Below are 57,671 nucleotides of genomic sequence, written 5' to 3' on the forward strand. Positions count from 1 at the left end.
TCCGTTTGCGCGATCTTGCTGGCCTTGTCGTGATCGACTTCATCGACATGGAAGAAAACCGCAACAATCGTGCTGTTGAACGCAAACTCAAAGAGTGTTTGCGCAATGACCGTGCCCGTATACAAGTCGGTCGCATCTCTCACTTTGGTCTACTTGAAATGTCACGCCAGCGTATTCGCGCAAGCGTGCTTGAAAGCACCATGGAAGAATGCCCGCATTGTGAAGGCACTGGCTATGTGCGCGATCCCGCTTCTGTTTCACTGCATGTGTTGCGAGCGATTGAAGACCATTTAAACAAAGGGTCTAAGCACAATCTAATTGTTCGCACCCGTGGGTCTGTCGCTCTTTACGTCCTAAACCATAAGCGCGCCAATTTGATAGAACTGGAAGAACGTTTTGGCCTTGCCATCACGTTTGATTCTGATGAAACGATTATTGGTGAATATTGCACAATTAGCCGTGGCGAACGCGCTGAAGCGCCGAAATCACCGACTATTGTGACGCCTGAAACTGTCGATATTGATGCTGAACTTGCCCGCGATGCGGAACTTGATGCAGCAGCAGAAGCGGCTGAAGCAGAATTGATTGCCAAGGATGTTGCTGAAGAAGAAATCAGTGACGAAGAAGATAAATCTCCGCGCAAACGCCGCAGAAGACGGGGCCGTAGACGCGGCAAGTCTGATGCAGATGCGTCAAATAATGAAGAAGGCAATGAAGAGGACGGCGATAACCAAGCTCAATCTTCTAATTCTGACGAAGAAACCGAAGACGGCGAAGGCGAAGGCAAAAAGAAGCGTCGCAGACGTGGTCGTCGTGGTGGTCGCCGTGATCGTGGTGGTGCAGAGGCAACTGAAAATGCTGATGCTTCAGAAGGTGAAGCGGTAGACGCAAAGCCTCAAGAAGATGGCGCTCCGGCTGAAGCAACAGCAGAGGCTCCTAGCGATAGCGTTTCAGAAGCAACCAGCGGCGAGCCGGAAGCTGACGAGAAACCTGCGAAAAAACCTCGCAAACGCGCGCCTCGTAAGAAGAAAGACGAAGCAGCGGAAGCTTCTGAAGCGACAGAAGTGTCAGAAGCAACTGAGACAGTTCAAGAAAATGCTGTTGAGGAAGAGCCTAAAAAGCTGACCCCTGCAGAAAAGAGAGCTGCGACAATCGCTAAGAAGAAAGCGGCGAAAGCAGCAGAAGAACAAGCTGAAGCAGCCCAACAGGCCGAGCCAGAAGCTAAATCTGAACCTGAGGCGAAGGCTGAACCAGAAACTAAGGCTGAGCCTGAGGCGAAAGCTGAGGAGAAAGAAAAGAAACCAGCAAAATCTGGTTGGTGGCAACGCCGTTCTTTCTTTTAGATAGTTCTAAGCTGTTGAATTAAAAAAAAATGCCCGCGTTATTCGCGGGCATTTTTCGTTAGAGCCAGTTGCCTAATCGCTCCATTGCGCGCTGCATATTGTCGGCGGAACCTGCGAAGGAAAACCGTAGATATTGATGCCCACGCACCGGATCAAAATCTGCACCCGGTGTTGCTGCAACATGAATTTCGTCCAGCATTTTTTGTGAGAACTGCAACGAATCGTTCGTGTGGTTTTTGACATTCACATAGAAATAAAACGCGCCATCAACAGGGTGATAATCGGTCAGGTTCATTTCTTTCAGTGCTGCCATGATGATTGTTCGATTATCGGCATAACCCGATTTAATAACTTCAAACTCCGCCATTGCATCAAAAGCAGCGATCCCTGCCCTTTGTGATAACTCTGGTGCGGATATAAACAGGTTTTGCGCCAACCGCTCTACAGTTCGGACCATGTTTTCAGGCAAAATCATCCAACCAACGCGCCAACCTGTCATGCAGAAATATTTGCTGAACGAATTTACGACAATCACCTCGTCGCTATAACGAAGGGCTGTCTCTTCTTCTCCTTCAAAGACGAGGCCATGATAAATCTCGTCTGAAATAAAGCGAATACCAAGCTCTTTGCATGTCTCACATACCCTTTTCAGCATATCAGATGTCAGCATTGTGCCGCTTGGATTGGCAGGGCTTGCGACTAAGACGCCTTTTAATCCATGCAGTTCATGCGCTTCACGCAACGCCCGCTCACTCAGGGTCCAGCGGTCATCAGCGGTGGTTTCAATCTCAACCACTTCAAGACCAAGGGCCGCCAAAATATTGCGGTAAGCAGGGTAACCGGGCGACGGCAGGCCAATTTTATCCCCAACATCAAAGGCTGCAAGAAAAGCGAGGTTAAAGCCTCCAGATGAGCCGGTGGTTACCGCGACACGCTGCGGATCAATCTCTACCGCATATTTTTCAAAATAATGCTGGGCAATACGTTTTCGTAAATCATCAAGGCCCAGCGCGTCGGTATAGCCTAAGCGCCCTTTGGCCAACCATTTTTGGGCCTCATCAATGACAATAGAGGGTGCGGATGCCGCAGGCTGGCCCACCTCCATGTGGATAACATCCTTACCCTCGCGCTCGGCCGCATTTGCGCGTCGCAGCACATCCATTGCAAGAAATGACGAGATCTCACTTCGATTTGACGTAGATATTATCAATTGTCCCTCTCTTGCCCATAGCGATATGGCGCGGATGAATCTATGCTAGGTTTATGAAGCTTAGCCATATTTCAGCCATGACCATTGGGCAAGTCTGATATAAGAGAGTTATGCACGAACGACGCGATGATGATTGGAACCAGTATGACAACCTCTATAGTTGCAAACGCAATTAGGTCTTTGAAATTGATGCTTGCTGCAATGCTAGCCGCTTCGATGACCATCGGGCCTGCTGCTGCTCAAGGCGGTGTACCACTCGTTCGTGATGCTGAGATGGAAGCTTTGATCCGAGATTACTCACAGCCGATCTTCAAGGCCGCTGGCTTAAAATCCAATTTTGTCGCGATCCACCTTGTCCGCTCCAACCAATTCAACGCTTTCGTTGCCAATGGTCGCCGCATGTTCATCAATCTTGGAACACTCAGACAGGCAAACACACCAAACGAAGTAATCGGTGTTATTGCTCACGAAGCAGGCCACATTGCTGGCGGACACCTTTCACGCATTCGACAAGCTGTTTCCGGTGCCCGAACCATCTCAATTGTCTCAAGCATTCTTGCTGGTGCAGCTATTGTTGCAGGTGCGGCATCTGGTAGCACTACAACCGCACAAGCAGGCGCAGGTCTCCTACAAGGCAGCGGCAACATTGCTGCACGGACAATCCTCGCGCACCAACGTACCGAGGAAGTTGCGGCGGACCGTGCCGCGGTCACTTATTTGGAAAAAACCGGCCAATCGGCTGTTGGCATGTTGAAAACATTTGAGACTTTGCAGCGCCAGATCCCTGTAACGGCGACATCAATTGATCCCTATGTCCTTTCCCACCCATTGCCGCGAGAACGCATAGGTTTGATCGAAAACCTTGTGAACAAAAGCAAATTTAGAGACAAAAAAGACAGCGCATCGCTAATCGCCCGCCACAAACTGATGCAGGCCAAGATCTCTGCCTTCACAGAACATCCGCAGCGTGTTGGTCGTCGTTATCCGACAAAAGATAAATCCCTCGCCGCAGATTACGCGCGCGCAATTGTTGGCTATCGTTTTGGCAAGGTAAAACGAGCACAAAAGAACATCGATAAATTGATTAAGCGGGCACCTAATTACCCTTATTTTTGGGAACTCAAGGGCCAAGCTTACCTAGAAGGCGGCCAGCCTCAAAATGCTATAGCGCCTTTGCGTAAAGCGTTGAAATTGGCCCCAGGACAACCGCTTATGCAAACGCTACTCGGCCATGCGCTGGTTGCTACAAACAATCCCAAAAACAACAAAGAAGCGATCAGCGTTCTAACAAAAGCGATTTCTCGGGACCAAACAATAGCAAACGCACATACCCAACTTGCAATCGCTCATTCTCGCGCAGGACAATCTGGTTTGGCGAGCTTAGCAACGGCTAATGGTCTATTCTATTTAGGCGATTTACGTGGGTCCAAATTTCATGCATCGCGCGCCAAAAAGAAGCTTAAAAGAGGAACCAGAGGTTGGCTTCAAGCTGATGATATTTTGACATACAAAAATCCTCGCCTCTAAAACTTGGCGGTTTTCATATTAGTCTATATGGTTCTTGCTACATGGGGATGAATCAAAAAGGTTTACGTACAGACTGATGAAAAGAGCTTGGCTTAAACTTAAAATATTGGTTCTGCTAGGGTTTTTGGGTGTGGCAATGTCCAACGCCCATGCCCAGTCCCCGCAAAGCCGCACAGATGCAGATATCGAAAAACTGGTTCATGAATACATTTTGAAGAACCCTGAAGTTATCATCGAGGCGCTGCAAGCATTTGAACGTCAGCGCGAAGAACAACTGGCAGCCGATCAACAGCGACAAATCCAAGCGAACGCAGATATTCTGCATTCATCTGACCATCAAATCGTGATCGGCAACCCTGAGGGTGATGTCACGCTGATTGAGTTCTTTGATTATAACTGCGGATTTTGCCGTCAAACATTAGCAACCGTTGAAGCCTTGATTGAGCAAGATCCGAAAATCAAAGTTATCTTGAAAGAATTTCCTGTCCTTGGCCCGGGCTCTCAAGAAGCCGCCCGCATTTCAATAGCAGCATCAAAAATTGCACCAGCGAAATACAAAGATCTGCACACACAGCTTTTGAGCTCTCAAGGTCAGGTCAATGAACGTATCGCCCTTGCGCTATCCGCCAATCTTGGCATCGACACTGACGAGCTTCAAAGCTTATCGCAAACGCGACAGGTGGAAGAAGCCATCGGTGAAGTCTATCAACTTGCCTCTGAATTAGGCATCAACGGTACACCTTCGTTTATTATCGGCAATGAGTTGATACCCGGCGCGGTAGATCTTGATGTATTGCAACAAAAAGTGAGTGCCATGCGCGAATGCGGTAAAACCACCTGCTCCTAGTATTTTGATGCGGTGAACAAAGCACGCTACCGTATAGTTTCCCTTTTGATTTGGCCGCCTCTCGCCTATAAAGAGTGCCAATACGAATAAAGTAAGAATAAGAAAGCTTAGATTATGACCAATGTTTTGGTTCTAAACGGCCCTAACCTAAATTTGTTAGGAACCAGAGAACCTGAAATTTATGGTGCGACCACTTTGGAGATGCTTGAGCAGGAATGTAAAAGCGTTGGCGAAAAGCTTGGGTTTACCGTGCAATGCCAACAGTCCAACCACGAAGGTGAACTTGTTGATGCACTTCAAGAATCTGGTGCTGCAGGCACATGGGTTGTCTTCAATCCTGGCGCCTACACACACACATCCGTCGCGCTGCATGACGCTATTGCAGGCAGTAATTGCAAGGTCATTGAAGTGCATATTTCCAATGTTCATGCGCGCGAAGCTTTCCGCCACCATTCATATGTTTCCCCAGTTTCAAAAGGAACTATTGTAGGCTTGGGCACTTACGGATATACACTCGCAATGCAAGCAATCGCAGCTACCTCCTAAAAGGGCTAGATACCTAAAGCCCGATAGAGAATTAGAAGAATTAAAATGGCAAAAAACGAACCAATCGATCACGAACTCATCCGCAAATTGGCAGAACTTCTTTCAGAAACCGATTTGAATGAAATTGAAATTGAGCATGAGACATTGCGTCTACGCTTATCGAGAAACAGCGCAGTTACTCAAGTGGTTCAAGCGGCACCCGTCGCAGCAGCGCCTGTCGCAGCAGCGCCTGCTCCTAGCACAGCACCTGCCGCAGTCGCTGCACCAGCAGACAGCGCAGCATCAGAAAATGCACTTAAATCACCAATGGTTGGTACAGCGTACCTTTCCGCAGAACCAGGCAAACCTGCGTTTGTTTCTGTAGGTGACAAGGTAAAAGTCGGCCAGACTGTTTTGATCATTGAAGCCATGAAAACCATGAACCAAATTCCTGCCGATAAAGCAGGTACGGTGAAAGCCATTTTGGTTGATGATGCACAGCCAGTAGAATTTGGCGAGCCGCTCTTCGTGATCGAATAAGGGAGCGTTGGTTTGTTCAATAAACTTCTAATTGCCAATCGCGGCGAAATCGCGCTTCGTATTCTTCGTGCTTGTAAAGAGCTTGGCATTCAAACTGTCGCCGCTCACTCAACTGCGGATGCTGACGCAATGCATGTACGCCTTGCAGATGAGAGCGTTTGTATTGGGCCGCCTCCGGCGCGCGATTCTTATTTAAAAATACCGGAAATTTTGGCCGCTTGTGAAATCACAGGCGCTGAAGCGGTTCACCCAGGATATGGTTTTCTTTCTGAAAACGCCCGTTTTGCTGAGATTTTGGAAGCCCATAGCCTCACATTCGTTGGCCCTTCGGCGAAACATATCTCCATTATGGGTGATAAAATCACGGCAAAACAAACGGCAGAAGAACTCGGCATTCCCGTGGTTCCTGGCTCCAAAGGTGCCGTGAACAGCGTTGAAGAAGCCAAGAAGGTTGCCAGCGAAATCGGTTATCCAGTTATTGTAAAAGCGGCAAGCGGTGGCGGTGGTCGCGGCATGAAGGTCGCGATGACTGAGGCTGATATTGGAGAAGCTGTATCAACAGCTAAAGCCGAAGCAAAAGCAGCTTTTGGTGATGACGCACTTTATCTTGAAAAATACCTCATCACGCCGCGCCACATTGAAATTCAAGTGTTTGGCGATGGCAAAGGCAATGCAATCCATTTGGGAGAGCGCGACTGTTCGCTACAGCGCCGCCACCAGAAAATCTGGGAAGAAGCCCTCTCCCCAACGCTCAATGAAGATGAGCGTGCGAGCATTGGCAAAATTTGCGCCGACGCTGTTGCAAAAATGGGATATTCGGGTGCTGGTACGGTTGAGTTCCTTTATGAAAATGGCGAGTTTTATTTCATTGAAATGAACACCCGCCTTCAAGTGGAACACCCAGTAACTGAAGCAGTTACGGGCATTGATTTGGTCCACGAGCAACTTCGCGTTGCCGCTGGCGGTGATCTTTCCGTTACGCAAGACGACGTCAAATTTAATGGCCATGCCATTGAGTGCCGCATAAATGCGGAACATCCTGTTACCTTCGCCCCTTCACCGGGCACAATTACACAATATCACCCACCAGGTGGTTTTGGGGTGCGCGTTGATTCAGGTGTCTATCAGGGCTACAAAATCCCGCCTTATTATGACAGCTTAATTGGTAAGCTCATCGTTCACGGACGTAACCGGACAGACTGCATGATGCGTCTTCGCCGTGCTTTGAACGAATTTGTGGTTGACGGTATTGAGACGACAATTCCTTTGTTCCATTCATTATTGAACAACAAGGATATTCAAGACGGAATATATGATATTCATTGGCTTGAAAACTTTCTCGCCAATCCAGAAAATACCGATACCGTTTAAATAAGTTCGAACGCTTTCTGACTGGAATAGCTGTTGTCTTCGACTGCTGACTTTCAAATTACGCCGCAAGTTTTGCTGAAAGCTTATGCGTGCGGCATTTTTCCGATGGCCGAAAGCGCTGACGACGATGGTTTATTCTGGGTTGAACCTGAAGAGCGCGGTATTATTCCGCTTACAGACTTCCATATACCGCGCCGTTTGAAGAAAACCATTCGCAAGAGCCCCTACCGCGTTGTTAGCAACAAAGACTTTGAGGCTGTGATTGATGGATGTGCAGCAGTAACGCCTGATCGCGATGTAACGTGGATCAACGGACCTATCCGAAGGCTGTATAAAGACCTATTCGAAACAGGTCGCGCCCACACCGTGGAAGTATACGACGGGGATGATCTCGTTGGTGGCCTTTATGGTGTTCATCTTGGTGGCGCATTTTTCGGGGAAAGTATGTTTTCTCGTGCACGCGATGCGTCAAAAATCGCGCTTACCCACCTCGTCGCCCGTATGTGTGCAGGTGGTTTCCGTCTGCTTGATACGCAATTCACAACCGACCACTTGAAAACTTTCGGCGCTATAGATGTAAGTCGCCACCGTTATCACCTGCTTTTAGAAACAGCGCTCGATCGACGGGGTGATTTTCATGCCTTAGATGAATCTATAAGCGGCGCCGAAGCGCTTAAAATCATTGAAGAATTTAAAATATAACCGACGATTAGCCGCGTAGCGGATTTATGGTTGGCGTAGGCGGTGGGGCTAAAGCCGGTTCCCCTGAGGTCTCTGGGGAATCGCTGTCATCATTGCCAAACCCACGGCCGCCCAAATCATCATCTGATGTGGTGACAGGTTTGAGCGAAAACTGATCAGCAGATTTACAATCCACAAGCCAAACATCATAAACCGCGTGATCAACGGCATGCAGACCTGGGCTCGCGGCAAACATCCAACCGCTGAAAAGGTCTTGAATCTTTCGATCCAATTTCTCTTCAGACACTTTTACAAAGCCTGTCGTTTGTGGTGTTTCCGTTGCTGGACGGGTATAACAAACCTTCGGCGTTACCTGCAAAGCACCAAACTGTACGGTTTCATTGACTTTAACGTCAAAGCGAATGATCCGGCCTGTTATTTTATCAAGCCCAGCAAACACAGCCACATCATTGACAATTTTTTGCGGTGGTGGCGGCGTTGCAATACCATTCACGAAACCAGCAGGCACTTCTTCCGTGCCCTGCTCTGTTTGGATTTGCTGGCCAATCACTCCTTCAATAGTCGTTTGAGCATTCACTGCTTGAAACGGCAAAAGGCTACTAACGGCAAGAATAAGGGCTGATCGTTTTTTAGACATAAGCTAATTTATCGCACGAAGCGTCTATCTTGTAGTGACATAGGCTGGTGAAGTTGAAACATTGTACCAAATGACGGCAATTTAACGACGTCAAAACCGCCGTTCCTTTTTTACTTAAGGCGTCCACGCTTCATAATCAGAAGCAGGTGCATCCCCTTCCGCTGCGCGGCGCACAGTGGCCGGACGATAGGCATTTGCCGTTCCAGTCTGATTAGCTTTGTGAGCTAATTCCCAAGAATAAGCCTTGTAGCCATCTTCGGTTGGTGGTGTATCCGTTTTATGGTGCATCCAACCATGCCAACCCGCTTGTATTTCTGACGCTTCAACAACATCAGAGTAGATAACCCAACGGCGCTCATCGTCGCGATCGCGATAATAAACATTGCCATTTAGGTCTTCACCAACGCGCACACCTTTGCGCCAAGTGTAAAAGCGAACACCAAGTGTTTGCCCACGCCACCATGTGAATATTTGAAGCAGAGTATCTTTCATGTGTTCCCGCCGAGAATTAGGAATCTAAAGTTGCTGAGTATATGCGCTTTTAATGCCAATTTGTCCAGCTTCATGCCTCATATCACCCCGAAAATTTCACTAATTTTATCCAAGGAATTTTATACGGTTATCCCCGTAATTTTGAATTTTACCCCCATATTTAGATATTTTTTAAGAGTCACACACTAATGCTTGACGTGGAAAACCGATTCACACTAGTTTCGAAACGTTGGCGGCGATGGCTAACAAAAAATCCTGCGAGTTTCACTCTGCGTGTATCTGATAAAGCCCAAAAAAGGCTTTATGGGACAGGGGTTTATGCGTCTTAGTCGCGGCATTTAGTCGTTCGAGTTTCAGCGTAAATTGTTGCGTATTTTTGAAATTCCTAGTGTTTCCGTAGCTTACATTTTCATGTCAAAAAACTATTGTGGACGGTTTGCCAAAAACACAATATGTTGCAGACTAAAGCGGCGTTAATACTATATTTAGTAGTTGAGCGAAAGCTTGGGGGGTGTCCTGAACAGATTCGGACTGGACACTTGATGCCGGGAAATCTCGGAAAGTACAGCTAACTAAAGACTGCCATAAACCGCCATATACGGTTTTGGCAATGGGCAAACACCGACCAAATTGGCCGGATTGCTCATGAATACGATGAATGTGTCAGGCCGCGAAGGGGTTCAGTGTAAACTGAGAAAACGCACCTGATGTGAGGGTAATTTAAGGGCAAGAGGCCCGCTGGAGAAATAACGTGCGCATAGAAAGACGCTATACTAAAGAAGGCCAATCAGCATACGCGGAAGTTGATTTTCGCGAGGCGACAAGTGAAATTAAAAATCCTGATGGAACAATTGTATTCCGCTTAGAGAATATTCAGGTTCCAAACCAGTTCAGTCAGGTAGCAAGTGATATTCTCGCGCAAAAATATTTCCGTAAAGCAGGCGTACCAGCACGTTTGAAGAAGGTAGAGGAAAATGATGTTCCTTCTTTCTTATGGCGTTCTGTCGCTGACGAAAAAGCCTTGGCTGAGTTGCCAGAAGATGAGCGCTATGGCTCTGAAACTGATGCACGCCAAGTTTTTGACCGTCTCGCTGGCACATGGGCATACTGGGGCTGGAAAGGTGGCTATTTCGATAGCGATGCTGACGCACAAGCATTTTATGACGAGCTTAGCTACATGCTTTGCACACAGCGTTGCGCGCCAAACAGCCCGCAGTGGTTCAACACTGGCCTTCATTGGGCATACGGCATCGACGGCCCAAGCCAAGGACACCACTATGTTGATTTTGAAACAGGCAAACTGACGAAATCAAAGTCTTCATATGAGCACCCACAGCCGCATGCTTGTTTCATTCAGTCTGTAGCTGATGATCTCGTAAACGAAGGCGGCATCATGGACCTATGGGTTCGTGAAGCACGTTTGTTCAAATATGGCTCAGGCACAGGCTCAAACTTCTCGCACCTTCGTGGCGCGGGTGAATCTCTTGCTGGTGGTGGTAAATCATCTGGCTTGATGAGCTTCTTGAAAATTGGTGACCGTGCTGCGGGCGCCATTAAGTCTGGCGGCACAACACGTCGTGCAGCGAAAATGGTTGTGGTCGACATTGATCACCCAGATATTGAAGAATACATCAACTGGAAAGTGAAAGAAGAGCAGAAAGTTGCAGCTCTCGTCACAGGTTCTAAGGTTGCCTCTAAGCACCTTAAAGCGATCATGAAAGCCTGCGTGAATTGTTCAGGTTCAGGTGATGACTGCTTTGATGTTTCAAAGAACCCTGCCCTAAAACGCGAAGTACGTGCGGCTAAAAAAGCGCTTGTGCCTGAAAACTATGTTCAGCGCGTTATTCAATTCGCTAAGCAAGGCTATAAAGACATTGAATTTCCTGTGTACGACACAGACTGGGATTCAGAAGCCTACCTCACAGTTGCAGGCCAAAACTCGAACAACTCTGTTCGTGTAACTGATGATTTCCTTCGTGCCGTTCAAGAAGACAGCACATGGGATCTTACAGGCCGCATCTCTGGCAATGTTGTTAAAACACTAGAAGCGCGCGATCTTTGGGAACAAGTTGGCCATGCCGCTTGGGCATCAGCTGATCCGGGCATTCAGTACCACACAACAATCAATGACTGGCACACATGCCCAGCATCTGGTGAAATTCGGGCATCAAACCCTTGTTCTGAATATATGTTCTTGGATGATACCGCTTGTAACCTTGCCTCATTGAACTTGCTTCAATTCAGAGCAGAAGATGGTTCTTTCCAAGTGGAAGACTTTGAACACGGTGTTCGCCTTTGGATGATTGTGCTTGAGATTTCTGTTCTCATGGCGCAGTTCCCATCGAAGGAAATTGCTCAGCTCTCTTATAAGTACCGCACAACGGGTCTAGGCTTTGCCAATATCGGTGGCTTGCTGATGACATCTGGCATCCCTTACGATTCTGAGGAAGGCCGTGCGATTTGTGGCGCGATCTCTGCCATCATGACAGGTGTTTGCTATGCGACATCTGCTGAAATGGCGAAAGAGCAAGGCCCATTCCCGGGTTATAAGCCTAACCGTGATCACATGTTGCGCGTTATGCGTAACCACCGTCGTGCCGCTTATGGTGAGACATCAGGTTATGAAAAGCTAAGTGTTGATCCTGTTGCCCTCATTGCAAAGGATTGCCCAGAACCAAAACTTATCGAGCGAGCCCGCGCTGCATGGGATGCGGCCGTTGAACTTGGTGAGAAGCACGGTTACCGCAATGCGCAATCAACTGTGGTCGCTCCAACAGGCACAATCGGTCTTGTTATGGATTGTGACACAACAGGCATCGAACCAGATTTCGCGCTTGTGAAGTTTAAAAAGCTTGCAGGTGGTGGTTACTTCAAAATCATCAACCAAGCCGTACCAGAAGCCCTTCGCACACTCGGCTATAGCGAGAGTGAACTTGCGGAAATCGAAGCTTTTGCTGTTGGTCATGGTTCATTGGCACAAGCGCCAGCAGTCAACCACTCAACGTTGAAGAACAAAGGCTTTACCGATGAGAAAATTGCAGCGGTTGAATCAGGTCTTGGTTCAGCATTCGACATTAAGTTCGTTTTCAACAAATGGACCCTTGGCGATGATTTCTGCAAAAACACACTCAACATCACTGATGAACAGCTGAATGATTTCAACTTTAACATGTTGGCTCACCTTGGTTTTTCAAAGGCTGACATTGAAGCAGCAAACTCACATGTTTGCGGCACGATGACCTTGGAAGGTGCGCCATTCCTTAAGGAAGAGCATTACCCAGTCTTTGATTGTGCAAATCCATGTGGTCGTACCGGCAAGCGTTTCTTGTCTGTAAACAGCCACATCGACATGATGGCAGCATCTCAGCCGTTTATCTCTGGCGCGATTTCTAAAACCATCAACATGCCAAATGTTGCAACGGTTGAAGATTGTAAAGACGCTTACATGCGCTCATGGCAGAAAGCCTTGAAAGCAAACGCGCTTTATCGTGATGGCTCAAAACTATCTCAGCCCCTCAATGCATCCCTTCTTGAAGACGAGGATATGGATGACGAGGATGCAGTCGAAGAATTGGCAGCAATGCCACAGACTGCTCAAATTGAGAAAGTGACTGAGAAAATTGTCGAGCGCATCGTCGAACGTCAAATCCGCGAACGTGAGAAAATGCCAGATCGCCGCAAAGGCTACACGCAAAAAGCGCGTGTTGGTGGCCATAAGGTTTATGTCACGACAGGTGAATATGGCGATGGTCGTCTTGGTGAAATCTTCATCGACATGCACAAAGAAGGCGCTGCTTTCCGTGCGATGATGAACAACTTCGCGATCGCCGTCTCACTTGGCCTTCAATATGGTGTGCCACTTGAAGAATATGTGGAAGCCTTCACTTTCACCCGCTTTGAACCAGCAGGCATGGTGCAAGGTAATGAGGCAATCAAGAATGCAACGTCAATTCTTGATTACATCTTCCGCGAGCTGGCCGTTTCCTACCTTGAGCGCCATGATCTTGCTCATGTAGATACATCAGACTTTGGCAACACATCCCTTGGCAAAAATAAGCCAGATGATGGTGGTGCAGGTCATGTGGTTTCTCGTGGTCTTGTTCGTGGGCAAAACCTCAAGCTTCTTACCAATGAGCCAGTAGGTTCTGCCGGTGGAGATGGGCCTTCTGCAACAGTTACAGCCATTGGCGCAACGGCAGCCGTTGGTGTTGCAACTGCCAGCGGTGCAGCGACTGCCAGCGGTGCGGCAACTGCGTTCAAGCGGGATTATGAAGTGGAAGTAAATTCCGGCTTCGCATCCCCTGCTCAAGATGCCTATGAAGCAACTGAACCAATGCCAAAACCATTGGATACAGCTGAACAACGCGCCCAAGCCCGCATGAAAGGCTATGAAGGCGAAGCTTGTGCTGAGTGCGCCAACTTTACGATGGTGCGCAACGGTACGTGCTTAAAGTGCGATACATGCGGATCAACCAGTGGTTGCAGCTAAGATTTATCGGAACGTTTAACCAGAATCGAGCGGCGCCCAAGTGGCGCCGTTTGTTATTTCACCCTAAAGCCTTTGATTTTACTCCTATTTTTTGTTGCATAAAAACATCACATCACTCAAAATTAACACAACCTAATGATTGGTTAATGGCGCAACCCTTTGAAATACTTAATTATTGGGCTTCGTTCACTACCCAATACACACGACCGTGAATTTAAAGCATTAGCAAAAATCTAAAACTCGCATTACGTTGCAATCATGAGATCTATGGTTCTTACATTTTTGGTGGTTTTTAGCTTGCTTGCGCAAGGATTCGCGGTTTTCGCGAGCTCTCCGCATGCAACGGATTCTGATCATCCAATTATATCCAATGCGATAGACCATCACGACGCCATCATGACCGCAGAAGCTTGTTGTGCTGACGATCAGGCTGAAAACACAGCTGCTCCGTGTAACGGTGGCGATTGTAAGTTGTTTTTTGCTAGCGAAGCATCAGCCCAGACATCACAAACAGATGTCCATTCAACATTTTTGGTTGTTGAAGAATTCACCTTCCAAAACGTCGTTCGCCTACGGCCACCAAACGCCTAGTCGATGTTTTTGTATTGAGTAACCGCGTGTGTTCCACGCGATAGATTAGATGTTTTGGAGAATTCAAATGTTCACACGTAGAAATCTACTGATAGGTGGCTTAGCAAGTCTTGCCGTTGCGCCTGTAACAACAGCCAACGCGCACCACACACCAAAGTTTCGTAAATCATTTAAGGTCAACCGAGCTCACCTCCCGCAACAAGTCACGTTCAAACGCGGCTATAAACCGGGTACTATTGTTGTTGATCCTCGTAATCACTTTTTGTACCTCGTACAAAGAGGCGGCAAAGCCAGACGTTATGGCGTTGGTGTTGGTAAAGCTGGCCGCGCTTTTCGTGGCGGTGCCACGATCGCTCGCAAAGCAAAATGGCCGCGCTGGACCCCTACCCAAAATATGATTCGCCGCGAACCGCATAAATATGCCCGCTTTGCAGAGGGTGTTGCCGGTGGTCCAAACAACCCACTCGGTGCTCGTGCCCTCTACCTTTATCGTGGTGGCCGCGACACATTCTATCGCATTCACGGAACAACACAGCCCTCTTCAATCGGCCGTTCTGTTTCCAATGGCTGCATCCGCATGATCAATGATCATGTTATCGACCTTTACAATCGTGTGCCTGTTGGCGCCCGCGTTGTCGTCCTTTAACTACCCGAACTCAGAAAAGAGACACGTCAAAATGTCCAAGACTCTACTTACTAGACGGAATTTTGTTACTGGTTCAGTCAGCCTTCTCGGCCTAACCGCCGCTGGTTGCCAAACTTTGGAACAACAGACAGCTAAAAAAGCGCTGGAAGCTAAAGAAACCAGCTCGTTTGCGTTGAACTACTCAGCGCGCCCAGATGAGCAGTTTCCTCTTCCGGCCATCAATGCTGAGAAACTACCATCAAAATTCCGCCGTCGTCTTGTAAACTACAAGACGAAGGAAAAGGTGGGTACTTTGATCGTTGATTCAAAGAACTTCTACCTTTACCACGTACGCCCTAATGGAAAAGCTATGCGCTACGGCGTTGGTCTTGGTCGTGCTGGGTTTGAATGGTCAGGCCGTGCACGCGTTGCATGGAGCCGCGAATGGCCAACTTGGACACCACCCGCAGAAATGATTGCGCGTGAACCTGAACTTGAAAAATACAGCTATCAAAATGGTGGTATGCCCCCAGGCCTTAAGAACCCGCTTGGTGCGCGTGCGCTCTACATTTTTGAAGGCAAGGTAGACACACTTTACCGTTTGCACGGCACACCAAACCCACACACAATCGGCAAAGCCGTTTCCAGTGGCTGTGTGCGCCTTGTCAATCAAGACGTGATCCACCTTTATGAAAATGTAAAACGCAATTCACCGATTGTGGTTTTGCCTGCATAAATCTGACTTATGTTAGATAATGAACCCGGCTTGAAAAAGCCGGGTTTTTTTTGTGCCAATACCAATCAACGTGTTGAAATTCGCACTCACATCGCCCAGCTTAAATTGAACAGCTAAACTGAGATTGCCCGCCATGACTGACCAACCACTCATTTCTGACATCGCCTTTACGCCTGAGGTAAAAGCTGCACAGGAAGAAAACCAATCCCGCGCGTTCTATCAAGCGGCCATGGAGGAGCGTGATTGGTTGGATTATGTTACGCAAGATTTGCAGGTGCGCCTGGCAGGGACAGACAGTTTCTACCTCGCAACTGTTGGGAGCGATGGGCACCCTTATATTCAACACCGTGGTGGGCCTCGCGGTTTCCTCGTGCCACTCGATGAAAAGCGTCTTGCCTTTGCAGACTTCTCAGGCAATCAGCAATATGTGTCCCTTGGCAACTTAGCCAAAAACACCAAAGCACACATTTTCATTATGGATTATGCCAATAAGCAGCGGGTGAAATTGTGGGGTAATATTGAAGTGAGTGAGGCAACGCCAGAGCTTGTCGAGAAGCTCACGCATCCAGAATATCTGGCAAAAGTTGAGCGCGTGTTCATCTTCACTTTGAGTGCGTGGGATCTCAATTGCCCGCAGCACATCCCCCAAAAATTTGATGCTAGGGATGTGAAGCAGACCGTCACACAACTCACCATGCGTGTTAAGGAGCTTGAGGAAGAGAACGCAGAGTTGCGCTCCTTCGTCAAATAGCGCCTTAGCGCAGCCGTTCCAGAATGCTCACATAGTTTGCAACCGATGAGCCGCCCATATTAAAGATGCCAGCAAGCTTGGCATTATCAATTTGCATATCGCCCGCCTCACCCATGAGCTGCATACATGATATCGCATGCATGGAAACACCCGTCGCGCCGATTGGGTGGCCTTTTGATTTTAGGCCACCAGATGCATTGATTGGAAGTTTGCCATCTTTGGCGACAATTCCCTCATCAATCGCGCGGTGACCCTGCCCCTTTTCAACAAGGCCCATGGCTTCATATTCCATCAACTCCGCAATGGTGAAGCAATCATGGGTTTCAACAAGCGACAAATCATCCAGCGTCAAACCGGAATCGCCCAGAGCCTTGTTCCAAGCATTGGACGCGCCTGCAAGTTCTGTTTTATCGCGGCGTGATAGTGGCAGGTAATCATTCACCTGTGTCGCGGCACGAAAACCAATCGCGCGCGGTGCAGACCATGCGCGGTCCATGTTGCTCAAGACCATAGCGGCGGCGCCATCTGTGATGAGAGAGCAATCTGTGCGGCGCAATGGACCAGCCACAATCGGATTTTTCTCTGAAACCGTATTGCAGAACTCAAACCCGAAATCGCGTTGCATTTGCGCGTAAGGATTATGCATACCGTTTGCGTGGTTCTTGGCTGCGATCTTTGCGAGCGCTTCTGACTGGTCGCCATATTTTTGGAAATATGATTGCGCTAATTGTCCAAACACACCAGCAAAGCCGCCATCGATGCCTGCTTCTTCTTGGTGATACGAACAACGAAGCAAAAGGTCGCCCGCTTCTCGCGTGCTAACTTCCGTCATCTTCTCAACACCGACCACCAAAACCGTTCCAGCCTTGTTTGCGTCAATCGCGTTGATGGCTTGGTGAATGGCTGCGGAACCCGTGGCACAAGCGTTCTCAACCCGTGTGGAAGGTGTATAGCGCAGGGCATCATCTGCAAGCGAGACTAACGATGCTGCGAAATCTTGTTCGTTGAAGCCACCATTAAAGTTGCCGACATAGATCGCATCAATGTCTTTAGCTTCGACCTCAGCATGCTTCATGGCGTCAATCGCCACTTCCGCGATCAAGTCTTGAACGGTTCGTTCCTGAAGCTTACCAAATTTTGTGTGGGCCCAACCTGTAATAACAGCCATTTCGGTGTTCCTCTTGCGTCAAATGATTGATGACAATATGCCCTGCCAACCGACCACACACAATGCAGGCTGGCGCAAATTCATTTTGCGAATTGAGAAATAAGCCGTTGCCCTTCCCAAACAAAAAAGGCCCCACGCTAAGCGCAGGGCCTTAATCACTAGATGTTTCTAATTCTTAGTGTGCAAGGACAGCAAGAAGAAGAAGAGCCACAATGTTTGTGATCTTGATCATTGGGTTAACCGCAGGACCAGCCGTATCTTTGTACGGATCGCCAACAGTGTCACCAGTGACAGATGCTTTGTGTGCTTCGCCACCTTTTTCGTGCTTCACGCCATCTTTGTCGACGAAACCGTCTTCGAAAGATTTCTTAGCGTTATCCCATGCACCACCACCGGCAGTCATAGAAACAGCCACGTAGAAGCCAGTTACGATCACACCGAGAAGCATTGCACCAAGAGCGGCAAACGCATCAGCAGGACCAGAGATCGCCTTCACGATGAAGAACACAACGAGTGGTGAAAGCACTGGAAGAAGGCTTGGAATGATCATTTCTTTGATCGCAGCCTTCGTCAGCATATCAACAGCACGGGCATAATCAGGCTTAGAAGTACCCTTCATGATGCCTGGGTCTGCTTTAAACTGACGACGAACTTCTTCAACAACCGCACCACCAGCACGACCAACAGCTGTCATCGACATACCACCGAAGAGGTATGGCAATAGGCCACCGAAGAGAAGACCAGCAACCACATATGGGTTAGACAGGTTGAACAGTGTGTCAGCATTGATGCCGTAGAACACAGAGCCTTCTTCTGCACTTTGTGAGAAGAACTTCAAGTCTTCTGTATAAGCTGCAAAAAGAACAAGAGCACCAAGACCGGCAGAACCGATTGCGTAACCCTTTGTCACCGCTTTGGTTGTGTTACCAACCGCATCAAGTGCATCTGTTGTTGAACGAACTTCACTTGGAAGCTCAGCCATCTCAGCAATACCACCAGCGTTATCTGTCACAGGACCAAACGCATCAAGTGCTACCACGAAGCCAGCCAAAGCCAACATTGCAGTTACAGTGATCGCGATACCGAACAAACCAGCAAGTGAGTAAGTTACCAAGATACCAATGATAATGATGATCGCAGGCAATGCACAAGCTTCAAGAGAAACTGCAAGACCTTGGATCACGTTTGTACCGTGGCCAGTAACTGACGCTTGTGAGATAGAGCGTACAGGGCGGTATTCAACGCCAGTGTAGTACTCAGTCACCCAGATGATGAGACCTGTGATGACGAGACCTGCAAGCATACACAAGAACAGATCAGAACCCGTAAAGGTCGTGCCTGTTGATGTTGTAAACTCAGTGTCTCCACCGATCCAACCATACATGATGCCAGCAAGCGCAATGGCTGACAAAACCGCACAAGCGATAAAGCCTTTATACAAAGCACCCATGATTGAGTTGTTTGAACCAAGCTTCACGAAGAATGTGCCGATGATTGAAGTAATCACACACACACCGCCGATGACGAGTGGTAGAGCCATAAGAAGCGTTGCGTTGTCACCAGCAAAGAAGATTGACGCGAGAACCATTGTTGCAACAACAGTCACAGCATATGTTTCAAACAAGTCAGCCGCCATACCAGCACAGTCACCAACGTTGTCACCAACGTTATCCGCGATTGTTGCAGGGTTGCGTGGATCATCCTCCGGGATACCAGCTTCAACCTTACCAACCAAGTCTCCCCCAACGTCAGCACCTTTTGTAAAGATACCTCCTCCAAGACGGGCGAAGATGGAAATGAGTGATGCACCAAAGCCTAGAGCCACAAGACCGTCGATAACAACGCGGCTTGTGTTTTCATTGCCCATGATGTCGGTCAAAACCCAGTAGTAAACTGTAACACCGAGTAGAGCGAGGCCAGCAACGAGCATGCCTGTCACCGCACCAGATTTAAATGCGATTTCCAACCCAGCGCCGAGGCTTTGTGAGGCAGCTTGTGCTGTACGTACGTTTGCACGAACAGAAACCAACATGCCGATAAAACCAGCAACACCTGACAAAACTGCACCAATAGCGAAACCAATCGCAGCAATTGGACCAAGCAAAGCCCATGCGATAACGAGAACAACAACCCCAACGATACCGATTGTCATATATTGGCGTGAAAGATAAGCAGTAGCACCCTCCTGAATAGCTCCTGCAATTTCTTGCATCCGTTCGTTACCCGCACTCGCGGCCATTACGGATTTTGTTGCCCAGATCCCGTAGACCAGAGACAACAATCCGCCAACCATGACGAGATATAAAGTCATTTCCATTTTAATTATTTCCTCCAATTATTCCCTTTAAGCCAGACAAACTGCCCTTCCCCCTAAAGAGTAAGAATTCATAAAAACACATATGTGAATTCATGCTTTGATAGTAACGAAGTGTTAACGAAGCCGTGACCTGAATCAAGTCCACAATTGCCAGAACGAGCCGTTCTTACAGGAAAAACGCGTAATCATAACCTATTGATCGCCGCCCCTAATACTTTTGGCTTATGCCAAACCGCATTCAAGCTTCCAAGGCGGCAATTGATTGGCGTTGGGCAAACAAAACAAGGGCACAAATTCCAACTAACGGGAATACGACCCCAACCACAGCTTGCCATCCAACCCAATTCAAAAGCACGCCAGACAGCAATGACATCGCAGCAGCCGAGCCAAAGACGATGCTGTCAAATAACCCCTGCACCTTGCCTCGCTCTTGCGGTTCGTAGGTTTTGGTTACCAAACTAGAGCCCCCCACATAGCCAAAGTTCCAAGCAATCCCGAGCGCTATTAGTGCAACGGTGAAGTTTGATATTTCGATCCCGCTTAGGGCAGCTATTGCACAGAACAAAAACACCACGACTGCAGCCGCGATGATTTTCGCATGGCCAAACCTATGAATAAGGCTGCCCGTGAAGAAGCTGGGCGCAAACATCGCTATAACGTGCAACTGGATTACGTTGGTTGAATCCCCAGGCGTATGACCGCAGATGATCATAGCCAACGGTGCCGCCGTCATCACCAAGGACATCGCCATATAACTCGTCGACGCGCAGACCACCGACGTAATAAACATTGGCTGACGCGCAATCTGTGACAACGATCTTGATGGCTTAACCGATTTATCTTTTGCAAGATGGGCGTTTGTTCCATCCTTCAAAAACAAGAGCGCGACAAACCCGATGCCCGCGAGCAACATGCCGCCGACATAGGAGCCTGCAAATAAGATCACAGGGAAATAATCCATGAAATAGAGTGAGGCTTGCGGACCAACTATGGCAGCAACCAATCCCCCCGCCATCACCCAAGACAGGCCGCGCGTTCGCATTTTATCAGAGCCGAAATCGGCGGCTGCAAAACGGTATTGTTGCGCAAATGCTATCGAGACGCCGATCAATATATGGGAAAAACAAAACGCCCAAAAATTGTTTTGTAAAATCGAAAAGCTGGCCAGCCCGCAAGCTAAAATTCCGATGGCAGAGCCAAGCAGAAAACCAGCGCGACGTCCGAACCTGCGCATAAATAAAGCCGCAGGCATGGCACCAAACAAGGGACCTAGAATGAAAAAAGTAATCGGAAGTGTTGCAAGCGTTTTATCATCACCCAGCAAATAACTGCCAGACAATCCACCTACCGCCATAGAAAGCGGCGCAATGGCATAGGCAAACATTTGGGCGCATGTAAGCACGATAACATTGTGAAAGGCTCGCTTATCCAAAGCCTGTTTTGCGCTAGTTTCGTCTTCTAGGTTTTGTTCAAAAGAAGATGCCATTATTGACCTAACCGTTTGCCATAACCGATGATCAACTAGAACTAGAAATGAGTAAAACCGTCCAACTCACTATCCAAATGATCACTGCCGTTTGTTATCCGAAACAATGGCTCAGTTGCGCTGGCAAAGACACCTATTTTTCTGACTTTAAGTCCTTTAACCGAACACAGGTTGTTAAATGCTTTTTCCTGCTCGATGGAAACGGCCATCAGACATTGATAATCATCACCGCCTTTGAGTACCGTTTTAGTCAGGTTTGGTTCGTGACCAATCGCGTTTTGTGTGGCAAGGCTGAGCGGTATAGCTTGTTGATCAATCTCAGCGGATACACCACTTGCGCGGCACATATGGGCGAGATCAGAAAACAACCCGTCGGAAATATCCATTGAAGCCGAAGCGCAATCAGCAATCGCCTCTTCCAAACCGATTGGCGGCTGAGGTAATAAATAGGCATCATCCAGATAAGTTTGGTCATCTGCATTTAGTTGGGCGAAGAACTCAGGCTTTTGACGCTGACAAAGCCCCAGAGCGCTATCGCCAAGTGTGCCACTGACGTAGAGCTGATCCCCAACCTTAGCGCCCGAACGAGGCACCATTCGCCCTTCATCGCAAAGACCATAGGCTGTAATCGAGATCATAAAATCTGACGGGCTTTTTGTCGTGTCGCCGCCGATTAATGACCAACCATAGTGGGCTTGATCTTCTCGCAAACCTTCCGCAAATGCTTCCATAAAGCAATGAGACGGCGGTTTTGAAAATGCGAGGCCGAGGCTGTAACGATAAGGCTTCGCGCCCTTGGCTATTAAATCCGAAACATTGCTACGGACTGCTTTTTGAGCAATCAATTTTGGTGCATCATCAGGAAAGAAATGGCTGCCAGCGATCAGCAAATCTTTGCTTACCACCAGTTGTTTGCCGTCAGGGACATGCAAGATTGCAGCATCATCTTTTAGCGAAAAAGCGGATGGGTCCGTCGTAAGTGGGCGCAGATAACGCTCAATCAGTTCAAATTCGCTGGGCTTATCTTGCATTTAGACCCTTACTTACGATCAACCTCGTCTTCGCGGTACTTGCGCGCCAAACGATCAAGCACACCGTTGACCATACGTGGTTCATCAATCTCAAAAAAGGCCTTTGCCACATTGACGTATTCATTGATGATCACACGGGCGGGTACGTCTTTGCGTTTTTGCAGTTCAAACGTACCACAGCGAAGCACAGAGCGAAGCGTGATGTCGATCCGGCTCAAAGGCCAGTCAGGTGTCAGTGCATCATTGATTTCTGGATCGATGATTTTTTGATCTCCAACAACACCCGCGATTAGACCACGAAAATAGGCGCTGTCTGCTTCCAAATATTGGTCGCCGTCAATATCGCCACCCAGTCTGGTCTCTTCGTATTCTGCAACGATTTCCGGCAAGGTCGCGCCGCTGAGTTCCATTTGGTAAAGCGCTTGAACAGCAGCAAGTCTTGCCGCCCCGCGTTTATTGGCAGGTTTATCAGCTGATTTATCTTTTGTATGGCCAGCCATTATGCGGATTGTCCTAGCATCTTGTCTGAAAGCTCAATCATCGCGAGAGCCGCCTTCGCAGCCCCGCCGCCTTTGTCCTTATCAGACATCTTCGCACGCGCCCATGCTTGGTCTTCATTCTCGACTGTTTGGATGCCGTTGCCAATGCCAATCGGTGATGACACGCTGAGGTCCATAATGGCTCGCGCAGATTCATTGGCGACAATATCATAATGAGTGGTTTCGCCACGGATGACACATCCAAGCAGCACAAAACCATCATAATCAGCGCGGCCTGTTTCAATCGCCTCAAGTGTGATGGCAACAGCCGCTGGAATTTCCAAAACACCTGGAACAGCGATTACATCAAAACTCGCGCCCGCAGCTTTAAGAGCGGCCTCTGCGCCTTCGCGAAGAGCTGCAGAAATATCTTCATAATAAGGCGCTTCAATAATGAGAAGCTTGGGAGCACTTGCTGCCATTTTGCAATACCTACTTAATACGACTTGGTTGAACGTGCTTGCACCACAGCTAGGGGCGCTTGTCCAGCATAATGTGCTCTAAAGCGACTGTTGCCGTTCCATAAGGCTAACAACATAACGCGCGATCTGGTCAACTTCGAGATTTACCCCGTCGCCTTTGGCCAATTTGCCCCATGTGGTCACTTCCAGTGTGTGGCGGATTATCAAGACGTCAAATGTAGCGCCCTCCACTCCATTCACCGTTAAAGACGTTCCATCCAGTGTCACCGACCCTTTAGGCACGATGAATTTAGCGAGATTATCAGGTGCTTTGAGCGTGAAGCGCGTTGCCTCGCCCTCTTTTTCAACGTTGACGATCTGAGCTAGTCCATCCACATGGCCGCTCACCATATGACCACCATACTCATCACCATGCTTAAGCGAGCGCTCTAGGTTGATGACTGTACCAGTTTGCCAATTAGCCGCGTTGGTAAGCTCTAAAGCTTCGACCCATGCTTCAACTGCGAACCAACTCGCCTCACCTTTGGCGGACAGTTCGGTAACCGTTAGACAGCAACCATTGCAGGAAATAGAGGCGCCAATATCAATGCCTTGCGCGTCATAGGCAGTAGCGACCTTGAAATAGCGACCACTTGGACGATCTTCCGCGGCAATTATCTCGCCTTGGTCTGTGACGATGCCTGTAAACATTTAGGATCGCTCCCATGTTTCCAGAAGGTCGCCGTCGTAGTTGGCTGTTTCGACAATTTCAAAACCTGCTGCGGGCAAAACTTGCAAAATATCGCGATTTTCAGTCAGGGGGTGAATACTTTCGGTGTCGCCAATGTTTTCTTGCCCATGGAACAGATGGACACGATCCACAAAACCAGCATCCAAAAACGCACTGGCTACCTGCTGGCCACCTTCAACAAAGAGGTTCGTCATCCCCTCTTCCGCAAGACGCATCAATAGGCTTTCAAGAACGAGCTCTTTGCCAATGTTTTCCATGCGAATAAGACCAGCACCGCGCTCTTCAAGGGCGATAACTTTACTCTCATCGGCTTCGGCGCCGACAACAATATGGACAGGCACATCGTCGATTTTATCAAACAGCTTCGCATCAAGCGGCGTTTGCGCTTTGGTATCGAGGATCAGACGTGGCTTTGACCAACTTTCCAATCCTGGCAAACGGCATGTTAAATCTGGATTATCAGCAAGGACCGTCCCAATACCAACCAACACCGTATCAGAGCGCGCGCGCATGGCATGAACGGCTCTTCGGGATAAGTCATTGGTTATACGTATAAAACCTTCGCCCTTGCGACCAATCTTACCGTCTTTTGAAACAGCAAGCTTCAAGGTAACTGCAGGACGCCCTAGCTGCACACGTTTAATGTGTCCAAGGTTCGCTCTAAGCGCTTTGAGGCTTTCAACATTTTCGAAAACAGCAATCTCGTTCTCGCGCAAAAAAGCAGTACCTCGGCCTTTAACGCGCGGGTCAGGATCTTCCATTGCGATCACAACGCGAGCAACGCCTGCATGCAAAAGCGCTTCAACACAAGGCGGTGTCTTTCCGTGGTGAGCACATGGTTCCAAGCTCACATAACACGTTGCACCTTGTGCAAGTTCTCCAGCTTCATTTAGGGCTGCAACTTCACCATGAGGTCGTCCGCCGTCCCCTGTTACACCGCGTCCTACAACTTTGGGGCCGTCACTATCATAACGCACAATGATGGCACCCACAGATGGGTTAGGAGCCGTTCGTCCAATGTAATTGTAGCCCAGCTCAATCGCGGCGTTTAAAAAACGTCGATCCAGATCACTGGCAGTATTGTCAGATTGAACATTGTGCTGGTCGGCAGACATCGGTTACTCATCTTCCGGCAAATTGTCATCTTCAGGAGACAATTCACCCAAAACAGCCACGAAATCCTTCGCCTCGCGGAAATTGCGGTAGACTGAAGCAAAACGGACATAAGCCACATCATCAAGCTCTTTAAGCCGCTGCATAATGAGCTGCCCGACCTGATCTGATTCGATTTCCGCCTCACCAGAACTTTCAAGCTGGCGAACGATACCACTTACAAGCCGGTCAATACGGTCAGGATCAACATTGCGCTTTCTCAGCGCCACTTGAACAGAGCGGGTAAGTTTATCGCGGTCAAAAGGAACTTTGCGGCCAGACTTCTTGGCAACCGTCAATTCGCGCAATTGAACGCGCTCAAAAGTCGTAAAGCGCCCGCCACAATCAGCACAAATGCGTCTGCGGCGGATCGCTGTATTGTCTTCACTCGGACGTGAATCCTTTACCTGCGTGTTATCGCTTAGACAAAAAGGACATCGCATGGGTCAGAATTCACTTTATCGCTAGAGTTCGCCGTAAATCGGGAAACGTGAAGTTAAAGCTATCACTTTTTCGCGGACAGCCGTTTCAACACTAGCATTACCCTCTTCGCCGTTCGCTTTCAATCCATCAAGCACTTCAGTGATCAAATCACCCACTTGTTGGAATTCAGCAACACCAAAACCACGCGTGGTTGCAGCGGGCGTACCAAGACGGATACCAGAGGTTACCATTGGTTTTTCAGGATCAAACGGAACACCGTTTTTGTTACAGGTAATGAAAGCACGACCAAGTGCTTTTTCTGTAACGTTACCAGTTAATCCCTTCGGACGCAGATCAACCAGCATCAAATGCGTGTCGGTTCCGCCTGAAACGATGTCAAAACCGTTCTTGATCAAATTATTTGCTAATGCTTTTGCATTTTCAACGACTTGCGCAATGTAAGTCTTATATTCTGGCGTAAGCGCCTCACCAAATGCAACAGCCTTACCAGCAATAACATGCATCAATGGGCCACCTTGAAGACCTGGGAACACGGCTGAATTGATCTTCTTGGCAATCGCCTCATCATTGGTAACAACCATACCGCCACGTGGACCGCGAAGGGTTTTGTGGGTGGTGGTTGTCGCCACATGCGCATGTGGGAACGGGCTTGGATGAGCACCACCAGCAACGAGGCCAGCAAAGTGTGCCATATCAACATGCAAATATGCTTCAACTTCATCAGCAATTTCGCGAAATTTAGCAAAATCGATGATTGGGCTATAAGCAGAACCACCCGCAATAATCATTTTTGGCTTATGCTCATGGGCTAAAGCGCGCACTTGATCGTAATCAATCTGGCCGTCGCTTTCCTTCACGCCATATTGCACTGGGTTGAACCATTTACCTGACAGGTTTGGTTTTGCACCGTGGGTCAAGTGTCCGCCAGCATCTAGGCTCATGCCTAAAATGGTGTCACCCGGTTTTAGAAGAGCAAGAGCAACCGCTTGGTTTGCTTGACTGCCTGAGTTTGGTTGGACATTAGCAAAACCACAGTTGAACAGCTCTTTCGCGCGATCAATCGCTGCGTCTTCAACCAAATCAACGTAGTGACAACCACCATAATAGCGGCGACCAGAATAGCCTTCCGCATATTTGTTCGTCATAACGGAGCCTTGTGCATCCAAAACCGCGCGTGAAGCGATGTTTTCTGAAGCAATTAGCTCAATTTCTTGGGACTGGCGCCCATGTTCTTTTGCAATAGCTGCAGCGACAACTGGGTCAGTGTCAGCAACTCTTTTTGAAAAGAAATCAGCGGCATAAGGTGTGCTGTAGTCATTTTTATCAGCGGACAATTTATTCTCCTTAAAGCAATCGAATGCTTCTGGGTTGGTTTACTCCCCCACGTCCAAACTAGGGTTGTTTGGAATTCAAAGTGATGCTGGACCATAGATACAAATTAAAAAGGAATTGTCGCAAACACGACTATTCAACGCCCTAACATCAAGGACGCTTTATGTAACGGAGTCTGTGGAAAACTCAAGGGCGTATTGGCGTTTATACCAAAATGCCTCGCCCAGTATCACGATTGGGTCGCTTGGCGGCTTTTCCAGCTTCCTGCTCAGCTTCTTTGGCAATGCGGCGTTTGAGTTTTTCAACCGCCACATTGGTCATTTCTGCTTGAGAAGCTGATTCTGGCGCGATGATTGAAACTTCAATGCCAGTTTCGGGGTCAATGGCCATAACTTTGACCTGTCCACCAATGGAAAGGAACTCGAGATAGAATGTTGCTTCACTCATCACGCACCCCTCAATTTAATTCCCCTACACGCTTAAAGCGTTGTGTGGATAGCCTTAGCGCAGGGCGATTGGGCCTAGCCCATCACGGTTATAAACATCATCACGGAAATGAACCACACCATCTGGTGAGCCCCAAGCCGTGACATAAGTTAGATAAAGCGGCACTGCCTTCTTCATGTTGGCATCAATTCGCTCACCACCTTTGATCGTCTGATCGATGTTTGAACGTGCCCAACCATTGGTATCTTTAAGGAGCCATTGAACAAACTCACGCACATTTTGAACGCGAACACAGCCTGAAGAATGGAAACGCACCTCTTTACCAAACAGGTTTTTATTCGGTGTATCATGGAGATAAACAGCATGTGGATTGCTAAAATTAATCCGCATTTGACCCAATGAATTCTTTTCACCTGGATCCTGGCGGAAACGATAATTGACCGCCTCTTCCGTTTTCCAGTTAACTTGCGCTGGTGGAATTTCAGAACCGTTTGGCGCAAAAATACGAATTGAGTGCTTTGTTAGGTAATCAGGCTCTTTCTGCATTACCGGTATCAAATCCTTGCGGATGATACTTTCTGGCACTGTCCAATATGGATTGAAATTTACCTGATGAATTTTGCTGTTCAAAATTGGAGTTTGTCTGTCGATCTTGCCAACAACAGCTGTGTGGCGTGAATGGATACGGCCATCACTTACTGTCTCAATGACAGCTGCTGGTACATTGACCATCACATAGCGATTGCCAAGATAGCCGGAAAGCGAACGCAGGCGCACAAGGTTTGTTTCAAGCTGACGGAAACGCACCTCAGCAGGCACATTAAGCGCTGCCAATGTAATTTGACCAATCACCCCATCAACAGCCATGCCGTGACGAGCCTGAAAGTTTTTAACCGCCGCTTCGACGTATGAATCAAACACGGTGGAATTAACGAGACCACCATCAAGGTCTTTTGAAATTGCTAAACGGCGGCGAAGCGCACGAATGCTTTCATCACGCGCACCAAGTCTAAGCTTCTTTGCTGCAGGAACTGTATTCCATCCACCGTTGTTCACGATAGCTGAATATTCACGAAGCGAAGTCTCGATATCAACAACTGAGGTTGGCGACAATGTTGGCTGAAAATTTCTAACCTTTTTCGCAGGCGATAAAGCATCAAACCCGTCACTCCATTCTGCTAAGTTTTCACTCTGCAAGAAAGTCGAAATCGGATCTGTTTCAGCTGCTACGCCATTTACGCCAGCTGCCATTGAAGAAACAGCTGCTGCACTACCGGCAAGAAAGCCTCTACGTGAAAGTTTGTCGCTCAAAGGAACGCTCCTAGAATAAGTTCAACCCACATTTATCAGCACCACAAAAAAGACCATTTTGTGATAGGCTTGCCAATATCATATCACAATGATTGAAACAATTACTTAACCATCAAAACAGCCCTGTAATATTTAAAAATATGGCCCTGTTTTTCAATCACTTACATCTGAGTAAGCACCTGCGATGACAACACCAATGCTAACATTCCTAATTACTGGCTTCGCATTTTTTTGCTTTTGGCTGATTCAGGTCAAAACGAAAGATGCCGGAGTGGTGGATATCTATTGGGGTCCGGGGTTTGCTGTTATTGCCTTTTTATATGTTGCCCTCCACCCAAACATGACAGCATGGAATTGGATTATCGCAATCATAACAACAGTCTGGGCGTTTCGTCTTGGCCTTCACATGGGCTTGCGACATCACAAATCTGAAGCTGAAGATCGGCGTTATGCATTGATGCGAAGTAACAATGGAACTTCGTTTTTGTGGTCGAGCCTCTACAAAGTATTCCTGCTGCAAGCTGTGCTGATGTGGATTATCGCCAGCCCACAACACGCGGCCTTTTTAATCACAGAAAATTCAAGCCAACCAATCATTTTATCGCTGTTTTTGTTCGGTTTAGGTCTGTTTGTTACCGGTTTCACGCTGGAAACCGTCGCAGATTACCAACTTTCCAAATTTAAATCTGATTCGCTAAACGCTCGAAAAACCATGAACCAAGGCCTTTGGGCATGGTCACGGCATCCAAATTATTTTGGTGAAATGGTTTTATGGTGGGGTTTTGGGTTTTGCGGATTTGCAGTCAGCAGCGCTTGGTGGGCTTTTGTTGGGCCCGCGATTCTAACATTTTTATTGTTGCGCGTTTCTGGCGTTACTCTTTTGGAAAAGCATTTATTGCCCGAGAAAGAAGGTTATGAGGCCTATGTAAAAAGCACCAGCGCCCTTATTCCCTTACCTCCTAAACGATAGACACAAAAAAACCCCGCAAATTGCGGGGTTTCTTAATTGGAATATTGTGTCGCTTAGAGGCGATACAAAATCTGGTCTGTCCAAAAACGCTCAAGACGCAAAAGCGACTTATTGAGGTTTTCAAATTCATCAGCGCCAATACCACCAACTTTTTCAATCGATGTTGTGTGACGCTCATAAAGGTCAGTCACGATGTTTGCGACTTCTGTGCCTTTTTCAGTCAAACTAACGCGAACCGAACGACGGTCCATCGCAGAACGCTGATGAGAAATGTAACCCGCTTCAACAAGCTTCTTAAGGTTATAAGAAACGTTTGAACCTAGATAATAACCACGAGTACGCAATTCGCCTGCTGTAAGCTCAGCATCGCCAATGTTAAACAGCAACAAAGCTTGTACACTGTTTACATCAGAGCGACCGTTACGCTCGAATTCGTCTTTAATAACATCCAACAAACGACGGTGTAGACGCTCTACTAGGCGAAGTGCCTCCAAATAATAAGGACGGATGGCCTCTGAGTCGTCTTGTCTTTCTTGGACTTCTGCTGCACCAATCATGCTGCTCATTGTTTTACGCCTTTTTCCTGTTCGGTGTTCTTTTTTTTGTCACCTTCTGAAGAGGAATGTACGCGATAGCGAATAAAATCAGCTTAATTCAAATAGTTAATATAACTTAAACGCGATGAAAGCATTTTTATATTAAACAAAATATAAACGCCTCTTACCTGAGGTAAGTAGTATTTTGGGGCGTTGCTTTAAAGTAGTTTGAGCTTAAAGATAGTAAGCCGCTGGTTTAGTAGCGCTGCTCTCTTCTTTTAACGAGGTATCTAATCAAGAGTGCTACGCAATAAAATACGGCCAAGACAAACAATGCGCTTGCAAAAGAGTAATTCAAAACATTGAGCGGTATATAAAAGAAATGGCTGAGGAGAAGCCCGCAGCCTAACATTCCCCATAATATCACGCCCCAACTCATTCCAAGCCAAAGCCCGACTGAAACCGTGGGTGTTAGCACTGAGAGCAACACCAATATATAGGCCTCATAGTTATTGCGATCGAACAGTTTAGAAATATCTTCACCGTGAACGCCCAACACCAACGACCAAAAATAGACTGCAATCCCCAACATAAGCAGGCCTATAGCGCGCAAGAAGACTCCAAAAATTACTTTATCAATAGAGCCTTTGCTGCGTGTTTCTTGCTCCGTCAATGCTGCTCGGTCGGTGCCACCCACCATTGGTCTAAATTCCCTGCTCTATGCTCGCGGCATATTTTTCGTTTAAGTAAGTCTACCAGTATGGTTATAAGGGTATTGGTTTACACAACAAACAAGTCAAGCCAAAACACCGTACCAAACCATTACACCGAGAAGAGTTTTGAACACTTTTCAACTTAATAGATGAAAATATCAATATGACTGAGCAACCAAACCGCCAAAAAACTGATGTAAACGCCATCACGAACCACCATCGCATGCGACGAAACCGCAAATCTGATTGGTCGCGTCGTATGGTTAGTGAAAACCAGCTCAGCGCCAATGATTTCATCTGGCCGTTGTTTATAACCGATGGAACGGGCGAGAGCACCCCTATTCCCTCTATGCCTGATATCTATCGGCATACCGTTGACCACGTGGTGAAAGAAGCCGAACGCGCGGCCAATCTTGGTATTCCAGTCATTGCGCTATTCCCAAACACTGATCCCGCCATTCGCGATAGTGAGGGTAGTGAAGCTCTAAACGAGAATAATCTGGTCAACCGCGCCTGTCGTGCAATTAAAGCAGAAGGCATTCCCGTTGGTCTCATGACAGATGCAGCGCTCGACCCTTATACAAGCCACGGCCATGACGGGGTGATGAGCGGCGAAAAAATCTTGAATGACGAGACGGTTTACATCCTATGCCAGCAAGCAATCATGCAGGCTGCCGCTGGTGCCGACATCATTTCACCGTCCGATATGATGGATGGTCGCGTTGGCGCAATCCGTCTTGCTTTGGATGAGCATGGTTATGAGGATGTGCAGATTATGTCTTATGCGGCAAAATATGCATCGGCCTTTTATGGCCCGTTCCGCGATGCGATCGGCACCAAAGCCACCTTAATCGGCGACAAACGCACCTATCAAATGGATCCAGCAAACAGCGACGAAGCTTTGCGCGAGGTTCAACACGATATTGAAGAAGGTGCGGATATGTTCATGGTGAAACCTGGAATGCCTTACCTCGACATCATTCGCCGCGTGAAAGACACGTTCGAAGTGCCAACCTACGGCTATCAAGTGTCCGGTGAATATTCGATGATTATGGCGGCCGTACAAAATGGCTGGCTTGATTATGAGCGCACTATGCTTGAAAGCCTGATTGCCTTTAAACGGGCGGGTGCAAACGGCATGTTGACCTATTTCGCACCAAAAGCTGCGGAAATCCTCAACAAAGACGGCTAAATCGAGTGGAATTCTTGCAGTTTAGTCAATCAACTCCCACATTGGTTATGTCGCATACCGCGAAAACAACAGGGAGCATTACGTGAGCACGCAGGAAATATTGCCAAAGGAAGATGCATTCGATTACCCCAACAACGGCGCTTTGTTTGAGGGGGTCTTGTCCCGTCGCCTCATGGCCTTTGTGATTGATTTCATCATTCTGTCAGTGATCATCGGTCTCACCACTTTTGCTTTGTTCGTTGTTGGCATTCCAACGTTCGGTCTTTTATGGCTGGCAATTCCCGCAATTATCGGCCCGCTCTCCATCGCCATTGTTATTGGTTATGTTGCTTTCACCACTGGCGGCGACAAAGCTGCAACACCTGGCATGAGTGCCCTTGGTTTAGAAGTTCGCATGATGGACGGACGCAAGCTCTATGCGCTTATGGCCATTTTCCATGGGTTGGCGTTTTATTTCTTCGCAACAATTCTCACCCCCTTTATTGTTCTCGTCGGCCTTTTCACGTCCCGACGTCGCCTACTTCATGATTTCGTATCTGGCGCTGTGGTCGTAAACAAAGACGCTATTCCAGAGCATTTGAAGTAAGTTTCAATAATTCGTGACGATATTTAACCGCCTGCATTGAATTTGAAAAAAAGCGTGATACCCTTATGGACAAGAGCGATAATGCTCTCGAAAGGCAGTGTCACGCTGTGTCTCATCACCCTAAAGACGTTCCGCAGTTTTATCTGACCGCTCCATCGCCCTGCCCTTACTTGAAGGACAAGATGGAACGAAAGGTGTTTACCCACCTCATTGGAGATAATGCCGCCGAGGTAAACAACATGCTTACCCAAGGGGGTTTCCGCCGTTCGCAGAATATTGCTTATCGCCCTGCGTGTGAGACATGTCGTTCTTGTATGTCTATTCGGGTGCTTGCAGGCGGATTTAACGAAACCAAGTCAATGCGGCGTGTCGCCCGCAAAAACGCTGACCTTATTGGCCTTGAAGTCCCAGCGGCCCCAACCTCAGAACAATATTCGCTGTTTCGCTCCTATCTTGATGACCGACATCAAGAAGGCGGTATGGCCGATATGTCGGTCCTCGACTATTCCATGATGGTTGAAGATAGCCACGTAGACACGATGCTCATCGAATATCGCAGACGCTCCCCAGACAGTGCCTTTACAGGCCGCGGAGAAGGTGAATTGATTGCGGTCGCCCTTACAGACATTTTAGAAGATGGGCTTTCGATGGTTTATTCTTTCTTTGATACCAACCAAGACCATCGCAGCCTTGGCACTTTTATGATCCTCGATCACATTAAGCGTGCCCGCCGCCATGGACTGCCCTATCTCTATTTAGGCTATTGGGTCGAAGGCTCTCGGAAAATGGACTACAAAGTCCGCTTTGATCCACATGAAGTCCTAACAAGCCGAGGCTGGGAAAGACACCAGCTCGATCGCAGCACGAGCTAACGGGAATGTCTAAGGGGGCTGTGCTTACAGATCATCGCAAAGGGCTTGCGATAGCAGGAATTGGTGGCGTGCTGCTTGCCATCGACATTCCTTTAATTCGGCTTGCTGAAACCGACCCCTGGACAACCCTCACCATTCGCGGGCCAATTATGTTTTTGACCCTCTTCACTGTTTATATGGTGTTGAAGCGGATGAACCTGACTGTCGCCAAGTTTTATGAGGGCAATGACACGCTGATCCTCGGCATCATGCACGCGATAGCGACGGTTGGCTTCGTGGTCGCAATCTACCACACGACAACCGCCAATTTGGTGTTTATCACTGCATTCAGCTCCTTAATCGCGATTGTGTTTTCAACCATTGTCTTGGGAGAGCGGCACCCACTGCTAACTTGGATAACAATTCTGGTTGCGCTTTCAGGCATCGCTATAATCACCATAGATGATTTCATCACCACCCAAGGGACAAATACCTTTGGCAATATGATGGCCCTTATGTGCGCGACGATGCTGGCAAGTGAGGTGATATTCATTAGGCGCAGCGGAAAGAACCTCGTCTTTGCCCCCGCTCTCGCAGGTCTCTTTGCGGCAGCATTCTCTCTGCCGCTAGCCATAGGCTACGGCATGACGCTTGATCGGCCTGAATACCTGATCATCAACTCAATACTTGTCTCGCCCATCGCAATGGCCTTCATGTCACTCGCGCCGCGCTTCATTCCGGCACCGGAAGTCGCCATGTTCTATTTATTAGAAACGGTGCTGGCGCCCATCTTAGTCTGGGTCATCTTCCTTGAACGCCCCACAACAAACACACTGATTGGCGGACTGATTATCATCAGCGCAATGGGGTTCCACAGCTATATGCGGGTCCGGAAGGGGCGCATTAGAAATAAGATTGTGCGGGTATAAGCGACAATAACTCCATTAGTTACGGCCGTCACATCCACTTATGCGTCCGAAATATCGCCCTTAAACAGCCCTGTGCCAAACTTGTTGGTTTTTGGGAAGCCGATTGGTGGCATTCTGCCTGCTTGGGCGCGTTCGCCGATCCATTCGGTCAGCTCAACCATTGATCGATCATAACGACGGCCCGCGCTGTCTACCCATGATAGAGCGCCATCAGCTGGGAAGGTGCGAATGTCGGCGATGCCGCCATCTTTGTATTTTTGGATACGCACACCCTGCCCACGGCCCATTTCAGGCATTTGGTCGAGTGGGAAGATCAAGAGTTTACGGTTCTTACCGATAACGGCTACATGATCACCAAAGACTGGCACGCAGAGATAAGCTTCATCCGTGCCTTTAACATTGAGCACCTGTTTGCCTTTACGCGTATTAGCAATCACGTCTTTTTCCGGCACCACAAAGCCACGGCCAACATTGGAGGTCACCAAGAGTTTGCGCTCTGGGTTATGGATAAAGACGCTGACGATGTCTTGGTCGTTCTCCATATCCACCATAATGCGCAACGGCTCGCCGTGTCCGCGTCCGCCCGGTAGTTTGTCTGCGCCGAGCGTGTAGAATTTACCCGATGTCGCAAATACCAGCACTTTGTCGGTCGTCTCTGCATGAATGGCAGAGCGCAGCTTATCGCCGTCTTTAAACTGGAGCTTATCCGTTGAGGCCATATGCCCTTTGATAGCGCGGATCCAGCCTTTTTCAGACACAACAATGGTAACAGGCTCTTTCTCGATCATGGCATTTTGGATTTCTGCCAGATCAATCTCGGCGGCCTCACCAAATGTCGTGCGGCGGCGACCAAGTTCTGTGTCTTGTCCGAAAGTCTTTCTCACTTCGCGGATTTCTTCAGAAATCTTCTTCCATTGCAGCTCATCAGAAGCAAGCAGCGCTGTTATGCCTTCTTTCTCGGCACTTAGTTCGTCATGCTCTTTGCGAATGACCATCTCTTCAAGCTTGGCGAGAGAACGGAGCCGCATATTGAGGATGGCTTCGGCTTGCACTTCAGTGAGACTGAAGGTCGAAATCAGCGACACCTTTGGTTCATCCTCGTAACGAACGATGCGGATCACTTCATCAATATTGAGAAACGCGATCAAATAGCCATCGAGCACTTCAAGGCGGTGGTTGATTTTATCCAAGCGATGGTTGGAACGGCGCACAAGCACTTCTTTGCGGTGTTCTAGCCATTCACGCAGTACATCTTTGATGCCCAACACATTAGGCACAGTGCCGCGAGACAGTACGTTCATGTTGAGTGAAACACGGTTTTCAAGATCAGTGAGCTTGAAGAGCGATTCCATCAACAAGTCTGGATCAACCGTTCTACTCTTTGGCTCCAACACAAGGCGGATGTCTTCAGCCGACTCGTCCCGCACATCACCAAGCAATGGCAAGCGGCGCGCAATGAGCAATTCGGCAATTTTCTCAACAAGGCGAGATTTTTGGACCTGATACGGAATTTCGGTGACAACGATGACATAGCCACCCCGCCCCGTATCTTCCTTCTCCCAACGCGCCCGCACGCGGAAACCGCCACGGCCTGTGGAATAAGCTTCAACAATCGACGCGCGGTCTTCAACGCAGATGCCGCCAGTTGGGAAATCTGGACCCGGTACAAAATCAACCAGCTTCTCAATGCCCGCGTTCGGGAATTTGATCAGGTGCAGCGATGCATCACAGAGCTCAGCCACATTATGCGGAGGAATGTTGGTTGCCATACCAACGGCGATGCCGCTGGAGCCATTGGCCAATAGGTTGGGGAAATTAGCAGGAAGAACGATTGGCTCTTCGTCTTCACCGTCATAGGTCTCACGAAAATCAACAGCGTCTTCGGAAATTCCTTCCATCAACAGCCGTGCGACTTCAGTCATGCGGGCTTCCGTGTAACGCATGGCGGCTGCATTATCGCCGTCGACGTTACCGAAATTGCCTTGTCCGTCGATCAACGGATAGCGCACCGCAAAATCTTGCGCCAAACGCACCAGCGCATCATAGACCGATTGGTCCCCGTGCGGGTGGAATTTACCGATCACATCACCGACCACACGAGCAGACTTTTTAAAGCCCTGCCCTGGATCAAGCTTCAACACGCGCATGGCATGGAGAATGCGCCTGTGCACTGGTTTCAGGCCATCACGCACATCTGGCAAAGCCCGATGCATAATGGTCGAAAGCGCATAAGCGAGGTAGCGCTCTTCAAGCGCAGATTTCAGATTGATCGGCTCAATGCCGTTTTCATCACCGGAACCCGGCGGTATAACTGTGTTTCCCATCTGTTCTGGTTAAAACAAACAGTTGATTCGCTCAAGCAATAGCCGCACGCTTTCCTATAAAATCGACGGTTTTGTTGTGCCTTGTGTGCGCTTAATCGTTTTTATGATCTCACGCTCAAAAACTTCACGAGAAATCGGCGGTTCAATCCCGCGAGGCTCATAAATATGGCGGGAGAGAAAGAATTGAGTTAGCTCAAAAGCTGGTGTCACTTCTTCAACGCTAATTGACGGCGCCATGCTGGACAAAAACGCAGGCAAGACCAGCATTTTATCATGATAAGGAAGCCCTGCCCGTCGGCTCACAGCCCGTCCACTTTTGGGCGAGACGTAGACCAGCTCTTGCGTCGCACCTGTTGCAGCACACACGCTAAGATCAAGGCCAAAACCCAGCTCTTCAAGAACCGCCATTTCAAAACGCACGAGAAGTGCCGCACTTAGTTCGGCACTATCGAGGTTTTCAATCAAAATTTCGGCAGCTTCTGCAAGGCCTGCGTGTGGGTCGCGCTCAGGCAAGAGCCGCAACAGCGAGGCGATTGTTTGCACCCCTTGCAACCCCATCGCGCTTTCCATCAATTGTGCGGCGCGAAGCTTCAACGGATCCACTGTGAACACGCCCAAATGATCTTCCAACCGAGCACGCCATGTTACCGTGACTTTATTGCCCGCTTGCAAGGTCGGCTGCATGGTGCGCGAGCGCCCGCCACGGACCAGCCCAAGGTGGCGGCCATGTTCTGCCGTCATCACCTCAAGGATCACGCTGGTCTCGCCATGTTTGCGGCTACCTAGAATTAGAGCGTCTTCTTTCCATTCCATTCAATATTCATAGGTTGCCAAGGGCAAATAAGAAAGAGACACTAAGACTGATCACCAGAAAGGATCACGAATAAAGGTCACTGAAAAAGACATCGGCAACAGAGGAGATTTCTAATGGCAATTCCTACTGGACGACATGCAGGCACCCTATTCACCGCTGTTACAGTGGCTTGCTCACTGTTTCTAAGCACAAACACAGCTTTCAGCCAGACAGAGCGCCTTACCCCGCGCAGTACGTGTCAGGCGGTGGCTCATAACCAATCGGGCGGCATTAGGCGGGCGAGCAGCTCTATTGATCTAACAGCCCAAAGCAAGCTTGGGATCGGTGAAGTCAGCATTAGTTATGTGGCGCATTCAACTTTCAGAATTGAAGATGCAACAGGCCTCACCATTGCGACAGATTATTCTGGCACTGCTGGCCCCAATGTCATTCCAGATGTGGTGACGATGAACCATGCCCACATCACCCATTTCACTCCCTTTCCCGACAAACGCATTACCCATGTTTTGCCCGGTTGGCAGCAAAACGGAAAACCAGCGCAGTACAATATCCAAATTGATGAAACCATCATCCGCAATGTCACAACAGACATCAGTTCTTTTTCTGGCCATCATGAAAAGAACGGCAATTCGATTTTTATTTTCGAGATGGGTGGCCTGTGCATTGGGCACCTTGGCCACCTGCACCACCTTTTAACCGATGAGCATTACGCCGAGATTGGTCGCCTCGATGTTTTGATGGTGCCCGTTGATGGTGGCGTGACAATGAATTTTGAAGATATGGCAAAAGTCGTAAAGCGGTTGAATGCCAGCGTTGTCTTACCGATGCACGCTTTTAGTTCGTTTTCATTGAATGATTTCCTGCAACAAATGGGTAAAGGCTTCCCCATTGAGCACCGCGCGGGCAGCGAGCTTATTGTGTCACTCAATACATTGCCGACGGCGCCCACCCTCATTTCGTTACAGCCAGAAGGATTTGTTCGGTATTATGACGAATAAAAAAGCCAGCAAACTCAAAGAGTATGCTGGCAGGTTATATCGGATACAGGACGTCCCAATATACAGGTTATTACTTCTTACGCTTACCACGCTTAGAACGCTTACCGTCATTCGTTGACGAAGCGCCCTTCGCTTTCTTTCTTGATTTAGAACTGGAAGTGCCATTGCTCTCAAACAGATCTGTTGACTGGCCAAGGAAGCTGCCACCTCTTGCGTTAGCTCTTTCAGTCGTAACGCTACCAATTGCTGCCAATAAAGCCGCCATCATCAGAAATTTTGTCATTGCTACCCCGTCTTTCATTTAAGTTGCTCATCACCCCACGGCTATTCACTTAGCCAATGAGCCTTGAAGTGTTTTATTTATCGTCAGCTGACACATCTTCATCAATGTTGATGCCATCAAATGTAGAAGCAGCTTCAACGTATGTGGTCTGATAATCATTCTCGAAAGTGATTTTGTCTTGAGCGATGAAACGCACACCAAATCCGCGATCTCTCGCTTCACTATGACCTGCCAAAAACGGCACAGTGGATGCAACGACGAGTATTCCTAATAATGCTTTTGTCATAATACCCTCTTTCAGTTTGCCGGTCGTCTTGATGACCTCTGGTTAATTATTGTTCTTGTCTATTTTAGCCGATCATCAAAACCAGAAGCGATGTGGTGCTTGGTTTTGTTGGTTAGCGGTTTGTTACTGAATCTGAAATAGGTACTCGCCTGATCAATAGCCATAGGGCCATCGGTCACCTTGAATCACAAAAACGAGTATTGGACGTGAATGCTTGGGCGGGGCGAAGCGTTAGTCTGTGAAGTCTAGGCCCATTTCCCGATACCGTTCGGGATCATCAAGCCATTTTTCACGTACTTTGACGAACAAGAATAAGTGGATTTTCTGTTCCAGCATTTCTTGTAGCTCTTTGCGAGCGGATTGAGACACAGCTTTCACGGTCTGGCCGCCCTTGCCGAGCAAAATCTTTTTATGGCTGTCACGTTGAACGAATACGGTCTGTTCAACCCGAACATCACCGCCCTTAAGCTCTTTCCAGCTTTCCGTCTCCACCGTCAAAGAATAAGGCAGTTCTTGATGGAGGCGCTCAAAGAGCTTTTCTCGGGTAATTTCAGCTGCAAGCTGGCGCATCGGCAAATCAGACATTTGATCTTCAGGATAAAGCCAAGGACCAACAGCCATCTCTTTTGCCAAATAATCAAGCAAGTCTTCACAGCCATCCCCTTTGGCGGCTGAAATCATAAAGGTTTGCTGAAACTCAACTTCTGCTGAGATTTTCTCAACAAGGGCAAGCAAGCTCTCGCGCTTTACCATATCAATTTTATTGAGGAGCAAGATCACTTTTTGCTTGCGATCCTTGAGGTTTGCCAAAATGCGTTCTTCATCTTCACGCACACCCTTTTGGGCGTCGATCAAGAGCGCAACGACATCACTATCACCAGCCCCATCCCACGCTTTGTTGACCATGGCACGGTCTAGACGGCGTTTGGGTTGAAACAGGCCCGGCGTATCAACAAAGATAATCTGCGTTTTCTCATGCGCCATAATGCCCCGCACAAGCGCACGGGTTGTTTGGACCTTATGAGAAACGATCGACACTTTGCCGCCGACTAAACGGTTTAAAAGGGTAGACTTACCGGCATTGGGCGCGCCAATTAGCGCCACAAAACCACATTTGGTATCAAGCTCATTCGTCATGAAAATCGTCTTCCCATATTCCTTCGCGCAAAAGGAAGTTTGATGCGGCTTTTTGTTGGGCTTCGCGCTTTGATGCCCCTTTGCCTCGTGCATTCTTTTTGCCCTTAACATCTACTTCAATGACAAATGTTAAGGCATGATCTGGCCCTGAACGGGAAATTTCTATGTAACTTGGCGTCTCAAGTTTTCTGCCATGCGCCCATTCTTGGAGTGACGTTTTAGGGTCACGCAGTGGCTTTGACCAACTCATCATTCGAGCGTGCCAGTTATCTGTTATGAGCTTACGTGCAGCATCTATCCCACCATCATAATAGACGGCAGCGAGCACTGATTCACACACATCGCCCAAAATGGCATCGCGTTCATGGCCGCCACCACGGCGTTCAGCCTCACTAACTAAGATATAATCAGAAGCGTTCCAGTCCCGCGCTACGTCTGCACATGTTTCTTTGCGTACCAACCCTGTCAATCGACGGGCCAACTCGCCCTCTTCCGCTTCAGGAAAGGATTCATAGAGAAGATCGGCAATGACTAAAGCAAGAACGCGATCGCCCATAAACTCTAACCGTTGATAAGACAGTGATGCATCATCCCCGCCACCGGGCAACGAAGAACGGTGAGTTAAAGCGCGGATGAGAAATTCAACGTCGTTGAAACGGTAATCCAGCGTATTTTGCAGCGCTGTCAGATCAGGTTTTTCCGCATCACTGGCTGTCATTTATCGATTAGCTTTCAAGCCATTAAACAACCGATCAAACCGCACACTTGTCGGCCATTTCCAAATTTCCCAAGCATGGGTTCCCTGATCAATAGAGAAGAAAAGGAATTCTGCTCGACCAACGAAATTTTCAATTGGCACAAAACCAACATTGCTAAAACGGCTATCTTGCGAATTATCGCGGTTATCGCCCATCATGAAGTACTTGCCTTCAGGGACTTTAAATTCTTGCGTGTTGTCTGCATGACCGTTTGGAACAAGATCAAGCGTCAAGAACGTCTTCCCGTTCGGCAATGTTTCGCGATATTGATCAGCAAACTGGGCGCTGCCCTCTTCGTTGAAATCAGCGACCTTCTCACGTTTAACAGCAGTGCCATTAATGTGCAGCACGCCGTCTTTCATTTGAATTGTATCGCCAGGAAGACCAATCACGCGTTTTATGTAATCAGTCGATGTATCAGTCGGCAGACGGAAAACAGCAATATCACCACGTTCTGGCTTACCTTCAAAAATTCGGCCCGAAAACGGGATAAGGTCAAGCGGAACGGAATATTTTGAATAACCGTAGGAATATTTCGAGACAAACAAATAGTCCCCAACCAATAGTGTCCCCTTCATCGAACCCGATGGGATGCTAAAAGGCTGTACAATGAGCGTGCGCAGCACCAATGCCAACAACAAGGCTTGAACGATAACCTTGATAGTTTCGCCGATACCGCCTTCTTCTTTGATATTATCAGAATTTTCCATGATCGCTTCGTCGGTTAGATGCCCTCTTTGTGATTAAACACAAATAAGCACGGGAGACTCTATTTACATGGTGCTTTTAACGATGTTCGCCTGATCAGGCAACGCCTCAATAATAACGAAAGCCTGCGCCCACGGATGATCATCCGTTATGGTGAGATGTATTGAAGGAGTGTGGCCTTCTGGCATCATTGATTGAAGCCATTTTTGGGCCCCACCAGTCAGCAACATGGTTGGTTTACCAGAAGGTGCATTCACCACCCCCATATCGCGCCAGTAAACGCCATTACTCAAACCAGTGCCAAGCGCCTTAGAACAAGCTTCCTTGGCTGCAAAACGCTTTGCATATGAAGCTGCGCGTTCCGCTCGTTTGTCTGACTTTTTGCGTTCAACGTCTGTGAATACACGGTTGGTAAAGCGATCACCAAATCTGGCAAGGGTATCTTCTATCCGTGTGATACGGATCAAATCCGAACCCAGCCCGATGATCATGAGGATACCTCGTTATCTTTGACTGTACTTTTCACGCTCTTAACACCCGCACTCTTTAGCGCTTCGGAACGAGCCAATTCAGCCTCATATTCAGCGAGTAATTGGCTATCCAACCGTTTCGCCCAATTTGTCTTCGCTTTATCGGCCAACATTTTCAAACGCGACGTTTGATATATGCGAGCCATTTGGCGAACGATGAGATAAATCACGAACGCTACTGGAATACCAACAGGCAGTGATCCAACCGCCATCGCTTTGATGACAGGCCAAACCACGTCAAACGAATTCCAGATCATGTCGGCGCTTAGTTCTGGCACCTTAATTTCCGGCGCACCTTCGCGCGATGGGCCGTATAAAATCCAACGCCCTGCGGTCAAAACAGATCCCCAAATAAATGGGAACGTGATCGGGTTACCGAAGAATGTTCCAGTGGCAGCAGCAACATAGCTACCGCGCATAACGAAACAGATCGCAAAGGCGATGACGAAGTGAAAACCCAAAAACGGTGTAAACGATGCAAATGAACCTGCCGCAACACCCATCGCGATCACATGCGGCGAAGCTGTTAAGCGAAGAACCCGCAACATCAGGTACTTAATACTACGCCAAAGCGAACGCCGCGGCCAAAGGGCGACGCGCATTTTCTGACCAAAGGTCTCTTTATTTCGGCGTTTAAAAATCATGAATTCAAATATGTCGCAAAGTTCGTAATATTTACCTAAGGAGCCGCTTAAATTTACATTTCAGATCTAATTAATCTGTTTAACCTAGATAATTACCTTCACGCCCGTTTCAACCTATTGCAAGCCTCGGCTTCCAGGTTTTGTTGCAGGGATAGCAGCAAGTTCTGGAGGCAGTTTGTCAGCTTCGTAGGCTGGAACTTTATATTGCGTTAGTGAGATCAGCGGTTTACCGACATCCGCCTCACCAGCTGAGCGATCGATCAAACAGGCAACAGCAACGGTTTCAATGCCAACATCGGCAAGCGCCTTTATGCATTCACGAACAGATAGACCTGTTGTTACAATGTCTTCCACCACAACAACCTTCGCCCCTTTATCAAGCTCAAAGCCGCGACGCAGTGTAAAGATGCCGTCTTGGCGCTCAACATACATTGCTGGCACTTTCATGTGGCGTGAGGTCTCATAACCGGGAATAATACCGCCAACCGCAGGGCCGATCACCGCATCAACTTTTCCAAAGCCTGCATCAATGATCTTTTCAGCAAGCGCCTTACACAGGATTTCTGTCTGATCAGGGTATTGGAAAACTTTGGCTTTTTGCAAGAACACAGGACTTCTCAAACCAGAAGACAAAATGAAATGTCCCTCAAGGATAGCGCCAGCCTTGCGGAAAACTGCTAAAACTTCATCTTGTGTCATTATTGGTTCCTCTAAACTCTACTTATTTATTCTCGTCACTGTACTCACTACAGCACACCGTCGAATATCAGCCATCACGCCATTGAGCGCCTTTAGGTCTTGAACAAGTAAGTCGACCTCAATGTCTGTGAAATCAGCGGCCCCTTGCAACAACTCTAAGCGTTCAATGTTACAGCCGTGGTTTGCAATGATTTGGGCAATCTGTGCAAGCGCTCCAGGCTCATTGAGTACGCTGGCAACAATTCTTGCGGGGAAAAGTTGATCTGCCACACCTTCAGCATCCCATCTAACATCGAGCCAAAGGTCTGGAAGGTCATCAAACTGGCTGAGGGAAGCTGCATGAATGGGGTAGATCGTAACGCCGACGCCAGACTCTAATATCCCAACAATCCGGTCTCCAGGGACGGCTCCCCCATCAGGGGCATATTTAATCGACATATCAGACGCAAAACCGCGAACATTAATTTTGCCGTCTTTCGAGCGTTCTTGTTGCGAAATCCCAGGGACGCGGAATTTCAAGGCATTTGATCCAATGCCAAACCATCCCTCACCCGCGACGACACCGGTTACAGGCTGCTCGTCGGTATGCTTTGCTAGTTCGGGAAATAAGACATTGACCACTTCATTGTGAGACATCTCACTTCGCCCTATGCGCGACAAGAGCTCGTCAACCTCTCCAATGCCCAGCTTTTCTGCTGCCTCTAGTATCAAATCATCAGAATAGTCTTTTTCCAAAAGCTCCATTTGGCGCATCATCAACTGCTTACCTAGACTTGCATATTGACGGCGCACCTCTGCGCGCGTGGCACGTCTAATTGCTGCCCGCGCCTTACCTGTCACCACAAGGCTTTCCCATACCGCCAATGGTTTTTGGGCTGGAGAACGCAGAATTTCCACTTCATCGCCATTACTCAGCACAGTGACAAGCGGCATAATTCTGCCATTTATCTTTGTCCCGACACAGGTGTCGCCAATATCAGTATGGAGCGCATAAGCGAAATCAATTGAATTCGCTCCACGAGGCAAAGAAATCAAGCGACCTTTTGGCGTAAAACAAAAAACCTGATCTTGAAAAAGCTCAAGCTTGGTGTTTTCAAGGAAGTCTATCGACGTCTCTTCACTGCCTGAACTCGATCTTGCCAACAAATTTACGGTGTCTTGTAGCCATTGATAAGCGTAGCTATCATGTTGAAGCACCATTGATGGTGACGCGTTCTCATTTGAGCGGTCTTTATAAATCGAGTGGGCTGCCACACCATATTCTGCGATCTCATGCATTTCTTGCGTTCTAATTTGCAATTCCACCCGTTGGTGGCCTGGACCAACAAGCGTTGTATGGATGGAGCGGTAGTCATTTTGTTTTGGTGTTGAGATGAAATCCTTAAAGCGCCCTGGAACCGTCGACCATTTGGTATGTAAAATGCCGAGACATTGATAACAGGCGGCTATGTCGTCCACTAAAATCCGGAAACCATAAATATCAGACAGCTGCTCAAAGCCGACATCTTTGCGTTCCATTTTTTTGAAGATTGAATAGGGTTTCTTCTCGCGCCCACTTACAACAGCATCAATCCCCGCATCGGATAGAAGCTCGGATATTTCTTCAACGATGATTTCGATGTTTTGTATATTTGTGGAGTGGGATTCTTCTAGTCGTTTGCTGATCGCTTCAAAGGCGTCTTCGTTGATCACTTTAAAGGCGAGGTCTTCGAGTTCCTCACGCATTTCCCGCATACCCATGCGCCCTGCTAGAGGCGCGTAGATGTCTCGGGTTTCTTCAGCCACCCGTTTGCGCTTTTCTATCGGCACGTAATGAAGCGTGCGCATATTATGGAGCCGGTCAGCAAGCTTAACGATAAGCACGCGCACATCATCCGATATGGCAAGCAATAGCTTTCTAAGGTTTTCAGCCTGTGCTGCTTCTTTCGATACTAAATCGAGACGCTGAATTTTTGTCAGCCCTTCAACCAAGCCACCAATCTCATGCCCAAACAGTTCGTCGATCTCTGCGCGGGTAGCATCGGTATCTTCAATTGTGTCATGCAACAAAGCAACCGCTATGGTCGCGTCATCAAGCTTCATATCAGTCAGAATAGCGGCAACTTCTAGGGGATGGGAAAAATACGGGTCACCTGAGGCACGCTGTTGGTGCCCGTGCTTGGTCATACCATAGACGTAAGCCTTGTTTAGCAACGCTTCATTGGTATCCGGATTATACCGCGATACACGTTCTACAAGTTCGAACTGTCTTATCATTCCTCAAAAACTCTGTTTGCCGCACGCTGGGGGAATATTGCTTCACACGGGAGTACAAAACAAAAAACGCCGATTGAGACCAATCGACGTTTTCAATGTAGACCACCTTTACAGATGATCAAATAAAGATTTTGGACCAAACCTTAGTAATCGTCAGAACGATCTGGTGGAACGAGACCTTCGAGGCCACGTAGCAGCTCTTCTTCTGAAATTGCATCATAACTCACCTCTGGCTGATCGCTGTCATGCGCCATTGGCATCACATCAACCATAGGTTGCGGAGCTTCAACAACCGGCACAATATTCGCTTCAGGCTCATCAACCTCAACATGTTTTTGTAGAGAATGAATCAAGTCTTCTTTGAGATCTTCCGGCGAAATTGTTTCATCAGCAATCTCACGCAACGCAACAACAGGGTTTTTGTCGTTATCACGGTCAATTGTGATTTCAGCGCCAGTTGAAATATTGCGGGCGCGGTGTCCTGCGAGCAAAACAAGCTCAAAGCGATTAGGTACTTTATCGACACAGTCTTCTACGGTAACGCGAGCCATGACAAATCTCCAGAATTATACGGGGAACATATTTAAACGGACTTATACGCTGAAATATGAAAAAATCAAGGATTACAAAAGAAGAGTTTACTGCCTACTTAACAGCCATTCGATACACGCATCAGTTGCAAACGCATCACAAAATGTAACTATTTTAATAGTAAAAAAGTATCATATTTAGGCTTTTCACAGATCAATTGCGGATTTTTGTTGCTTTCTCAGAACTTCTCCCTTAACCGACCCAAATAAAGAAAAGAATGGCAAAAACGCCATCCCAAGCGGAGACACATTATGTTCGACCCACGTGAAAAAGTAGCGCTATTTATTGATGGTGCGAATCTTTACGCAACAGCACGTTCATTAGATTTCGAGATCGATTACCGTCGGCTATTGAGAGATTTCAAACAAAAAAGCTACTTGCTTCGTGCCTATTACTACACGGCTCTCGCAGACGACCAAGAATACTCATCCATCCGCCCATTAATTGATTGGCTTGATTACAACGGTTACCGCGTTGTTACAAAACCAACCAAAGAATTCACGGACTCACAAGGCCGTAGAAAAGTTAAAGGCAATATGGATATCGAGCTTGCTGTCGATATGTTTGAAGCTGCTGAACATGTAGATCACTTGGTTCTATTTTCAGGCGATGGTGATTTCCGCTCCCTCGTGCAAGCAATCCAACGCAAAGGCCGCAAGGTAAGTGTTGTTTCAACGCTGAGCGTGCAGCCTCCGATGATTTCTGACGACCTTCGTCGTCAAGCTGACAATTTCATTGACCTCAACACATTGCGCAACTCAATTGGACGCGATCCATCAGAACGCCCAGAACGCGAAATCGGCGGTGATCAAGAAGATGATTACCAAGATGATGTCGTTGCGGCTGAGTACTAGGTAGAAGTTGAGCCTATGACTAAGAATTCTAAAGCGGGATCCAGTTCATCTGATCCCGCTTTTTTAATTGATCCACCCTATACCTGCGACTTGTGCCCTCGCCTGCATGACTTCATCGGTGGCTACAAAAAAACTGAACCGATATGGTTCAACGGGCCAGTTCCAACATTTGGCGACCAAGACCCCAAAATATTGATTGTTGGCTTGGCGCCCGGTTTGCGCGGGGCGAATAAAACAGGTCGTCCCTTTACCGGTGATTATGCTGGTGACCTTCTTTATGAAACGCTTGCGAAATTTGGCTTCTCATCTGGCACTTACGATAAGCACCCTGATGACGGGGTGACCCTGCATGACATTGCCATCACTAATGCAGTGCGTTGCGTTCCACCGCAAAACAAACCGACGACTGAGGAAATAAAGACCTGTCGACCGTTTCTGCAAAACACAATTGCCTCATACAAGAACCTTAAGGGTTTCTTGGTTCTCGGGCGCATCGCTCACGATACCTTATTGCGCACCTTCTCTATTCCGCTCAAAACGCACCCCTTCGCCCACGGCGCAGTGCATGAGACGGAAGCAGGCTTGATGATATTTGATAGCTATCATTGCTCGCGCTACAACACGAACACGAACCGACTGACACCTGAGATGTTTGAAGATGTGTTCAAAACCATGCGCGAGCGTATCGACGCATAAAGCACACTTGGCGGCACTTATCCGCGATCACGCATGAGCCGTGATTTCTCACGGTTCCAATCGCGACGCTTTTCCGTCTCGCGCTTGTCGTGCAACTTCTTACCTTTGCCAAGACCAAGTTCGATCTTCGCCCGCCCACGATCATTGAAATAAACCTTCAGCGGTATCAGCGTCATGCCGTCTCGTTGAATGGAGGCAGACATTTTGTCAATTTGTTTTCTGTGCAACAAAAGCTTGCGACGGCGGCGCGGCTGGTGATTAAATCGGTTCCCTTCCAAATATTCAGGAATATAGGAATTAATCAGCCAAATCTCATTGCCTTCGTCACTGGCATAACTCTCAGCAATCGTCGCCTTGCCTCCACGCAACGACTTCACTTCGGTGCCTGTTAGTAGCAAGCCCGCCTCAATCGTTTCCACGATTTCATAGTTATAGCGCGCCTTGCGATTATCGGCGGCGACTTTAATAGACGGTTTTTTTGCTTTCTTATTGGCCATCAACCTGCATTCAATTTAACAGACCAGCATGAATGAGGGCTGCATCAATTTCGCGCTCAACAGCTTCAGAAATGGTCGTAAGAGGAAGGCGAACTTCGTTGTTCAAAACACCAAGTTTCGACAAAGCATATTTGGCACCAGCAACGCCTGGCTCCAAGAAAATTGCACGATGAAGCGGTGCCAAACGATCCAAAATTTCTAGCGCACCAGCAAAATCACCCGCGAGCGTTTTTGTTTGAAACTCAGAACATAGACGCGGCGCGACATTGGCTGTAACCGAAATACAGCCGCGGCCACCATGTGTATTGAAAGCAAGTGCAGTCATGTCTTCACCAGAAAGCTGGATGAAGTCTGTGCCCATTGCCATGCGCTGCAAAGCAACACGGGCCAAATCGCCAGTCGCATCTTTAACGCCGACAATGTTTTCACAGTCGTTAAACAAGGCTGCCATCGTTTCAACCGACATATCAACCACGCTACGAGGCGGGATATTATAGATGATGATCGGGATCGAGATTGCGTCATTAATCGCTTTAAAATGCGCATAAAGACCCGCTTGCGTTGGTTTGTTGTAATAAGGCGTTACAACCAAAACGCCATCAGCGCCGACGCTTTCAGCGTGTTTTGCAAGATCAATCGCTTCAGCGGTGTTGTTTGAACCAGCACCCGCAACAACAGGAACGCGCTTTGCAACCGTTTTAACGCAAAGCTCGACCACACGTTTATGCTCATCGTGGGTCAATGTTGGTGATTCACCTGTGGTCCCCACTGGCGCAAAACCATGAGACCCTTGTTCGATTTGCCATTCAACGAATTTCACAAACGCTTCTTCATCCAAAGCACCGTTTGAAAATGGCGTTACCAAAGCTGGCATTGATCCTTGAAACATAACCCTGTGGTCCTTCAACTAACCGTTTGGGGCGTTCACCCCGACAATTCCAATTGATTGCTTAAATATAGCCTCGAAACCATAAGTTCCGCATCACACGATAACAAGGCCTTGAGCTCATATTCAGCCGATTGGTAATACACGAATTTTCGATAGGGTAAATGGCATAATGAATGTTTCTTTAATCAGTTTAGGGCAAATTCGTCACTTATGGGTTGGGGTGTTGCCGACAGGCACCTTTTGTATGAGTTGAGTAATGAAGCCTTTTGCGAACCATTTCTGCCGTTTTACAGTTATTGCGGGCGCAAGCCTTCTTGGAAGTTTGAGCGTTTATGGCTCATTTTCTAAAGCCCAAGAACTGATCCCGTTCCCGTCTCCGCGCCCTGCCCATCAGGTGGATCAAGCCGCAACGACGTTGGCAATCGCGCCAGCGGCGGCCGCTACCCCTTCAGCCGTTGGTCAACTTATTCCATTCCCTGTCGTTCGCCCGAGCTATATAGGCACGCCGCAAACCACAGTGGCGCGAACATCCCAGAAGGCTTTGGCAGGCGGCCCATCGACTAAGGGTCATTCTATTGCCCCCTTGCGCAGCTTCTTTGCATCGTTCGATAAAAAAGATGGCGCGGGTGCACTTCGAGCAAAAGCTGCCCTTCGTCATCCGCTCGATAAAAAGATCGCCGCATGGATGATCTCAACCACATCCACACGAGGTTTTTCTCATTCGACCTTGCTTAAGAATAGCCAAGAGGTGAATAATTGGCCTGGTGGTGCGGCTATGCGGTTGGCACGAGAAAACACGCTGGTTAAGCGCGCAAAGCCTGCGGCATGGGTCGCGCGTTCTCTGCCACAAGAACCTTCCACCGATGATGGGAAGATGCTCCAAATCAAATCACTGCTTGCAAGTGGTGATAGAAGCCGAGCAACAAGCAACCTACGTAAGTATTGGGTCAATCAGAATTTCAGCCGCTCGCTTGAGGCGCGCATCTTAAAATCATACGGCAATCTATTGTCTCGTCGCGACCATGAAGCCCGTGCAAGCCGTTTGCTTTATGATGAGCGTGCGAATGCTGCCCTTCGTCTTGCACCAAAAGTTTCACGCAGCAACCGCGCGTTGATGAATGCGCGAATCGCAGTGATCAGACGACAAAAAAATGCAGGCAGCCTACTTGCGAACCTTCCTGCTTCTGCCAAATCTGATCCAGCCTACTTCTTCGCTCGCGTCCAACATTTGCGTCGTGCAGATAATTGGGTGTCAGCGGGTAAAGTCATGGTCCAAGCACCACGCGATCCATCTCGCCTCGTAGATTTACGTGAATGGTGGATTGAACGCCGCATTGTGTCGCGCAAAGTGTTAGAAGCAGGTCACCCTCGCCTTGCTTATCAAATCGTCTCGCAATTTTCGACAGATCGCGCGGTTGATCGTATCGACGCGCAATTCCATGCCGGATGGTACGCGCTTCGCTTTGCAAAAGACCCGAAAACCGCTCTTCGTCATTTCATTAAAATTCGCGAAATTTCAGACAAGCCCCTTTCCCTTTCCCGTGCTCATTACTGGACTGGCCGTGCCCACCAAGCACTGGGTTCAAACGGTCAGTCGAAACAGTCCTATCAGCAAGCGGCGCGCTATCCACACACCTATTATGGACAGCTCGCCCTTCGTCAGCTTGGTCATAGCTCGATTGCATTAGCACAGCTGCCCAAAACGGCTGCTGCAAAGGCTGGTTTTGAACGGCACTTGTTTGTGCAAGTCATTCGCCGCCTCGATGAAGCAGGTCAAAAAGGCCGCACAGGCATCTTCTATCGTCATTTAGCGCAAACCCTCACCAATCCGGCTGATGTTACTCTATTGGCCGTATTAGCTGATCAAAACCGTCTCTTCCCGATTTCACTGCAAGTCGGCAAGCTGGCGTTATCAAAAGGCGTCAATGTCCCTCGCCTTGCCTTCCCCCTCGGCGCTATCCCGCGCAAAGCTGGCATCTCGAACCAAGATAAAGCAATGGCCTATGCAATCGCCCGCCAAGAAAGCGCCTTTAATGTGGGGGCCGTTAGCCATGCAGATGCACGCGGCCTCATGCAGCTTCTTCCGTCAACGGCGAAACTCACAGCGAGAAGGATTGGGGTTGCTTACCGCCCATCCAAATTGACCCGTGACGGCGCTTACAATGCGAAACTTGGCAGTGCCTTTTTAAATCAACTGATCAAACGTTTTGGCGGGTCTTATATTTTGGGTTTTGCTGGATACAACGCAGGTCCGCGCCGGTCTGATGAATGGATCAAACGCTTCGGTGATCCACGTCGCAACGCCGTTGACGCGATTGATTGGGTCGAGATGATCCCTTTTGCCGAGACGCGTAATTACGTTCAGCGGGTTATGGAAAACTTTCAGGTCTATCGCCACAGATTAGAAAACGCCCCTCTTTCAATCAAGAAAGACCTGAACAAAGGCCGCCCAACCTAGTTTGAACGTTAAGGTTGGTTGTGGATGCGCTCTTGTCATTGCGGGGCACCTGCCATAAACCAAGGGTCAAACAATCAATCATCTGGGTGGCGACATGTCAGCAAATAGGAATGCAGATATTTGGACAGAGTTTTCATGCTCTACATTTGATGGTCTAACCATACGTGGGCGCGATTATGGGGACCGTTTATCAACAAACACTCCCCTCGTCTGTTTGCCAGGACTAACACGCAGCACACGTGACTTTGATGCGATTGCCCGATTGATCAGCCAAGACCCTGAGCAACCACGTCGGGTTTTATCACTCGATTATCGTGGCCGTGGTCAGTCTGACTATGACCCGAATTGGAAAAATTATACGCCAGCGATCGAAGCAGGCGACGTCTTAAACGCGATCGCTGCAGCGGGTATGCAAGATGTGGTGATCTTTGGAACCTCTCGCGGTGGCATCATCGCCATGCTGCTCGGCTCTATGCGCCCAGGCATTATGAGTGGGGTTGTCCTCCACGACATCGGACCAACCATCGATATTACTGGCTTGTTGAAGATCAAATCTTATTTGACGCAAATGCCAACACCGAAAAATTGGCCTGATGCGGCACAAGTATTAAAGACCGTGCATAAAGGTAGTTTTCCAGATTATGGCGAAGATGATTGGCACCAAGCAGCTCACCTCACCTTTGCGAATAAAGATGGCGAGCCTGTCGTTGATTTTGATCCGGCACTAATAAAGACATTGGCACCAATATCGAGAGATTCTGAATCGCCAAACCTGTGGCCGCAATTCTTGTCGCTACGTTCTAAACCGTTGCTCGTCATTCGTGGCGGCAATTCTGATCTCTTTAGCGCTGAGACATTAGAAACAATGGACCGCGCCCACCCCACCATGAAAAGCGTCACAGTGCCAAACCAAGGCCATGTACCAAGCATAATGGGTGACGAAACCGTCAACGCCATCAAAGAACTACTGAAGGAAGCTGACGCTAACGCGCATTAAGCGCGGACAATTGGACGCAGGCTGATCAATCAAACGTAAACAAGAGACATAAAAAAACCGGCGTTTTTCCAAACGCCGGTCATTATTCGTGTTTTCTTCAATGCGTTATTTTTTGCCCTTGGACGAACCAACTTGGCCTTTATCCACGCGCTTTGAAAACTCTGTATCTTTACCAGCAGCCAAAAGCTTAGCTTGGGAAATCCAGTCTTCACGGTCAATACGACCAGGGAATGCTAGGAATGTACCAACCCAATCAGCTTCTTTTTGTTTCCAAGCACTGATTTGCGAGAAGTGATAGATGCCGAGACCGTTGAGATTTTTCTCGTTAACCGGACCGATGCCTTTTACACGCTTCAAGTTGTCTTTGCCGCTACCAAGTGGTGCGCCAAGGACAAGTGGTCTTTTACCCGCAGCATCAGCTTCAGCAGCTTTTGCAGCTTGCGCTTTAGGGATTTTCATCTCTACCGCAGAAGCTTTGATGTTCGCTTGTGTAGCGCCACCAGTAGGTTTCGCAGCAGCAGGTTTCTTTGCTGCTGGTTTTTTAGCTGCAGGCTTAGGCTTTGCAACTACTTTTGGTGCTGGAGCCGCTTTAGCAACAGGCGCCGGTTTTGGCGCTGGCGCTGGCTTTGGTTTTGCGGCAGTCGCTGCAACAGCAGCAACACCAGCCGCAGCCGCTGCGCCACCAGCAACAGCTGCTGGTCGACCGAAACGGTTATCTTCAGCACGAGCGACATAACGCGGCTCTTCTTTGGCACTGAAGAAACGGCGGGCAAGACACCCAAGAATGCAACCGATGACATAAGCGAGTGCAATAAGCAGTAGTGAATATAGTACGAGCATTGTCATGGTTTATTTCCCCTGGCTTTCTTTTGGCTTGCATGTAAACCAGCCGACGATCAGTCCAATGACCAATGCGATCAGCAGAAATACCCATAATTGTTGAACTAGATAATCCATTAATCTGTTTCCCCCCTAGTTAGCTTTTATCAGCGAAAATTCAATGCGACGGTTTTTCGCTTTGTTTTCTCTACTGTTGTTTACAACAACTGGGTTCGTTTCTCCATACCCAACTGCATTTAAGCGATCTGCCGATACACCTGCATTCACAAGATAGTCTACAACAGACTTGGCACGCGCCTCACTCAGACGTTGATTGAAGCTTTCGCTACCATCTGAGTCTGTGTGTCCACCAACCTCAAAGCGTGCCTCAGGGCAGCTTATGATCTGAGCAGCAACACCGTCAAGAAGGCCGAAGCTATCAGACAAGATGCCTGCTTTCGCTGATTGGAAGAAAATCTTGTTCTTGGCGATTGTCTCCAAAATACCGGCGCTACATGCTACTGGCTCTGGCGTTACAGGTGCTGGTGGCGGTGTAACTTGCGATAGGATAGCCGTTCCAGTGAAACCTTCAGGCAAACCTTTCTCAAAGCCGTCTTTGATGTCATTCAACGAACCACTAACTGGCACAACACCATATAGAGTTGCCGTTGTATCACTGATGGCAAGTGAACCAGTGTTAAGCTGGGCTAGACCTTCAAAGCCTTTCACGGCAGCACCTGAGAAACCAGCCGGTGCGCCTGCTTCAATAGCCAAGTCAATACTGTTCAAGTCTGAACCAAATTGACGATTAGCACCAGCTGTCATCACAATGCTCGCCTCACGGCTTGGTGACAACCCAGACACTTTCACGCCATCCTTTTTCGACGCATTCAATGTGAATGGTGAAACAGGGGCTGGCTCTGGCTCAACTGGCGCTGGCGGAGGTGTAAGTTGCGATAGGATAGCCGTTCCAGTGAAACCTTCAGGCAAACCTTTTTCAAAGCCGTCTTTGATATCATTCAACGATCCACTAACTGGCACAACACCATATAGAGTTGCCGTTGTATCACTGATGGCAAGCGAACCAGTGTTAAGCTGGGCTAGACCTTCAAAGCCTTTGACGGCAGCACCAGAGAAACCAGCCGGTGCGCCTGCTTCAATAGCCAAGTCAATACTGTTCAAGTCTGAACCAAATTGACGATTAGCACCAGCAGTCATCACAATGCTTGCCTCACGGCTTGGTGAAAACCCAGACACGTTCACACCATCCTTTTTCGACGCATTCAATGTGAATGGTGAAACAGGTGTACGATCGATCTCAGCGCTTACAACAGTAAAGCCTTCTGGTGGGTTTTTAGCATCTGCAGTTGCAATATTATACCCTTCAGATGTGGCCGCCGTTCCATCGATGAAAATGTCTGTATCTTCGATACGTACAGAACCATCTGTGAAATGAGCAAGCATGTCGTTGCCATATTGAGTAGCACCGACAAAGCCAGCTGGAGCGCCATTTGCAAGTGTTGATGCATCAGTAACGTTCCAGCCTTTTGAGCCGCCAGCACCTGAGAGGCCGATTTTCACAGCATCCGAAGGCACAGAACCGTTAAACGATACTTCACCACCATTTTTCACCGCTGAGAAGCGATAAGGTGAGGCAGTTGGTAACGCGATGTTTTTCTCAACAAGCTTATAGCCAGCAGCAATTCTGTCAGCAGACGCGTGAGCGGCTGTATAAGAAGCGGCATCTTTAGCTACACCATTGATGCTGATATTCTGATCAGAGATTTGAACAGAACCCTCAGAGAAGTTCGATACCATCTTATTTGCAAAGCTTGCAGCATTTACAAAACTAGATGGTGCACCAGCATTGATTTCTGTCTGATCGACAACTGTTTCAAAACCAGCACCTTTTGCACTTGAAACAAGTGCGCCTTTAGATGTGTCAGAAGAAACGTTACCTGTCAGCGTAATCTGCGATGCGTCATCGCCAACTGTGGCACCATAAGTGAATGGCGATACAGGTGTTACTCCAATATTAGTAGAACCAATATTCAAACCAGTCGGCGCAGCATCAAGTGAGCCTACAACAGAGCGTTGGGCCGCTGGTGAAGTGGCTGACCCTTTGAGCGACAATGTATCGCCGAAAGTGGACAACTCAGCTGTATCAAGGCGATTAAACTGAGCCAAACCAAATGATGTCATAAGGTCGAAGTTTGCCGGTGCATCATCTGCCACTGTCAAATTATCAGTTACAGAACCATCGGTTAAACTACCCGCTTGAGCAACAACATTAGTACGAGCATCTTCTGATGGAACATTGCCCTCAAGAACAATACCTTCAGCGGATTTTTGCGCGCCAAAGATATATGGCGAGAATGCTGGGATTGGTGCAGGTGCAGGCGCAGGTTCTGGTACTGCAACGACTTCCGCCGCAGGTGCAGGCTCTGGAGAAGATAATGCGAGATTACCAACAGCTAGACCAGCAACAACACCAGTTGCAATTTTCGCACGGAATGCGTTTTCGGCATCTCTGTTTGCAAAGTTACCTTTGAAACGGAAATCATTGCCAGAAATTGAAGCACTACCATTCTCTACTGTGCGTAGTTTTTCGATCGCAAAATTTGCGCCTTCTTGATAGTTGCTAGCAGCGCCAGAAGCGAAAACCATATTATCCGTTACAGAACCACCATTTGCGATTTCGCCAGCTTTCGCATTGAGAGCTTCGCGCACTTCGCCATTCGGCACTGATCCAGACAATACGATGCCACCAACTGATTTTGACGCATAAAATACATAAGGCGAAGCAGCTGGTCGTTTGATATCAGCGCTACCTAAGCTCAAACCAGCAGGAAGACTGCCAGACAAAGCTGCATTTACGGCATCGTAAGTTGGGTTATTTTTAGCAACACCAGAAATGTCCAAGCTGCTGTCTGTGATTTTAAATTCACCTGAAGCAAGCTCTTTGACCTGACCAACGGCGAAACCAATTTGCTCGCCTAGTCCATCAACACTACCACCTGCCGCTTGCAGTTCATTCACAACTGTCGCGTCAGGCATTGCAGCAACAACGTCTTTTTCAACAACGCCTGTTGCAGTTTCTGAACCGACATAACCAGAGAGCGTAATTGTTGATCCGTCAAATTTGCCAGATGTTACGAAAGGAGACTGGACTGCCAGCTCATCAATTCCGCTACCGTCCACAACCCGAACACCCCAAGTGCCAGCATCACGGTCACGGAACACGCCGTCAGCGATTTTCAAGGCATCTTGTTTTGCTTCTAAGGAAGGAGCAACACCACTTATGGAAAGATCACGGCCATCAAGTTCTACACTTGCCCAAGGGTGATCTGAAGAAAGCTTCCCAAGCGCACGCTTGGTCAAGTCAGTTTCAATTGAACCCGCTTTCAAGAACATTGAGATCAAAAGAAGCAAGCCTACGGCTAAAATTCCTGGCCAAATCCAGGCTGATGGGCGGCATTTCCACATAATATTCCCCTATTGTAGTAGTACCCTGTCGCCAAGCGAAAGGTTAACAAACCCTAAATTCCGAGCGTTTGATAACGCGGCACCAGACTGGATGCAACCCAGAATTGATGTTTGTCGCTGTTTTTAATAAAAATACTAAAATTTTCGGCGAATTGATAAATAACCGCCGACCTCACCATTATTGTCATTTGCGAAGAAAAATTCATTTCCTGCGCCAAAATTATCGACAGAGTCATAACCAATTTCCGCAAGTATTTCAGTATCTTTCCATGCAGACCAAACAATATTGACAGCGCCGTCAATGCCATTTTCATTACGAAACCCTGATTGCGTTGCCGTAACGTAAGAGAAATCAGCGTTCAATCTGAGGTTGTGATGAAGACTGTAAGTAACTCCGCCAAATAC

Annotated in this window: 56 protein-coding genes (2 of these 56 cut by a window edge); 22 read left to right on the forward strand and 34 right to left on the reverse strand. The window is 48.2% G+C overall.

Features of this window, described 5'->3' with window-relative positions; translation table 11 throughout:
* A protein-coding gene (locus ABJO30_13035) for a ribonuclease E/G (GenBank protein ID MEP3233742.1) crosses the window boundary here: on the forward strand, window positions 1-1,343 show its 3' portion. The gene continues 1,489 nt to the left of window position 1, outside the view; only the last 1,343 of its 2,832 coding nucleotides appear in the window; the start codon falls outside the window, past its left edge; its stop codon occupies window positions 1,341-1,343.
* Between the two features lie 58 nt (window positions 1,344-1,401).
* On the opposite strand, the gene ABJO30_13040 is transcribed toward ABJO30_13035, so the two are convergent.
* Window positions 1,402-2,553 carry an aminotransferase class I/II-fold pyridoxal phosphate-dependent enzyme gene (locus ABJO30_13040; GenBank protein ID MEP3233743.1) on the reverse strand — a complete coding sequence of 384 codons (1,152 nt, stop codon included), beginning with the start codon at window positions 2,551-2,553 and terminating at the stop codon, window positions 1,402-1,404.
* 144 nt (window positions 2,554-2,697) lie between these two features.
* Here ABJO30_13040 and ABJO30_13045 point away from each other — a divergent pair, with 144 nt between their 5' ends.
* From ABJO30_13045 to aat, 6 genes are all read left to right on the forward strand, one after another.
* Window positions 2,698-4,080, forward strand: coding sequence for a M48 family metalloprotease (locus ABJO30_13045; GenBank protein MEP3233744.1), 1,383 nt, complete (start codon window positions 2,698-2,700; stop codon window positions 4,078-4,080).
* A 136-nt stretch (window positions 4,081-4,216) separates the two neighbouring features.
* Complete coding sequence (locus ABJO30_13050; GenBank protein MEP3233745.1) at window positions 4,217-4,927, forward strand: DsbA family protein; 711 nt, start codon at window positions 4,217-4,219, stop codon at window positions 4,925-4,927.
* A 114-nt stretch (window positions 4,928-5,041) separates the two neighbouring features.
* Complete coding sequence (gene aroQ, locus ABJO30_13055; GenBank protein ID MEP3233746.1) at window positions 5,042-5,473, forward strand: type II 3-dehydroquinate dehydratase; 432 nt, start codon at window positions 5,042-5,044, stop codon at window positions 5,471-5,473.
* 45 nt (window positions 5,474-5,518) lie between these two features.
* Window positions 5,519-5,992, forward strand: coding sequence for an acetyl-CoA carboxylase biotin carboxyl carrier protein (gene accB / locus ABJO30_13060; GenBank protein ID MEP3233747.1), 474 nt, complete (start codon window positions 5,519-5,521; stop codon window positions 5,990-5,992).
* A 12-nt stretch (window positions 5,993-6,004) separates the two neighbouring features.
* Window positions 6,005-7,363: an acetyl-CoA carboxylase biotin carboxylase subunit gene (gene accC / locus ABJO30_13065; GenBank protein ID MEP3233748.1), complete on the forward strand. Its 1,359-nt coding sequence runs from the start codon at window positions 6,005-6,007 to the stop codon at window positions 7,361-7,363.
* 33 nt (window positions 7,364-7,396) lie between these two features.
* Entirely contained in the window at window positions 7,397-8,065 is a 669-nt protein-coding gene (gene aat, locus ABJO30_13070) for a leucyl/phenylalanyl-tRNA--protein transferase (GenBank protein ID MEP3233749.1), read from the forward strand.
* A gap of 7 nt (window positions 8,066-8,072) precedes the next feature.
* On the opposite strand, the gene ABJO30_13075 is transcribed toward aat, so the two are convergent.
* Together ABJO30_13075 and ABJO30_13080 are read right to left on the reverse strand one after the other, a co-directional pair.
* A complete protein-coding gene (locus ABJO30_13075; protein ID MEP3233750.1) occupies window positions 8,073-8,702 on the reverse strand; it encodes a DUF2155 domain-containing protein in 630 nt (209 codons plus the stop codon).
* Between the two features lie 114 nt (window positions 8,703-8,816).
* Window positions 8,817-9,194: an NADH:ubiquinone oxidoreductase subunit NDUFA12 gene (locus tag ABJO30_13080; protein ID MEP3233751.1), complete on the reverse strand. Its 378-nt coding sequence runs from the start codon at window positions 9,192-9,194 to the stop codon at window positions 8,817-8,819.
* Between the two features lie 751 nt (window positions 9,195-9,945).
* Here ABJO30_13080 and ABJO30_13085 point away from each other — a divergent pair.
* From ABJO30_13085 to ABJO30_13105, 5 genes are all read left to right on the forward strand, one after another.
* A complete protein-coding gene (locus tag ABJO30_13085; protein MEP3233752.1) occupies window positions 9,946-13,683 on the forward strand; it encodes a vitamin B12-dependent ribonucleotide reductase in 3,738 nt (1,245 codons plus the stop codon).
* 396 nt (window positions 13,684-14,079) lie between these two features.
* Entirely contained in the window at window positions 14,080-14,274 is a 195-nt protein-coding gene (locus ABJO30_13090; protein MEP3233753.1) for a hypothetical protein, read from the forward strand.
* A gap of 67 nt (window positions 14,275-14,341) precedes the next feature.
* The gene (locus ABJO30_13095) at window positions 14,342-14,920 is read left to right on the forward strand and encodes a L,D-transpeptidase (GenBank protein ID MEP3233754.1); all 579 of its coding nucleotides are present in this window, start codon (window positions 14,342-14,344) and stop codon (window positions 14,918-14,920) included.
* Between the two features lie 31 nt (window positions 14,921-14,951).
* Window positions 14,952-15,635, forward strand: a complete 684-nt coding sequence (locus ABJO30_13100) for a L,D-transpeptidase (protein MEP3233755.1) — start codon at window positions 14,952-14,954, stop codon at window positions 15,633-15,635.
* A 133-nt stretch (window positions 15,636-15,768) separates the two neighbouring features.
* On the forward strand, window positions 15,769-16,386 hold the full coding sequence (locus tag ABJO30_13105) for a pyridoxamine 5'-phosphate oxidase family protein (GenBank protein MEP3233756.1): 618 nt from the start codon (window positions 15,769-15,771) through the stop codon (window positions 16,384-16,386).
* 4 nt (window positions 16,387-16,390) lie between these two features.
* Here ABJO30_13105 and ABJO30_13110 read toward each other — a convergent pair whose 3' ends face one another.
* The 12 genes from ABJO30_13110 to ABJO30_13165 form a co-directional block, all read right to left on the reverse strand.
* Complete coding sequence (locus tag ABJO30_13110; GenBank protein MEP3233757.1) at window positions 16,391-17,554, reverse strand: acetyl-CoA acetyltransferase; 1,164 nt, start codon at window positions 17,552-17,554, stop codon at window positions 16,391-16,393.
* Window positions 17,555-17,729: 175 nt separating this feature from the next.
* The gene (locus tag ABJO30_13115; GenBank protein ID MEP3233758.1) at window positions 17,730-19,865 is read right to left on the reverse strand and encodes a sodium-translocating pyrophosphatase; all 2,136 of its coding nucleotides are present in this window, start codon (window positions 19,863-19,865) and stop codon (window positions 17,730-17,732) included.
* 244 nt (window positions 19,866-20,109) lie between these two features.
* Window positions 20,110-21,357, reverse strand: a complete 1,248-nt coding sequence (locus ABJO30_13120; protein MEP3233759.1) for an MFS transporter — start codon at window positions 21,355-21,357, stop codon at window positions 20,110-20,112.
* A 41-nt stretch (window positions 21,358-21,398) separates the two neighbouring features.
* Window positions 21,399-22,388, reverse strand: a complete 990-nt coding sequence (gene thiL, locus ABJO30_13125; protein MEP3233760.1) for a thiamine-phosphate kinase — start codon at window positions 22,386-22,388, stop codon at window positions 21,399-21,401.
* Window positions 22,389-22,396: 8 nt separating this feature from the next.
* Window positions 22,397-22,888 carry a transcription antitermination factor NusB gene (nusB, locus tag ABJO30_13130; GenBank protein MEP3233761.1) on the reverse strand — a complete coding sequence of 164 codons (492 nt, stop codon included), beginning with the start codon at window positions 22,886-22,888 and terminating at the stop codon, window positions 22,397-22,399.
* Window positions 22,888-23,349, reverse strand: coding sequence for a 6,7-dimethyl-8-ribityllumazine synthase (gene ribH, locus ABJO30_13135; protein ID MEP3233762.1), 462 nt, complete (start codon window positions 23,347-23,349; stop codon window positions 22,888-22,890). Before ribH ends, nusB begins: the two co-directional genes overlap by 1 nt.
* A gap of 78 nt (window positions 23,350-23,427) precedes the next feature.
* Entirely contained in the window at window positions 23,428-24,039 is a 612-nt protein-coding gene (locus ABJO30_13140; protein MEP3233763.1) for a riboflavin synthase, read from the reverse strand.
* Window positions 24,040-25,194, reverse strand: coding sequence for a bifunctional diaminohydroxyphosphoribosylaminopyrimidine deaminase/5-amino-6-(5-phosphoribosylamino)uracil reductase RibD (gene ribD / locus ABJO30_13145; protein MEP3233764.1), 1,155 nt, complete (start codon window positions 25,192-25,194; stop codon window positions 24,040-24,042).
* Between the two features lie 3 nt (window positions 25,195-25,197).
* Complete coding sequence (nrdR, locus tag ABJO30_13150; protein MEP3233765.1) at window positions 25,198-25,674, reverse strand: transcriptional regulator NrdR; 477 nt, start codon at window positions 25,672-25,674, stop codon at window positions 25,198-25,200.
* Between the two features lie 21 nt (window positions 25,675-25,695).
* On the reverse strand, window positions 25,696-27,009 hold the full coding sequence (gene glyA, locus ABJO30_13155; protein ID MEP3233766.1) for a serine hydroxymethyltransferase: 1,314 nt from the start codon (window positions 27,007-27,009) through the stop codon (window positions 25,696-25,698).
* Between the two features lie 202 nt (window positions 27,010-27,211).
* Window positions 27,212-27,454 (reverse strand): serine hydroxymethyltransferase, encoded by a 243-nt coding sequence (locus tag ABJO30_13160; protein ID MEP3233767.1) that lies wholly within the window; start codon window positions 27,452-27,454, stop codon window positions 27,212-27,214.
* A gap of 54 nt (window positions 27,455-27,508) precedes the next feature.
* Window positions 27,509-28,765 carry a L,D-transpeptidase family protein gene (locus ABJO30_13165; protein MEP3233768.1) on the reverse strand — a complete coding sequence of 419 codons (1,257 nt, stop codon included), beginning with the start codon at window positions 28,763-28,765 and terminating at the stop codon, window positions 27,509-27,511.
* Between the two features lie 196 nt (window positions 28,766-28,961).
* On the opposite strand from ABJO30_13165, the gene ABJO30_13170 reads away from it, so the two are divergent.
* Complete coding sequence (locus ABJO30_13170; GenBank protein MEP3233769.1) at window positions 28,962-29,735, forward strand: DUF1295 domain-containing protein; 774 nt, start codon at window positions 28,962-28,964, stop codon at window positions 29,733-29,735.
* 53 nt (window positions 29,736-29,788) lie between these two features.
* On the opposite strand, the gene ABJO30_13175 is transcribed toward ABJO30_13170, so the two are convergent.
* Together ABJO30_13175 and ABJO30_13180 are read right to left on the reverse strand one after the other, a co-directional pair.
* Window positions 29,789-30,292 (reverse strand): MarR family winged helix-turn-helix transcriptional regulator, encoded by a 504-nt coding sequence (locus tag ABJO30_13175; protein ID MEP3233770.1) that lies wholly within the window; start codon window positions 30,290-30,292, stop codon window positions 29,789-29,791.
* Window positions 30,293-30,527: 235 nt separating this feature from the next.
* Window positions 30,528-30,971 (reverse strand): DUF6163 family protein, encoded by a 444-nt coding sequence (locus ABJO30_13180; GenBank protein ID MEP3233771.1) that lies wholly within the window; start codon window positions 30,969-30,971, stop codon window positions 30,528-30,530.
* A gap of 176 nt (window positions 30,972-31,147) precedes the next feature.
* On the opposite strand from ABJO30_13180, the gene hemB reads away from it, so the two are divergent.
* From hemB to ABJO30_13200, 4 genes are all read left to right on the forward strand, one after another.
* A complete protein-coding gene (hemB, locus tag ABJO30_13185; GenBank protein ID MEP3233772.1) occupies window positions 31,148-32,176 on the forward strand; it encodes a porphobilinogen synthase in 1,029 nt (342 codons plus the stop codon).
* Between the two features lie 82 nt (window positions 32,177-32,258).
* On the forward strand, window positions 32,259-32,762 hold the full coding sequence (locus tag ABJO30_13190) for an RDD family protein (protein ID MEP3233773.1): 504 nt from the start codon (window positions 32,259-32,261) through the stop codon (window positions 32,760-32,762).
* Window positions 32,763-32,869: 107 nt separating this feature from the next.
* Entirely contained in the window at window positions 32,870-33,634 is a 765-nt protein-coding gene (locus ABJO30_13195) for an arginyltransferase (GenBank protein ID MEP3233774.1), read from the forward strand.
* Between the two features lie 5 nt (window positions 33,635-33,639).
* Window positions 33,640-34,542, forward strand: coding sequence for a DMT family transporter (locus ABJO30_13200; GenBank protein ID MEP3233775.1), 903 nt, complete (start codon window positions 33,640-33,642; stop codon window positions 34,540-34,542).
* 38 nt (window positions 34,543-34,580) lie between these two features.
* On the opposite strand, the gene parC is transcribed toward ABJO30_13200, so the two are convergent.
* Both parC and recO read right to left on the reverse strand, forming a co-directional pair.
* Entirely contained in the window at window positions 34,581-36,866 is a 2,286-nt protein-coding gene (parC, locus tag ABJO30_13205) for a DNA topoisomerase IV subunit A (protein ID MEP3233776.1), read from the reverse strand.
* Window positions 36,867-36,920: 54 nt separating this feature from the next.
* Entirely contained in the window at window positions 36,921-37,679 is a 759-nt protein-coding gene (gene recO / locus ABJO30_13210; GenBank protein MEP3233777.1) for a DNA repair protein RecO, read from the reverse strand.
* Between the two features lie 114 nt (window positions 37,680-37,793).
* On the opposite strand from recO, the gene ABJO30_13215 reads away from it, so the two are divergent.
* Window positions 37,794-38,678: an MBL fold metallo-hydrolase gene (locus ABJO30_13215; protein ID MEP3233778.1), complete on the forward strand. Its 885-nt coding sequence runs from the start codon at window positions 37,794-37,796 to the stop codon at window positions 38,676-38,678.
* A gap of 70 nt (window positions 38,679-38,748) precedes the next feature.
* On the opposite strand, the gene ABJO30_13220 is transcribed toward ABJO30_13215, so the two are convergent.
* The 10 genes from ABJO30_13220 to rpoZ all read right to left on the reverse strand — a co-directional run bounded on the left by ABJO30_13220 (window position 38,749) and on the right by rpoZ (window position 46,530).
* Window positions 38,749-38,961 carry a hypothetical protein gene (locus ABJO30_13220; protein MEP3233779.1) on the reverse strand — a complete coding sequence of 71 codons (213 nt, stop codon included), beginning with the start codon at window positions 38,959-38,961 and terminating at the stop codon, window positions 38,749-38,751.
* Between the two features lie 73 nt (window positions 38,962-39,034).
* A complete protein-coding gene (locus ABJO30_13225; GenBank protein ID MEP3233780.1) occupies window positions 39,035-39,247 on the reverse strand; it encodes a hypothetical protein in 213 nt (70 codons plus the stop codon).
* A 231-nt stretch (window positions 39,248-39,478) separates the two neighbouring features.
* Complete coding sequence (gene era, locus ABJO30_13230; GenBank protein ID MEP3233781.1) at window positions 39,479-40,384, reverse strand: GTPase Era; 906 nt, start codon at window positions 40,382-40,384, stop codon at window positions 39,479-39,481.
* Complete coding sequence (rnc, locus tag ABJO30_13235) at window positions 40,374-41,102, reverse strand: ribonuclease III (GenBank protein MEP3233782.1); 729 nt, start codon at window positions 41,100-41,102, stop codon at window positions 40,374-40,376. The genes era and rnc overlap by 11 nt, the downstream gene beginning before the upstream one ends.
* Window positions 41,103-41,852 (reverse strand): signal peptidase I, encoded by a 750-nt coding sequence (gene lepB / locus ABJO30_13240; protein ID MEP3233783.1) that lies wholly within the window; start codon window positions 41,850-41,852, stop codon window positions 41,103-41,105. It abuts the gene before it with no gap.
* Between the two features lie 63 nt (window positions 41,853-41,915).
* The gene (gene acpS, locus ABJO30_13245) at window positions 41,916-42,341 is read right to left on the reverse strand and encodes a holo-ACP synthase (protein MEP3233784.1); all 426 of its coding nucleotides are present in this window, start codon (window positions 42,339-42,341) and stop codon (window positions 41,916-41,918) included.
* A complete protein-coding gene (locus ABJO30_13250) occupies window positions 42,338-42,982 on the reverse strand; it encodes a DUF2062 domain-containing protein (protein MEP3233785.1) in 645 nt (214 codons plus the stop codon). Before ABJO30_13250 ends, acpS begins: the two co-directional genes overlap by 4 nt.
* Window positions 42,983-43,138: 156 nt before the next feature.
* The gene (gene pyrE / locus ABJO30_13255; GenBank protein ID MEP3233786.1) at window positions 43,139-43,723 is read right to left on the reverse strand and encodes an orotate phosphoribosyltransferase; all 585 of its coding nucleotides are present in this window, start codon (window positions 43,721-43,723) and stop codon (window positions 43,139-43,141) included.
* Between the two features lie 18 nt (window positions 43,724-43,741).
* Window positions 43,742-45,979 (reverse strand): bifunctional (p)ppGpp synthetase/guanosine-3',5'-bis(diphosphate) 3'-pyrophosphohydrolase, encoded by a 2,238-nt coding sequence (locus ABJO30_13260; GenBank protein ID MEP3233787.1) that lies wholly within the window; start codon window positions 45,977-45,979, stop codon window positions 43,742-43,744.
* A gap of 143 nt (window positions 45,980-46,122) precedes the next feature.
* The gene (gene rpoZ / locus ABJO30_13265; GenBank protein MEP3233788.1) at window positions 46,123-46,530 is read right to left on the reverse strand and encodes a DNA-directed RNA polymerase subunit omega; all 408 of its coding nucleotides are present in this window, start codon (window positions 46,528-46,530) and stop codon (window positions 46,123-46,125) included.
* A gap of 291 nt (window positions 46,531-46,821) precedes the next feature.
* Between rpoZ and ABJO30_13270 the strand changes: the two genes are divergently transcribed.
* Together ABJO30_13270 and ABJO30_13275 are read left to right on the forward strand one after the other, a co-directional pair.
* Window positions 46,822-47,424: an NYN domain-containing protein gene (locus ABJO30_13270; GenBank protein MEP3233789.1), complete on the forward strand. Its 603-nt coding sequence runs from the start codon at window positions 46,822-46,824 to the stop codon at window positions 47,422-47,424.
* Window positions 47,425-47,439: 15 nt separating this feature from the next.
* Window positions 47,440-48,120: a uracil-DNA glycosylase gene (locus tag ABJO30_13275; GenBank protein MEP3233790.1), complete on the forward strand. Its 681-nt coding sequence runs from the start codon at window positions 47,440-47,442 to the stop codon at window positions 48,118-48,120.
* A gap of 17 nt (window positions 48,121-48,137) precedes the next feature.
* Here the strand turns inward: ABJO30_13275 and smpB are convergent, their stop codons facing one another.
* Window positions 48,138-48,617 carry an SsrA-binding protein SmpB gene (smpB, locus tag ABJO30_13280; GenBank protein MEP3233791.1) on the reverse strand — a complete coding sequence of 160 codons (480 nt, stop codon included), beginning with the start codon at window positions 48,615-48,617 and terminating at the stop codon, window positions 48,138-48,140.
* Window positions 48,618-48,627: 10 nt separating this feature from the next.
* On the reverse strand, window positions 48,628-49,506 hold the full coding sequence (gene dapA, locus ABJO30_13285) for a 4-hydroxy-tetrahydrodipicolinate synthase (protein MEP3233792.1): 879 nt from the start codon (window positions 49,504-49,506) through the stop codon (window positions 48,628-48,630).
* A 256-nt stretch (window positions 49,507-49,762) separates the two neighbouring features.
* On the opposite strand from dapA, the gene ABJO30_13290 reads away from it, so the two are divergent.
* Together ABJO30_13290 and ABJO30_13295 are read left to right on the forward strand one after the other, a co-directional pair.
* Window positions 49,763-51,964 carry a lytic transglycosylase domain-containing protein gene (locus ABJO30_13290; protein MEP3233793.1) on the forward strand — a complete coding sequence of 734 codons (2,202 nt, stop codon included), beginning with the start codon at window positions 49,763-49,765 and terminating at the stop codon, window positions 51,962-51,964.
* A 94-nt stretch (window positions 51,965-52,058) separates the two neighbouring features.
* On the forward strand, window positions 52,059-52,961 hold the full coding sequence (locus ABJO30_13295; protein MEP3233794.1) for an alpha/beta hydrolase: 903 nt from the start codon (window positions 52,059-52,061) through the stop codon (window positions 52,959-52,961).
* Window positions 52,962-53,066: 105 nt separating this feature from the next.
* On the opposite strand, the gene ABJO30_13300 is transcribed toward ABJO30_13295, so the two are convergent.
* The 3 genes from ABJO30_13300 to ABJO30_13310 all read right to left on the reverse strand — a co-directional run.
* A complete protein-coding gene (locus ABJO30_13300) occupies window positions 53,067-53,807 on the reverse strand; it encodes a proton-conducting membrane transporter (GenBank protein ID MEP3233795.1) in 741 nt (246 codons plus the stop codon).
* A gap of 126 nt (window positions 53,808-53,933) precedes the next feature.
* The gene (locus ABJO30_13305; protein MEP3233796.1) at window positions 53,934-57,266 is read right to left on the reverse strand and encodes an OmpA family protein; all 3,333 of its coding nucleotides are present in this window, start codon (window positions 57,264-57,266) and stop codon (window positions 53,934-53,936) included.
* A 135-nt stretch (window positions 57,267-57,401) separates the two neighbouring features.
* Window positions 57,402-57,671, reverse strand: the end of a protein-coding gene (locus tag ABJO30_13310) for a hypothetical protein (GenBank protein MEP3233797.1). 972 nt of this gene lie beyond the right edge of the window; the window shows 270 of its 1,242 coding nt (coding positions 973-1,242); the start codon falls outside the window, past its right edge; it ends in the stop codon at window positions 57,402-57,404.

It is taken from the genome of Hyphomicrobiales bacterium, from assembly GCA_039973685.1.
In the GTDB taxonomy this organism is placed as follows: domain Bacteria; phylum Pseudomonadota; class Alphaproteobacteria; order Rhizobiales; family JACESI01; genus JACESI01.

Coding starts and splice junctions, on each gene's coding strand:
- ABJO30_13045 (MEP3233744.1), top strand. CDS start 2,698: ATGACAACCTCTATAGTTGCAAACGCAATTAGGTCTTTGAAATTGATG.
- ABJO30_13050 (MEP3233745.1), top strand. CDS start 4,217: ATGTCCAACGCCCATGCCCAGTCCCCGCAAAGCCGCACAGATGCAGAT.
- aroQ (MEP3233746.1), top strand. CDS start 5,042: ATGACCAATGTTTTGGTTCTAAACGGCCCTAACCTAAATTTGTTAGGA.
- accB (MEP3233747.1), top strand. CDS start 5,519: ATGGCAAAAAACGAACCAATCGATCACGAACTCATCCGCAAATTGGCA.
- ABJO30_13075 (MEP3233750.1), bottom strand. CDS start 8,702: ATGTCTAAAAAACGATCAGCCCTTATTCTTGCCGTTAGTAGCCTTTTG.
- ABJO30_13080 (MEP3233751.1), bottom strand. CDS start 9,194: ATGAAAGATACTCTGCTTCAAATATTCACATGGTGGCGTGGGCAAACA.
- ABJO30_13090 (MEP3233753.1), top strand. CDS start 14,080: ATGACCGCAGAAGCTTGTTGTGCTGACGATCAGGCTGAAAACACAGCT.
- ABJO30_13095 (MEP3233754.1), top strand. CDS start 14,342: ATGTTCACACGTAGAAATCTACTGATAGGTGGCTTAGCAAGTCTTGCC.
- ABJO30_13100 (MEP3233755.1), top strand. CDS start 14,952: ATGTCCAAGACTCTACTTACTAGACGGAATTTTGTTACTGGTTCAGTC.
- ABJO30_13105 (MEP3233756.1), top strand. CDS start 15,769: ATGACTGACCAACCACTCATTTCTGACATCGCCTTTACGCCTGAGGTA.
- ABJO30_13110 (MEP3233757.1), bottom strand. CDS start 17,554: ATGGCTGTTATTACAGGTTGGGCCCACACAAAATTTGGTAAGCTTCAG.
- ABJO30_13115 (MEP3233758.1), bottom strand. CDS start 19,865: ATGACTTTATATCTCGTCATGGTTGGCGGATTGTTGTCTCTGGTCTAC.
- ABJO30_13120 (MEP3233759.1), bottom strand. CDS start 21,357: ATGGCATCTTCTTTTGAACAAAACCTAGAAGACGAAACTAGCGCAAAA.
- thiL (MEP3233760.1), bottom strand. CDS start 22,388: ATGCAAGATAAGCCCAGCGAATTTGAACTGATTGAGCGTTATCTGCGC.
- nusB (MEP3233761.1), bottom strand. CDS start 22,888: ATGGCTGGCCATACAAAAGATAAATCAGCTGATAAACCTGCCAATAAA.
- ribH (MEP3233762.1), bottom strand. CDS start 23,349: ATGGCAGCAAGTGCTCCCAAGCTTCTCATTATTGAAGCGCCTTATTAT.
- ABJO30_13140 (MEP3233763.1), bottom strand. CDS start 24,039: ATGTTTACAGGCATCGTCACAGACCAAGGCGAGATAATTGCCGCGGAA.
- ribD (MEP3233764.1), bottom strand. CDS start 25,194: ATGTCTGCCGACCAGCACAATGTTCAATCTGACAATACTGCCAGTGAT.
- nrdR (MEP3233765.1), bottom strand. CDS start 25,674: ATGCGATGTCCTTTTTGTCTAAGCGATAACACGCAGGTAAAGGATTCA.
- ABJO30_13160 (MEP3233767.1), bottom strand. CDS start 27,454: ATGAGTGAAGCAACATTCTATCTCGAGTTCCTTTCCATTGGTGGACAG.
- ABJO30_13170 (MEP3233769.1), top strand. CDS start 28,962: ATGCTAACATTCCTAATTACTGGCTTCGCATTTTTTTGCTTTTGGCTG.
- ABJO30_13175 (MEP3233770.1), bottom strand. CDS start 30,292: ATGATTGGTGCAGCAGAAGTCCAAGAAAGACAAGACGACTCAGAGGCC.
- ABJO30_13180 (MEP3233771.1), bottom strand. CDS start 30,971: ATGGTGGGTGGCACCGACCGAGCAGCATTGACGGAGCAAGAAACACGC.
- hemB (MEP3233772.1), top strand. CDS start 31,148: ATGACTGAGCAACCAAACCGCCAAAAAACTGATGTAAACGCCATCACG.
- ABJO30_13200 (MEP3233775.1), top strand. CDS start 33,640: ATGTCTAAGGGGGCTGTGCTTACAGATCATCGCAAAGGGCTTGCGATA.
- parC (MEP3233776.1), bottom strand. CDS start 36,866: ATGGGAAACACAGTTATACCGCCGGGTTCCGGTGATGAAAACGGCATT.
- recO (MEP3233777.1), bottom strand. CDS start 37,679: ATGGAATGGAAAGAAGACGCTCTAATTCTAGGTAGCCGCAAACATGGC.
- ABJO30_13215 (MEP3233778.1), top strand. CDS start 37,794: ATGGCAATTCCTACTGGACGACATGCAGGCACCCTATTCACCGCTGTT.
- ABJO30_13220 (MEP3233779.1), bottom strand. CDS start 38,961: ATGACAAAATTTCTGATGATGGCGGCTTTATTGGCAGCAATTGGTAGC.
- ABJO30_13225 (MEP3233780.1), bottom strand. CDS start 39,247: ATGACAAAAGCATTATTAGGAATACTCGTCGTTGCATCCACTGTGCCG.
- era (MEP3233781.1), bottom strand. CDS start 40,384: ATGACGAATGAGCTTGATACCAAATGTGGTTTTGTGGCGCTAATTGGC.
- rnc (MEP3233782.1), bottom strand. CDS start 41,102: ATGACAGCCAGTGATGCGGAAAAACCTGATCTGACAGCGCTGCAAAAT.
- lepB (MEP3233783.1), bottom strand. CDS start 41,852: ATGGAAAATTCTGATAATATCAAAGAAGAAGGCGGTATCGGCGAAACT.
- acpS (MEP3233784.1), bottom strand. CDS start 42,341: ATGATCATCGGGCTGGGTTCGGATTTGATCCGTATCACACGGATAGAA.
- ABJO30_13250 (MEP3233785.1), bottom strand. CDS start 42,982: ATGCGCGTCGCCCTTTGGCCGCGGCGTTCGCTTTGGCGTAGTATTAAG.
- pyrE (MEP3233786.1), bottom strand. CDS start 43,723: ATGACACAAGATGAAGTTTTAGCAGTTTTCCGCAAGGCTGGCGCTATC.
- ABJO30_13260 (MEP3233787.1), bottom strand. CDS start 45,979: ATGATAAGACAGTTCGAACTTGTAGAACGTGTATCGCGGTATAATCCG.
- rpoZ (MEP3233788.1), bottom strand. CDS start 46,530: ATGGCTCGCGTTACCGTAGAAGACTGTGTCGATAAAGTACCTAATCGC.
- ABJO30_13270 (MEP3233789.1), top strand. CDS start 46,822: ATGTTCGACCCACGTGAAAAAGTAGCGCTATTTATTGATGGTGCGAAT.
- ABJO30_13275 (MEP3233790.1), top strand. CDS start 47,440: ATGACTAAGAATTCTAAAGCGGGATCCAGTTCATCTGATCCCGCTTTT.
- smpB (MEP3233791.1), bottom strand. CDS start 48,617: ATGGCCAATAAGAAAGCAAAAAAACCGTCTATTAAAGTCGCCGCCGAT.
- dapA (MEP3233792.1), bottom strand. CDS start 49,506: ATGTTTCAAGGATCAATGCCAGCTTTGGTAACGCCATTTTCAAACGGT.
- ABJO30_13290 (MEP3233793.1), top strand. CDS start 49,763: ATGAAGCCTTTTGCGAACCATTTCTGCCGTTTTACAGTTATTGCGGGC.
- ABJO30_13295 (MEP3233794.1), top strand. CDS start 52,059: ATGTCAGCAAATAGGAATGCAGATATTTGGACAGAGTTTTCATGCTCT.
- ABJO30_13300 (MEP3233795.1), bottom strand. CDS start 53,807: ATGACAATGCTCGTACTATATTCACTACTGCTTATTGCACTCGCTTAT.
- ABJO30_13305 (MEP3233796.1), bottom strand. CDS start 57,266: ATGTGGAAATGCCGCCCATCAGCCTGGATTTGGCCAGGAATTTTAGCC.